Annotated in this window: 50 protein-coding genes, 1 tRNA gene and 1 pseudogene (3 of these 52 cut by a window edge); 44 read left to right on the top strand and 8 right to left on the bottom strand. The window is 68.8% G+C overall.

Annotation, left to right across the window (positions count from 1 at the left end; genetic code table 11):
• The 20 genes from tpiA to LG388_RS23480 form a co-directional block, all read left to right on the top strand.
• On the top strand, positions 1 to 296 hold the final stretch of the coding sequence (gene tpiA, locus LG388_RS23575; protein ID WP_225784984.1) for a triose-phosphate isomerase. The gene continues 460 nt to the left of window position 1, outside the view; 296 of the gene's 756 nt are visible here — the last part of the coding sequence; its start codon lies off the left edge, out of view; the stop codon is at positions 294 to 296.
• Between the two features lie 57 nt (positions 297 to 353).
• Positions 354 to 755, top strand: coding sequence for a preprotein translocase subunit SecG (secG, locus tag LG388_RS23570; RefSeq protein ID WP_225784983.1), 402 nt, complete (start codon positions 354 to 356; stop codon positions 753 to 755).
• Positions 756 to 887: 132 nt separating this feature from the next.
• Positions 888 to 972 (top strand) — tRNA-Leu (locus LG388_RS23565).
• Positions 973 to 1,041: 69 nt separating this feature from the next.
• Positions 1,042 to 1,401: an NADH-quinone oxidoreductase subunit A gene (locus LG388_RS23560; RefSeq protein ID WP_225784982.1), complete on the top strand. Its 360-nt coding sequence runs from the start codon at positions 1,042 to 1,044 to the stop codon at positions 1,399 to 1,401.
• Positions 1,402 to 1,442: 41 nt separating this feature from the next.
• A complete protein-coding gene (locus LG388_RS23555) occupies positions 1,443 to 1,925 on the top strand; it encodes an NADH-quinone oxidoreductase subunit B family protein (RefSeq protein WP_225784981.1) in 483 nt (160 codons plus the stop codon).
• Between the two features lie 7 nt (positions 1,926 to 1,932).
• Positions 1,933 to 2,541, top strand: coding sequence for an NADH-quinone oxidoreductase subunit C (locus LG388_RS23550; protein ID WP_225784980.1), 609 nt, complete (start codon positions 1,933 to 1,935; stop codon positions 2,539 to 2,541).
• Between the two features lie 24 nt (positions 2,542 to 2,565).
• Entirely contained in the window at positions 2,566 to 3,819 is a 1,254-nt protein-coding gene (locus LG388_RS23545) for an NADH-quinone oxidoreductase subunit D (protein ID WP_225784979.1), read from the top strand.
• Positions 3,820 to 3,877: 58 nt separating this feature from the next.
• On the top strand, positions 3,878 to 4,417 hold the full coding sequence (gene nuoE / locus LG388_RS23540) for an NADH-quinone oxidoreductase subunit NuoE (RefSeq protein ID WP_225784978.1): 540 nt from the start codon (positions 3,878 to 3,880) through the stop codon (positions 4,415 to 4,417).
• On the top strand, positions 4,417 to 5,766 hold the full coding sequence (gene nuoF / locus LG388_RS23535; protein WP_225784977.1) for an NADH-quinone oxidoreductase subunit NuoF: 1,350 nt from the start codon (positions 4,417 to 4,419) through the stop codon (positions 5,764 to 5,766). Before nuoE ends, nuoF begins: the two co-directional genes overlap by 1 nt.
• 19 nt (positions 5,767 to 5,785) lie before the next feature.
• Entirely contained in the window at positions 5,786 to 7,981 is a 2,196-nt protein-coding gene (nuoG, locus tag LG388_RS23530; protein WP_225784976.1) for an NADH-quinone oxidoreductase subunit NuoG, read from the top strand.
• Positions 7,978 to 9,054 (top strand): NADH-quinone oxidoreductase subunit NuoH, encoded by a 1,077-nt coding sequence (nuoH, locus tag LG388_RS23525; protein WP_225784975.1) that lies wholly within the window; start codon positions 7,978 to 7,980, stop codon positions 9,052 to 9,054. The genes nuoG and nuoH overlap by 4 nt, the downstream gene beginning before the upstream one ends.
• Positions 9,055 to 9,068: 14 nt before the next feature.
• Complete coding sequence (nuoI, locus tag LG388_RS23520) at positions 9,069 to 9,578, top strand: NADH-quinone oxidoreductase subunit NuoI (RefSeq protein ID WP_225784974.1); 510 nt, start codon at positions 9,069 to 9,071, stop codon at positions 9,576 to 9,578.
• A 27-nt stretch (positions 9,579 to 9,605) separates the two neighbouring features.
• Positions 9,606 to 10,274 carry an NADH-quinone oxidoreductase subunit J gene (locus LG388_RS23515; protein WP_225784973.1) on the top strand — a complete coding sequence of 223 codons (669 nt, stop codon included), beginning with the start codon at positions 9,606 to 9,608 and terminating at the stop codon, positions 10,272 to 10,274.
• Complete coding sequence (nuoK, locus tag LG388_RS23510) at positions 10,271 to 10,579, top strand: NADH-quinone oxidoreductase subunit NuoK (protein ID WP_225784972.1); 309 nt, start codon at positions 10,271 to 10,273, stop codon at positions 10,577 to 10,579. Before LG388_RS23515 ends, nuoK begins: the two co-directional genes overlap by 4 nt.
• Positions 10,580 to 10,669: 90 nt before the next feature.
• Complete coding sequence (gene nuoL / locus LG388_RS23505) at positions 10,670 to 12,706, top strand: NADH-quinone oxidoreductase subunit L (RefSeq protein ID WP_225784971.1); 2,037 nt, start codon at positions 10,670 to 10,672, stop codon at positions 12,704 to 12,706.
• A 27-nt stretch (positions 12,707 to 12,733) separates the two neighbouring features.
• Positions 12,734 to 14,209, top strand: coding sequence for an NADH-quinone oxidoreductase subunit M (locus LG388_RS23500; protein ID WP_225784970.1), 1,476 nt, complete (start codon positions 12,734 to 12,736; stop codon positions 14,207 to 14,209).
• A gap of 36 nt (positions 14,210 to 14,245) precedes the next feature.
• Positions 14,246 to 15,733, top strand: coding sequence for an NADH-quinone oxidoreductase subunit NuoN (gene nuoN, locus LG388_RS23495; protein ID WP_225784969.1), 1,488 nt, complete (start codon positions 14,246 to 14,248; stop codon positions 15,731 to 15,733).
• Positions 15,734 to 15,832: 99 nt separating this feature from the next.
• Complete coding sequence (locus LG388_RS23490; protein WP_225785186.1) at positions 15,833 to 16,156, top strand: DUF2818 family protein; 324 nt, start codon at positions 15,833 to 15,835, stop codon at positions 16,154 to 16,156.
• Between the two features lie 42 nt (positions 16,157 to 16,198).
• The gene (locus LG388_RS23485; RefSeq protein WP_225784968.1) at positions 16,199 to 16,792 is read left to right on the top strand and encodes an NUDIX domain-containing protein; all 594 of its coding nucleotides are present in this window, start codon (positions 16,199 to 16,201) and stop codon (positions 16,790 to 16,792) included.
• Positions 16,793 to 16,803: 11 nt separating this feature from the next.
• Positions 16,804 to 17,244: a DUF1178 family protein gene (locus LG388_RS23480; protein WP_225784967.1), complete on the top strand. Its 441-nt coding sequence runs from the start codon at positions 16,804 to 16,806 to the stop codon at positions 17,242 to 17,244.
• Positions 17,245 to 17,313: 69 nt separating this feature from the next.
• Here LG388_RS23480 and LG388_RS23475 read toward each other — a convergent pair whose 3' ends face one another.
• The gene (locus LG388_RS23475) at positions 17,314 to 19,089 is read right to left on the bottom strand and encodes an ABC transporter transmembrane domain-containing protein (RefSeq protein WP_225784966.1); all 1,776 of its coding nucleotides are present in this window, start codon (positions 19,087 to 19,089) and stop codon (positions 17,314 to 17,316) included.
• A 202-nt stretch (positions 19,090 to 19,291) separates the two neighbouring features.
• Here LG388_RS23475 and LG388_RS23470 point away from each other — a divergent pair, with 202 nt between their 5' ends.
• The 3 genes and pseudogenes from LG388_RS23470 to LG388_RS23460 form a co-directional block, all read left to right on the top strand.
• A complete protein-coding gene (locus tag LG388_RS23470) occupies positions 19,292 to 19,789 on the top strand; it encodes a MarR family winged helix-turn-helix transcriptional regulator (RefSeq protein WP_370630229.1) in 498 nt (165 codons plus the stop codon).
• Entirely contained in the window at positions 19,786 to 21,327 is a 1,542-nt protein-coding gene (locus tag LG388_RS23465) for an efflux transporter outer membrane subunit (RefSeq protein WP_225784965.1), read from the top strand. Before LG388_RS23470 ends, LG388_RS23465 begins: the two co-directional genes overlap by 4 nt.
• A 60-nt stretch (positions 21,328 to 21,387) precedes the next feature.
• Positions 21,388 to 22,578 (top strand): annotated as a pseudogene (locus LG388_RS23460) (efflux RND transporter periplasmic adaptor subunit); the annotation flags it as partial.
• Positions 22,579 to 22,713: 135 nt separating this feature from the next.
• Here the strand turns inward: LG388_RS23460 and LG388_RS23455 are convergent.
• Complete coding sequence (locus LG388_RS23455) at positions 22,714 to 23,802, bottom strand: IS5 family transposase (protein WP_225784964.1); 1,089 nt, start codon at positions 23,800 to 23,802, stop codon at positions 22,714 to 22,716.
• A gap of 279 nt (positions 23,803 to 24,081) precedes the next feature.
• Between LG388_RS23455 and LG388_RS23450 the strand changes: the two genes are divergently transcribed.
• The 16 genes from LG388_RS23450 (at position 24,082) to LG388_RS23375 (ending at position 42,541) form a co-directional block, all read left to right on the top strand.
• Positions 24,082 to 25,644, top strand: coding sequence for a DHA2 family efflux MFS transporter permease subunit (locus LG388_RS23450; protein ID WP_255632228.1), 1,563 nt, complete (start codon positions 24,082 to 24,084; stop codon positions 25,642 to 25,644).
• A gap of 368 nt (positions 25,645 to 26,012) precedes the next feature.
• Entirely contained in the window at positions 26,013 to 26,783 is a 771-nt protein-coding gene (locus LG388_RS23445) for an ABC transporter ATP-binding protein (protein ID WP_225784963.1), read from the top strand.
• A 161-nt stretch (positions 26,784 to 26,944) separates the two neighbouring features.
• On the top strand, positions 26,945 to 27,658 hold the full coding sequence (locus tag LG388_RS23440) for an ABC transporter ATP-binding protein (protein WP_225784962.1): 714 nt from the start codon (positions 26,945 to 26,947) through the stop codon (positions 27,656 to 27,658).
• A 67-nt stretch (positions 27,659 to 27,725) separates the two neighbouring features.
• Positions 27,726 to 28,919: an ABC transporter substrate-binding protein gene (locus LG388_RS23435; RefSeq protein WP_225785183.1), complete on the top strand. Its 1,194-nt coding sequence runs from the start codon at positions 27,726 to 27,728 to the stop codon at positions 28,917 to 28,919.
• Positions 28,920 to 28,989: 70 nt separating this feature from the next.
• The gene (locus LG388_RS23430) at positions 28,990 to 30,189 is read left to right on the top strand and encodes an ABC transporter substrate-binding protein (protein ID WP_225784961.1); all 1,200 of its coding nucleotides are present in this window, start codon (positions 28,990 to 28,992) and stop codon (positions 30,187 to 30,189) included.
• A gap of 92 nt (positions 30,190 to 30,281) precedes the next feature.
• Positions 30,282 to 31,157, top strand: coding sequence for a branched-chain amino acid ABC transporter permease (locus LG388_RS23425; protein WP_225784960.1), 876 nt, complete (start codon positions 30,282 to 30,284; stop codon positions 31,155 to 31,157).
• A gap of 13 nt (positions 31,158 to 31,170) precedes the next feature.
• Complete coding sequence (locus LG388_RS23420) at positions 31,171 to 32,151, top strand: branched-chain amino acid ABC transporter permease (protein ID WP_225785182.1); 981 nt, start codon at positions 31,171 to 31,173, stop codon at positions 32,149 to 32,151.
• 536 nt (positions 32,152 to 32,687) lie between these two features.
• Positions 32,688 to 33,842, top strand: a complete 1,155-nt coding sequence (locus LG388_RS23415) for a polysaccharide biosynthesis/export family protein (RefSeq protein ID WP_225784959.1) — start codon at positions 32,688 to 32,690, stop codon at positions 33,840 to 33,842.
• An 89-nt stretch (positions 33,843 to 33,931) separates the two neighbouring features.
• A complete protein-coding gene (locus LG388_RS23410; protein ID WP_225784958.1) occupies positions 33,932 to 35,011 on the top strand; it encodes a polysaccharide pyruvyl transferase family protein in 1,080 nt (359 codons plus the stop codon).
• Positions 35,012 to 35,015: 4 nt separating this feature from the next.
• Entirely contained in the window at positions 35,016 to 35,717 is a 702-nt protein-coding gene (locus LG388_RS23405; RefSeq protein ID WP_225784957.1) for a hypothetical protein, read from the top strand.
• A 6-nt stretch (positions 35,718 to 35,723) separates the two neighbouring features.
• Positions 35,724 to 36,704, top strand: coding sequence for an EpsG family protein (locus LG388_RS23400; RefSeq protein WP_225784956.1), 981 nt, complete (start codon positions 35,724 to 35,726; stop codon positions 36,702 to 36,704).
• A 10-nt stretch (positions 36,705 to 36,714) separates the two neighbouring features.
• Positions 36,715 to 37,905: a glycosyltransferase gene (locus tag LG388_RS23395; RefSeq protein ID WP_225784955.1), complete on the top strand. Its 1,191-nt coding sequence runs from the start codon at positions 36,715 to 36,717 to the stop codon at positions 37,903 to 37,905.
• Positions 37,902 to 38,513, top strand: a complete 612-nt coding sequence (locus LG388_RS23390; protein ID WP_225784954.1) for a sugar transferase — start codon at positions 37,902 to 37,904, stop codon at positions 38,511 to 38,513. Before LG388_RS23395 ends, LG388_RS23390 begins: the two co-directional genes overlap by 4 nt.
• A complete protein-coding gene (locus LG388_RS23385; RefSeq protein ID WP_225784953.1) occupies positions 38,510 to 39,181 on the top strand; it encodes an acetyltransferase in 672 nt (223 codons plus the stop codon). The genes LG388_RS23390 and LG388_RS23385 overlap by 4 nt, the downstream gene beginning before the upstream one ends.
• A 3-nt stretch (positions 39,182 to 39,184) precedes the next feature.
• Positions 39,185 to 40,396: a DegT/DnrJ/EryC1/StrS aminotransferase family protein gene (locus LG388_RS23380; RefSeq protein WP_225784952.1), complete on the top strand. Its 1,212-nt coding sequence runs from the start codon at positions 39,185 to 39,187 to the stop codon at positions 40,394 to 40,396.
• Between the two features lie 201 nt (positions 40,397 to 40,597).
• The gene (locus LG388_RS23375) at positions 40,598 to 42,541 is read left to right on the top strand and encodes a nucleoside-diphosphate sugar epimerase/dehydratase (RefSeq protein WP_225785181.1); all 1,944 of its coding nucleotides are present in this window, start codon (positions 40,598 to 40,600) and stop codon (positions 42,539 to 42,541) included.
• Positions 42,542 to 42,916: 375 nt separating this feature from the next.
• On the opposite strand, the gene LG388_RS23370 is transcribed toward LG388_RS23375, so the two are convergent.
• The 3 genes from LG388_RS23370 to LG388_RS23360 form a co-directional block, all read right to left on the bottom strand.
• A complete protein-coding gene (locus tag LG388_RS23370; RefSeq protein ID WP_225784951.1) occupies positions 42,917 to 45,160 on the bottom strand; it encodes a polysaccharide biosynthesis tyrosine autokinase in 2,244 nt (747 codons plus the stop codon).
• Positions 45,157 to 45,588 carry a low molecular weight protein-tyrosine-phosphatase gene (locus tag LG388_RS23365; RefSeq protein ID WP_225784950.1) on the bottom strand — a complete coding sequence of 144 codons (432 nt, stop codon included), beginning with the start codon at positions 45,586 to 45,588 and terminating at the stop codon, positions 45,157 to 45,159. The genes LG388_RS23370 and LG388_RS23365 overlap by 4 nt, the downstream gene beginning before the upstream one ends.
• A 602-nt stretch (positions 45,589 to 46,190) precedes the next feature.
• The gene (locus LG388_RS23360) at positions 46,191 to 47,264 is read right to left on the bottom strand and encodes a lipocalin-like domain-containing protein (RefSeq protein WP_225784949.1); all 1,074 of its coding nucleotides are present in this window, start codon (positions 47,262 to 47,264) and stop codon (positions 46,191 to 46,193) included.
• A gap of 147 nt (positions 47,265 to 47,411) precedes the next feature.
• On the opposite strand from LG388_RS23360, the gene LG388_RS23355 reads away from it, so the two are divergent.
• Entirely contained in the window at positions 47,412 to 48,563 is a 1,152-nt protein-coding gene (locus LG388_RS23355; protein WP_225784948.1) for an ABC transporter substrate-binding protein, read from the top strand.
• A gap of 25 nt (positions 48,564 to 48,588) precedes the next feature.
• Here the strand turns inward: LG388_RS23355 and LG388_RS23350 are convergent, their stop codons facing one another.
• From LG388_RS23350 to LG388_RS23340, 3 genes are all read right to left on the bottom strand, one after another.
• Entirely contained in the window at positions 48,589 to 49,647 is a 1,059-nt protein-coding gene (locus tag LG388_RS23350) for a PLP-dependent cysteine synthase family protein (RefSeq protein WP_225784947.1), read from the bottom strand.
• Between the two features lie 221 nt (positions 49,648 to 49,868).
• Entirely contained in the window at positions 49,869 to 50,381 is a 513-nt protein-coding gene (locus LG388_RS23345; RefSeq protein WP_225784946.1) for a TIGR02281 family clan AA aspartic protease, read from the bottom strand.
• Positions 50,382 to 50,457: 76 nt separating this feature from the next.
• Positions 50,458 to 53,031 carry an ABC transporter permease gene (locus LG388_RS23340; RefSeq protein ID WP_225784945.1) on the bottom strand — a complete coding sequence of 858 codons (2,574 nt, stop codon included), beginning with the start codon at positions 53,029 to 53,031 and terminating at the stop codon, positions 50,458 to 50,460.
• Positions 53,032 to 53,136: 105 nt separating this feature from the next.
• Between LG388_RS23340 and LG388_RS23335 the strand changes: the two genes are divergently transcribed.
• On the top strand, positions 53,137 to 53,937 hold the full coding sequence (locus LG388_RS23335) for a GNAT family N-acetyltransferase (protein WP_225784944.1): 801 nt from the start codon (positions 53,137 to 53,139) through the stop codon (positions 53,935 to 53,937).
• A 159-nt stretch (positions 53,938 to 54,096) separates the two neighbouring features.
• Positions 54,097 to 56,244, top strand: a complete 2,148-nt coding sequence (locus LG388_RS23330) for a bifunctional 2',3'-cyclic-nucleotide 2'-phosphodiesterase/3'-nucleotidase (protein WP_225784943.1) — start codon at positions 54,097 to 54,099, stop codon at positions 56,242 to 56,244.
• A 113-nt stretch (positions 56,245 to 56,357) separates the two neighbouring features.
• Positions 56,358 to 57,017, top strand: the 5' portion of a protein-coding gene (locus LG388_RS23325) for a response regulator transcription factor (protein ID WP_225784942.1). Its footprint extends 48 nt past the window's final position; only the first 660 of its 708 coding nucleotides appear in the window; the start codon lies at positions 56,358 to 56,360; the stop codon falls past the right edge of the window.
• Positions 56,975 to 57,017: the 5' portion of a 7TM diverse intracellular signaling domain-containing protein gene (locus LG388_RS23320; RefSeq protein WP_225784941.1), read on the top strand. Its footprint extends 1,970 nt past the window's final position; only the first 43 of its 2,013 coding nucleotides appear in the window; it begins with the start codon at positions 56,975 to 56,977; the stop codon falls past the right edge of the window. Before LG388_RS23325 ends, LG388_RS23320 begins: the two co-directional genes overlap by 91 nt.

The following is a 57,017-nucleotide window of genomic DNA, read 5'->3' as shown; positions in this document are numbered from 1 at the left end:
ACGCCAACGGCCACTGCATCAGCGAAATCGTCGTCGCCTACGAGCCGGTCTGGGCCATCGGCACGGGGAAGACGGCGTCGCCGGAGCAGGCGCAGGCCGTGCATGCGGTGCTGCGCGCGCAGCTGTCGCATGCCTCGGCCGAGGCGGCCGCGCGCGTGCGCATCCTCTACGGCGGCAGCATGAATGCCGCCAATGCCCAGGCCCTGCTGGCGCAGCCCGACATCGACGGCGGCCTCATCGGCGGTGCGGCGCTGAAGGCGCCCGATTTCCTGCAGATCATTTCCGCGGCGCGCTGAGCCGCCCGGCCCCGCGCCTTGCCGAAACGGCGGCGCTGTCCGAACCTGGAGTCTCGAATGAATGTGATGTTGAACCTTCTGATGGCCGTGCAGATGATCTCGGCCGTGGTCATGGTCGGCCTGATCCTCTTGCAGCACGGCAAGGGCGCCGACATGGGCGCCGCCTTCGGCAGCGGCAGCGCGGGCAGCCTGTTCGGGGCCAGCGGCAGCGCCAACTTCCTGTCGCGCACCACGGCCGTGCTGGCCACCGTGTTCTTTGCGTGCACGCTGGCCCTGGCCTACTTCGGCAATGCACGGCCCGCAGGCGGCGGCAGCCTGCTGGAGCGCGCCCCGGTCACGGCGCCCGCCGCGCCTGCGCCGGCCAGCCCGGCTTCGCAGATTCCCTCGGGGGGCGCAGCGCCGGCCCCGGCTGAGCCGCAGGCCCCGGCCTCGAGCCCGGCCCAGATTCCGGCCAAGTGAACCAAGGTGCACTTTCTCTGCGCGCAGACGCAGAAGACAGTCACTTTTCAGGGTAAACTCTAAAGCTGTCCGGAAAGCCAAACGCCCTGATGCAACGCAGGGCTCCTCATGCCATCCGGGCATCAAAAAACCGCCGTCGTGGTGAAATTGGTAGACACGCTATCTTGAGGGGGTAGTGGCGAAAGCTGTGCGAGTTCGAGTCTCGCCGACGGCACCAGATCCAGCTGGCAGGGGTCCCGCAACGGGACGTGGCCCTGCCGGCGATCAGCGGTGATGCGAACCCCCGATGACCCTCGATTCCTACCTCCCCGTCCTGTTGTTCATCCTGGTCGGTATCGCTGTAGGCGTCGCGCCGCAGGTCCTCGGTTACGTATTGGGCCCCAATCGGCCCGATGCGGCAAAGAATTCCCCCTACGAGTGTGGCTTTGAAGCGTTCGAGAACGCGCGCATGCAGTTCGACGTCCGCTACTACCTGGTCGCCATCCTCTTCATCCTGTTCGACCTCGAAATCGCGTTCCTCTTCCCCTGGGCCGTGGCCTTCAAGGAAGTGGGCCCGCTGGGCTTCTGGGCGGCAGTGGTGTTCCTCGCGATCCTGGTCGTGGGCTTCGCCTACGAATGGAAGAAGGGCGCGCTCGACTGGGAGTGAGTCGGGGCTGATCGCGATCCAGAGACTCAAAAGGCTCGGTCATGGCAATTGAAGGTGTATTCAAGGAAGGCTTCATCACCACGTCCTACGACGCGGTGGTGAATTGGGCGAAGACGGGCTCCCTGTGGCCCATGACCTTCGGCCTGGCCTGTTGTGCGGTCGAGATGATGCATGCCGCCGCGGCGCGCTACGACATCGGCCGCTTCGGTGCGGAAGTGTTCCGCGCCAGCCCGCGCCAGTCCGATCTGATGATCGTGGCTGGCACGCTGTGCAACAAGATGGCGCCCGCGCTGCGCAAGGTCTACGACCAGATGGCGGAACCGCGCTGGGTGCTGTCCATGGGCTCTTGCGCCAACGGCGGCGGCTACTACCACTACAGCTATTCCGTGGTGCGCGGTTGCGACCGCATCGTGCCCGTGGACGTGTATGTGCCCGGCTGCCCGCCCACGGCCGAAGCCCTGATCTACGGAATCATCCAGTTGCAGCAGAAGGTGCGCCGCACCCATACCATCGCGCGCGCCTGAGGGACTTATGACTGCATTCGCGATTGCTCCCGAAGCCCTCCAGGCCCACATCGAAGCCGCGCTGGGCGACAAGATCAAACGCATCTCGCTGGCGCTGGGCGAGGTGACGGTGGTGGTGGATGCCCGCCATTACCACGAGGCGATGAAGACGCTGCGCGACGCGCCCCAGTGCAAGTTCGAGCAACTGATCGACCTGTGCGGCGTGGACTACTCCGCCTGGCGCGACGAGGCCTGGGAAGGCCTGCGCTTTTGCGCCGTGTCGCACCTGCTGTCGGTGAGCCTGAACCAGCGCGTGCGCGTGAAGGTGTTCTGCCCCGACGACGATTTCCCGGTCGTGGCTTCGGTCAACGACCTCTGGTCCTCGGCCAACTGGTTCGAGCGCGAGGCTTTCGACCTGTACGGCATCGTCTTCGACGGCCACCCGGACCTGCGCCGCATCCTGACCGACTATGGCTTCATCGGCCACCCCTTCCGCAAGGACTTCCCGCTGACGGGCCATGTGGAGATGCGCTATGACGCCGAGCTGCAACGCGTGGTCTACCAGCCCGTGAGCATCGAGCCGCGCGAAATCACGCCGCGCATCATTCGCGAAGACAACTACGGAGGCCTGCACTGAGGCCGCAGGCCCCGGTGATCGATCATGGCTGAAATCAAGAACTACACGCTGAACTTCGGGCCCCAGCACCCGGCCGCACACGGGGTGCTGCGCCTGGTGCTCGAGCTCGATGGAGAGGTCGTGCAGCGTGCCGACCCCCACATCGGCCTGTTGCACCGCGCCACCGAGAAGCTGGCCGAGCACAAGACCTTCATCCAGTCGCTGCCTTACATGGACCGCCTGGACTACGTCTCGATGATGTGCAACGAGCACGCCTACTGCCTGGCGGTGGAGAAGCTGCTCGGCATCGAGGTGCCGATCCGCGCGCAGTACATCCGCGTGATGTTCGCCGAGATCACGCGCATGCTGAACCACCTGATGTGGCTCGGCTCGCACGGCAACGACTGCGGCAGCTCCACCATCCTGATCTATGCCTTCCGTGAGCGCGAGGACCTGTTCGACGCGTACGAAGCCGTGTCGGGCGCGCGCATGCATGCGGCCTATTTCCGTCCGGGCGGCGTGTACCGCGACCTGCCGGACACCATGCCGCAGTACAAGCACAGCAAGATCAAGAACGCCAAGGCCCTCGCTCGCATGAACGAGAACCGCCAGGGCTCGCTGCTGGACTTCCTCGAGGACTTCACCAAGCGCTTCGACACCTATCTGGCCGAATACCACACGCTGCTGACCGACAACCGCATCTGGAAGCAGCGCACCGTGGGCATCGGCGTCATGGACGCCGACCGTGCGCTGAACCTGGGCCTCACGGGCCCGATGCTGCGCGGCTCCGGCGTGGCCTGGGACCTGCGCAAGACACAGCCCTACGATGTCTACGACCGCGTGGATTTCGACATTCCCGTGGGCAAGACCGGCGACTGCTACGACCGCTACCTCGTCCGCATGGAAGAGCTGAACCAGTCGAACCGCATCATCAAGCAGTGCGTGCAGTGGCTCAAGGCCAACCCGGGTCCGGTGATCACCGACAACCACAAGGTGGCGCCGCCCGCGCGCGAGGCGATGAAGGCCAACATGGAAGAGCTGATCCACCATTTCAAGCTCTTCACCGAAGGTTTCCGCGTGCCCGAGGGCGAGGCCTACGCCGCCGTCGAGCATCCCAAGGGCGAGTTCGGCATCTACATGGTCAGCGACGGCGCCAACAAGCCCTACCGGCTGAAGATCCGTCCGCCGGGTTTCGTGCACCTGGCCGCCCTCGACGAGATGTCCCGCGGCCACATGCTGGCCGACACCGTGGCCATCATCGGCACGCTGGACATCGTTTTCGGAGAGATCGACCGATGAGCGCCGCCCGGCCGCCCGAAGGCGCCCGCGCCGAAGTGCGCAGCGCGAAGGATTTCCAATGAGCGACTCCCCCAACACTTGCGCGGCCTTCGAACTGCCGCAGGCCGTGCTCGACCGCTTTGCGCGCGAGGTGGCCAAGTACCCCGACAACGCATCCGGCCGCCAATCGGCCGTGATGGCCTGCCTGGCCATCGTGCAGCAGGTCTATGGGCATGTGAGCGACGCCAGCGAAGCGGCGGTCGCGCGCTACCTCGGCATGCCCCCGATCGCCGTGCATGAGGTCACGACCTTCTACAACATGTACAACCAGCACCCGGTGGGCAAGTTCAAGCTCAACGTGTGCACCAACCTGCCTTGCCAGCTGCGCGACGGCTACAAGGCGCTGCACCACCTGGAAGCCAAGCTCGGCATCCAGATGGGTGAGACCACGCCCGACGGCCTGTTCACGCTGCAGCAGAGCGAATGCCTCGGTGCCTGCGCCGACGCGCCCGTGATGCTCGTGAACGACCGCGCCATGTGCAGCTTCATGAGCAACGAGAAGCTGGACCAGCTCATCGACGGCCTGCGCACCGCCGCGCCGGCCGGGGAGGGTCAGTGATGACGCCCGATCAAGTCCTTGCGCAGTTCGCCGCCACGGGCGTGCAGACCTGCTTCCATGACCGCCACATCAACCCGCAGATCTACGCGGGCCTGGATGGCAGCAACTGGTCCATCGCCGACTACCGTGCGCGCGGCGGCTATGAAGCCCTGCGCAAGATCCTGACCGAAGGCCTGACGCCCGACCAGGTGATCGCCGAGGTCAAGACTTCCGGCCTGCGTGGCCGCGGCGGCGCCGGCTTCCCCACCGGCCTCAAGTGGAGCTTCATGCCCCGCCAGTTCCCGGGACAGAAGTACCTGGTCTGCAACTCCGACGAGGGCGAGCCCGGCACCTGCAAGGACCGCGACATCCTCATGTACAACCCGCACATCGTCATCGAAGGGATGGCGATCGCGGCGTATGCCATGGGCATCTCGGTGGGCTACAACTACATCCACGGCGAGATCTTCCAGGTCTACGAGCGCTTCGAGGCTGCGCTGGAAGAGGCGCGCGCCGCGGGCTTCCTGGGCGACAACATCCTGGGCAGCGGCTTCAGCTTCCAGCTGCATGCGCACCACGGCTTCGGCGCCTACATCTGCGGCGAGGAAACCGCGCTGCTCGAATCGCTGGAAGGCAAGAAGGGCCAGCCGCGCTTCAAGCCGCCGTTCCCCGCGAGCTTCGGCCTGTACGGCAAGCCCACCACCATCAACAACACCGAGACCTTCGCGGCGGTGCCCTGGATCATCCGCAACGGCGGCCAGGCCTACCTGGAGTGCGGCAAGCCCAACAACGGCGGCACCAAGATCTTCTCGGTGTCGGGCGACGTGAACCTGCCCGGCAACTACGAAGTGCCGATGGGCACGCCCTTCAGCAAGCTGCTGGAGCTTGCCGGCGGCGTGCGCACGGGCCGCAAGCTCAAGGCCGTGATCCCGGGCGGATCGTCGGCGCCGGTGCTGCCGGCCCACATCATGATGGAGTGCACGATGGACTACGACTCCATCGCCAAGGCCGGCTCCATGCTGGGCTCGGGCGCCGTCATCGTGATGGACGACAGCCGCTCGATGGTGGAGTCGCTCAAGCGTCTGTCCTACTTCTACATGCACGAGTCCTGCGGCCAGTGCACGCCCTGCCGCGAAGGCACGGGCTGGCTGTGGCGCCTCGTGGATCGCATCGACCACGGCCAGGGCCGCCCGGCGGACATCGACCTGCTGGACAACGTGGGCCAGAACATCATGGGCCGCACCATCTGCGCGCTGGGCGACGCAGCGGCCATGCCCGTGCGGGCCATGATCAAGCATTTCCGCCACGAGTTCGAAGCCCTGATTCCTGGCAGCCAGACGGCCCGGGCCAACGAGGCCAAGGCGTCCTGAGCGCGAGAGTGAAGCACCCATGATCGAAATCGAACTCGACGGCAAGAAAGTCGAAGTGGCCGAAGGCAGCATGGTCATGCATGCGGCCGACAAGGCGGGCACCTACATCCCGCATTTCTGCTACCACAAGAAGCTCAGCATCGCGGCCAACTGCCGCATGTGCCTGGTCGACGTGGAAAAGGCGCCCAAGCCCATGCCGGCCTGCGCCACGCCCGTCACGCAGGGCATGATCGTGCGCACCCAATCCGACAAGGCCGTCAAGGCCCAGCAGTCGGTGATGGAGTTCCTGCTGATCAACCATCCGCTGGACTGCCCCATCTGCGACCAGGGCGGCGAATGCCAGCTGCAGGACCTGGCCGTGGGCTACGGCGGCTCCTCCTCGCGCTACGAGGAAGAGAAGCGCGTGGTCTTCCACAAGGACGTGGGCCCGCTGATCTCCATGGAGGAGATGAGCCGCTGCATCCACTGCACCCGCTGCGTGCGCTTCGGCCAGGAAGTGGCCGGCGTCATGGAGCTGGGCATGATCCACCGCGGCGAGCACTCCGAGATCACCACGGTGGTGGGCGAGACCGTCGATTCCGAGCTGTCGGGCAACATGATCGACCTGTGCCCGGTCGGCGCGCTGACGAGCAAGCCCTTCCGCTACAGCGCCCGCACCTGGGAGCTGAGCCGCCGCAAGTCGGTCAGCCCGCATGACTCCACGGGCGCGAACCTGATCGTACAGGTCAAGAACAGCCGCGTGATGCGCGTCGTTCCACTGGAGAACGAAGCCGTCAACGAATGCTGGATCGCCGACCGCGACCGCTTCTCGTACGAAGCGCTGAACAGCGACGAGCGCCTGACGCAGCCCATGCTCAAGCAGGGCGGCCAGTGGCAGGCCGTCGACTGGCAGACCGCGCTGGAGTACGTCGCCAACGGGCTCAAGCAGATCAAGGCCGACCATGGCGCCGGCGCCATCGGTGCGCTCGTGAGCCCGCACAGCACGCTCGAAGAGCTGGTGCTGGCCGGCGCACTGGTGCGCGGTCTGGGCAGCGACAACATCGATCACCGCCTGCGCCATGCCGAATTCCGCCGCGCCGGCGGTGTGCGCTGGCTGGGCAGGTCGATCGCCTCGCTGTCCGAGCTGCAGCGCGTGCTGGTCGTGGGTTCGAACCTGCGCAAGGACCACCCGCTGTTCGCGCAGCGCATCCGCCAGGCCGCCCGCAAGGGGGCTCAGGTGCATGCCATCGCTTCGTGCGCGCAGCTGGCCGACAGCGAAGCCTGGGCCATGACGCTCGGCGCCACGCTCAAGGCCGAGGCGGCGGACTGGTTCCAGGCCCTGGCCGATGTGGCTGCAGCCGTGGCCGCCGAGACGGGCGCTGCGGCGCCCGCGGCCGGCCAGGCGCACGACGCTGCCCGTGCCGTGGCGAAGTCGCTGCTGTCCGGCGAGCACAAGGCGGTGCTGCTGGGCAATGCCGCCGCGCACCATGCCGACGCCGAGCGCCTGCTGGCCCTGGCCCACTGGATCGCGCAGGCGACCGGTGCCACGGTGGGCTACCTCAGCGAAGCCGCCAACACGGTGGGCGCGCAATGGGCCGGCGCCTGGCCGCAGGCCGATGGCCTGAACGCGGGCCAGATGCTGGCCGGCGGGCTGAAAGCGGCCCTGCTGCTGAACAACGAACCCGAGTTCGACAGCGCGGCCGGGCTGCGCGCCGCGCAGGCCCTGGGCCAGGCCCAGATGGTCGTGACGCTGAGCCCTTTCAAGAGCAACCTGGAATTCAGCGACGTGCTGCTGCCCATCGCGCCCTTCACCGAGACCTCGGGCAGCTTCGCCAATGCCGAAGGCCGCATCCAGAGCTTCCACGCCGTGGTCAAGCCGCTGGGCGAGACGCGCCCGGCCTGGAAGGTGCTGCGGGTGCTGGGCAACCTGCTGGGCCTGCAGGGCTTCGACTTCGAGACCTCCCAGGAAGTGCTGGCCAGGCTGCAGGGCGGCAGTGCGACCCCGGAGGGCGGCCTGACCGCGGTCCCGGCCGATCGCCTGGACAATCGCGCGACGCCGGGCCTGGACCTGTCGGCCCCGGCGCCTGCGATGACCGAAGAGCCCGCCGCGGCCGCCATCTACGAACTCGACGGCATCGTGCGCCGTGCGCCTTCGCTGCAACTGACGGCCGATGGCCGGCGGGGCAACGTGGCGGGCCGCCGCCATGAAGTCCGCGCCGAGGAGGTGACGGCATGATCGACGCGCTGTACACCTCCGGTCAGGGTGCCGTCGCCGCCAGCTGGTGGGCCTCGGTGGTCTGGCCCGTGCTCTGGGCCCTGATCAAGATCATCGCCGTGCTGCTGCCCGTGCTGGGCGCCGTGGCTTACGCCACGCTGTGGGAGCGCAAGTTCCTGGGCTGGATCCAGGTGCGCCATGGCCCCAATCGGGTCGGCCCCTTCGGCCTGCTGCAGCCCATCGCCGATGCGGTGAAGCTGCTGACCAAGGAACTGATCAACCCGACGGCGGCCGCCGGCGGCCTGTTCCGCCTGGGGCCGGTCATGGCCATCATGCCGGCGCTGGCCGCCTGGGTGGCCATTCCCTTCGGCCCCGAGGCGATCATCGCCAACGTCAACGCCGGCCTGTTGCTGATCATGGCCATCACCTCCATCGAGGTGTACGGCGTGATCATCGCGGGCTGGGCCTCGAACTCGAAGTACGCCTTCCTGGGCGCGCTGCGCGCCTCGGCCCAGATGGTCAGCTACGAGATCGCCATGGGCTTTTGCTTCGTGGTGGTGATCATGGTGTCGGGCAGCCTGCAGCTGGGCGAGATCGTCGCGTCGCAGGGCAAGGGCAGCTTCGCCGACATGGGCCTGTCCTTCCTGTCGTGGAACTGGCTGCCGCTGCTGCCCATCTTCGTGGTCTACCTGATCTCGGGCGTGGCCGAAACCAACCGCCACCCCTTCGACGTGGTGGAAGGTGAGGCCGAGATCGTGGCCGGCCACATGGTCGAGTACTCGGGCATGGGCTTCGCGATCTTCTTCCTGGCCGAGTACGCCAGCATGTGGCTGGTGTCCATCCTCGCGGTGCTGATGTTCCTGGGCGGCTGGCTCGCGCCGGTGGCGTTCCTGGACTTCATCCCGGGCTGGATCTGGCTGGGCATCAAGACCTTCTTCGTGCTGTCGCTGTTCATCTGGATCCGCGGCACCTTCCCCCGCTTCCGCTATGACCAGATCATGCGTCTGGGCTGGAAGATCTTCATTCCGGTCACCCTGGTGTGGCTGCTGCTGGTCGGAGGCTGGATGCAGACCTCCTGGAACATCTGGCATTGAGCGGAGAACCCACGATGACAACCGCTGTCGCTTCCTCCTTCTCGGTCAAGGATTTCCTCAAGAGCTTCATGCTCGTCGAGCTCTTCAAGGGCATGGCCCTGACGGGCCGCTATGCGCTGCGCCGCAAGGTGACGGTGCAGTTCCCCGAAGAGAAGACGCCCCTGTCGCCGCGCTTTCGCGGCCTGCACGCGCTGCGCCGCTACGAAAACGGCGAGGAGCGCTGCATCGCCTGCAAGCTGTGCGAGGCCGTGTGCCCCGCCGTCGCCATCACCATCGAATCCACGGTGCGTGACGACGGTTCGCGCCGCACCTCGCGCTACGACATCGACCTCACAAAGTGCATCTTCTGCGGCTTCTGCGAGGAGAGCTGCCCGGTCGACTCCATCGTCGAGACCCACATCCTCGAATACCACGGCGAAAAGCGCGGCGACCTGTACTTCACCAAGGACATGCTGCTGGCCGTGGGCGACCGCTACGAAAAAGAAATCGCGGCCAACAAGGCGGCCGACGCCAAGTACCGCTGAGACCCGGCGCCCTCAAAGATCAATTCCATGGACGTCAAGACCGGCTTCTTCTATCTGTTCTCGGTGGTGCTGCTGTTTGCAGCCTTCCGGGTCGTGACCGCGCGCAATCCCGTGCACGCGGTGCTCTACCTGATGCTCGCGTTCTCGCAGGCATCGGCCGTGTGGCTGCTGCTGCGCGCCGAGTTCCTGGCCATCGTGCTGGTGCTGGTGTACCTGGGCGCCGTGATGGTGCTCTTCCTCTTCGTCGTGATGATGCTGGACCTGAACGTGGACAGCCTGCGCGCCGGGTTCTGGAAGCACTTCCCGCTGGCCGCGCTGATCGGCGTGGTGATCGCGCTGGAAATGGCCTGGGTGCTGATGGGCGGCTTCGGCTCGCAGGGCCAGGCGGCGACCGACGCGGCCGTGCAGGCGGCCATCGCGCAGGGCGGCAACACCAAGGCGCTGGGCCTGCTGCTGTATTCCGAGTACGTCTATCCGGTCCAGGTCGCTGCCGTGATCCTGGTGGTGGGCATGATCGCGGCCATCGCACTGACGCTGCGCCGCCGCAAGGACACGAAGACCATCGACGTGAAGGACCAGGTCCGGGTGCGCGCATCCGAACGTCTGGCCGTCGTGAAGCTGGCGGCCACCCAGGCGCCGGTGGCGCCCGCTGCGGCGGTGGAAGAGGGCGGCAAGACCGAGGAGAAGAAGCCATGACGCTCACGCTGGGCCATTACCTGTCGCTGGGGGCGATGCTGTTCGCCCTCGCGGTGATCGGGATCTTCCTGAACCGCAAGAACCTGATCGTGCTGCTCATGTGCGTCGAGCTCATGCTGCTGGCCGTCAACATGAACTTCGTGGCCTTCTCCCACTACCTGGGCGACATGCACGGCCAGATCTTCGTGTTCTTCATCCTCACCGTGGCGGCCGCCGAGTCGGCCATCGGCCTGGCGCTGCTGGTGTTGTTGTTCCGCAACCGCTCGACCATCAACGTGGACGAACTGGACGCGCTGAAGGGTTAACACGATGAATTTCCCTGCACCGCGCCGCCTCGGGGCAGCGGCTCGCAAGAGCCCTTCCGAAGGCGCCGCCGGCAGGGTCCGGACAACAGCATGAGCACCACTCTTTCCGCATCCACGCTGCTGGCGGTTCCGCTGGCGCCCCTGGTCGGTTCGGCCCTGGCCGGCATCCTGGGCACGAAGTTCGGCGGCAACCGCATCGGGCGCGCCGCCTCGCACACGCTCACCATCCTGGGCGTGCTGATCGCCTTCGTCATCTCCGCCATGACGCTCAAGAGCGTGGCCCTCGACGGCGCACGCTTCAACGAGACCCTCTATGAATGGATGGTGGTGGGCGGCCTGAAGATGGAAGTTGGCTTCATGGTCGACGGCCTCACCGCCATGATGATGTGCGTCGTGACCTTCGTGTCGCTGATGGTGCACATCTACACCATCGGCTACATGGAAGAGGACGCGGGCTACAACCGCTTCTTCGCCTACATCTCGCTGTTCACCTTCTCCATGCTGATGCTCGTGATGAGCAACAACATGCTGCAGCTGTTCTTCGGCTGGGAAGCGGTGGGCCTGGTGTCGTACCTGCTGATCGGCTTCTGGTACAACAAACCGACGGCCATCTTCGCGAACATGAAGGCCTTCCTGGTCAACCGTGTGGGCGACTTCGGCTTCATCCTGGGCATCGGCCTGATCGCCGCCTACGCCGGCACGCTGAACTACACGGAGACCTTCGCCAAGGCGAACGAGCTGGCCGGCATCGGCTTCCCCGGCACCGACTGGATGCTGATCACCGTGATCTGCATCTGCCTGTTCATCGGTGCGATGGGCAAGTCGGCGCAGTTCCCGCTGCACGTGTGGCTGCCCGACTCGATGGAAGGCCCGACCCCGATTTCGGCGCTGATCCACGCGGCCACCATGGTGACGGCCGGCATCTTCATGGTGGCGCGCATGTCGCCGCTGTTCGAGCTCTCGGACACGGCCCTGAACTTCATCCTCGTCATCGGCGCCATCACGGCCCTGTTCATGGGCTTCCTGGGCATCATCCAGAACGACATCAAGCGCGTGGTGGCCTATTCCACGCTGTCGCAGCTCGGCTACATGACGGTGGCGCTGGGCGCCTCGGCCTACTCCGTCGCGGTGTTCCACCTGATGACGCACGCCTTCTTCAAGGCGCTGCTGTTCCTTGGCGCCGGCTCGGTCATCATGGGCATGCACCACAACCAGGACATCCGCTGGATGGGCAACGTGCGCAAGTACATGCCGATCACCTGGATCACCTTCCTGTTGGCCAACCTGGCGCTGATCGGCACGCCGCTGTTCTCGGGCTTCTACTCGAAGGACGCGATCATCGAGGCCGTGCACGCGAGCCACCTGCCGGCCGCCGGCTTCGCTTCCTTCGCCGTGCTGGCCGGGGTGTTCGTCACCGCCTTCTACTCGTTCCGCCTGTACTTCCTGGTCTTCCATGGCAAGGAACGCTACGACCAGAACCCGGACGCGCACCATGACGACCACGCTGCGCACGACGACCACGGTCACCACGGCCACGGCGATCACAAGCCGCACGAGTCGCCCTGGGTCGTGACCGTGCCGCTGGTGCTGCTGGTCGTGCCCTCGGTGCTGATCGGCTTCGTGACGATGATGCCGATGCTGTTTGGCGACTTCTTCAAGGACGCGATCTTCGTCGACGCGGCCAAGCACCCGGCCATGGCCGAGCTGGCCGAGATGATCCACGGCCCGGTGGCGATGGCGCTGCATTCCTTCTACACGGCACCGCTGTACCTGGCGCTGGCCGGCGTGGTGGCCTCCTGGTACATGTACATGGTGAATCCGGCACTGCCGGCCGCCATCAAGCGCGCCTGCATGCCGATCTTCAACCTGCTCGAGAACAAGTACTACCTCGACTGGATCAACGAGAACATCGTGGCCCGTGGCGCGCGCGCGCTGGGCACCGGCCTGTGGAAGGGCGGTGACCAGGCCCTCATCGACGGCGCCGTGGTCAATGGCTCGTGGAAGCTGATCGGCCGCATCTCCGGTGTCGTGCGCTGGCTGCAGTCGGGTTTCATCTATCACTACGCGCTGGCGATGCTGCTGGGCATCTTCCTGCTCATGACGTACTTCGTCTGGTTCAACCGCTGAGAGCAGCCGCGCTGGAGCACAACAAAAATGGGTCTGCTGAGCCTTGCCATCTGGTTGCCGATCGCCGTCGGCGCCCTGCTGCTGTTCTTTGGTCGTGATTCGCAGGCGCGTGCGGTGCGCTGGATGGCGCTCGTCGGCGCCATCGCGAGCTTCATCGCGACGATTCCCGTGTACACGCGTTTCGCGCTGGGCACGGCGCAGATGCAGTTCGTCGAGAAGAGCGTCTGGATCGAGCGTTTCAACATCCACTACCACCTGGGCGTGGATGGCCTGTCGATGTGGTTCGTGCTGCTGACGGCCTTCATCACCGTGATCGTCGTGATCGCGGGCTGGGAAGTGATCACCGAGCGCGTGAACCAGTACATGGGCGCGTTCCTGATCCTGTCGGGTCTGATGATCGGCGTGTTTTCCGCGCTCGACGGCATCCTGTTCTACGTCTTCTTCGAAGCCACGCTGATCCCGATGTACCTGATCATCGGCATCTGGGGCGGTCCGAACAAGATCTACGCCGCCTTCAAGTTCTTCCTGTACACGCTGCTCGGCTCGCTGCTGATGCTGGTGGCGCTGATCTACCTGTACCACGCCTCGGGCGGCAGCTTCGACATCCAGACCTGGCACAAGCTGCCGCTGGCGGCCCAGCCGCAGACGCTGCTGTTCTTCGCCTTCTTCGCGGCCTTCGCCGTGAAGGTGCCGATGTTCCCGGTCCACACCTGGCTGCCCGACGTGCACGTGGAGGCGCCCACCGGCGGCTCCGCCGTGCTGGCCGCCATCATGCTGAAGCTGGGCGCCTACGGCTTCCTGCGCTTTTCCATGCCCATCGCCCCCGATGCCTCGCGCGAATGGGCCTGGCTGATGATCGCGCTGTCGCTGGTCGCCGTGATCTACGTGGGCCTGGTGGCGCTGGTGCAGCAGGACATGAAGAAGCTGGTGGCGTACTCCTCGGTGGCGCACATGGGCTTCGTGACGCTGGGCTTCTTCATCTTCAACGACCTCGGCGTGGCCGGCGGCATCGTGCAGATGATCGCCCACGGCTTCGTCTCGGGCGCCATGTTCCTGTGCATCGGCGTGCTGTACGACCGCGTGCATTCGCGCCAGATCGCCGACTACGGCGGCGTGGTGAACACCATGCCCAAGTTCGCCGCCTTTGCGCTGCTGTTCGCCATGGCCAACTGCGGCCTGCCCGCCACCGCTGGCTTCGTGGGCGAGTGGATGGTGATCCTGGGGGCCGTGAAGGCCAACTTCTGGATCGGCCTGGCCGCGGCCACCGCGCTGATCTTCGGCGCCGCCTACACGCTGTGGATGTACAAGCGCGTGTACCTGGGCCCGGTCGGCAACAAGCACGTGGAAGAACTCACGGACATCAACGGCCGCGAGTTCCTGATGCTGGCGCTGCTGGCCGTCGCCGTGCTCTTCATGGGCCTGTTCCCCAAGCCCTTCACCGACGTGATGGACACCTCCGTGGCCGAGCTGCTGCGCCACGTCGCGGCGTCCAAGCTGCCCTGAGAACGCGCGACGCACAAGTTCTGAGAGAACGAGAAGATGATTGACAAACTCAGCTGGGTCGCGATTTACCCCGAACTCGTGCTGCTCGTGATGGCCTGCGTCATCACGCTGGTCGACCTGTCCGACCGCAGCCCGCGCCGCACCCGCACCTATGTCCTGACGCTGCTGACGCTGCTCGGCGTGGCCGTGCTCACCGGCATGCAGGCCGTGGGCGGCCAGAAGATCGAAGGCTTCGGCGGCCTCGTGGTCAGCGACCCGATGGGCAACTGGCTCAAGTGCTTCTCCACCGTGGCACTGATGGTGACCCTGGTCTACGGCCGCCCCTATGCCGGTGACCGCGGCATGCTGCGCGGCGGCGAGCTGTTCACGCTGGGCATGTTCTCGCTGCTGGGCATGTTCGTGATGATCTCGGGCGGCCACTTCCTGATGATCTACCTGGGCCTGGAACTGCTCACGCTGTCGGGCTACGCCATGGTGGCGCTGCGCCGCGACAACGCGGTGGCCAGCGAAGCCGCCATGAAGTACTTCGTGCTCGGCGCGATGGCCAGCGGCTTCCTGCTCTACGGCATGTCCATGATGTACGGCGCCACCGGTTCGCTGGACATCGACGAGGTGTTCAAGGCCGTGGCTTCGGGCCAGGTGCAGCACCAGGTGCTGGTCTTCGGCCTGGTGTTCATCGTCGCCGGCCTGGCTTTCAAGCTGGGCGCCGCGCCCTTCCACATGTGGGTGCCCGACGTGTACCACGGTGCTCCCTCGGCCGTGACGCTGATGATCGGCGGCGCGCCCAAGCTGGCCGCCTTCGCGATCGTGATCCGCCTGCTGGTGGAAGGCCTGATGCCGCTGGCTTTCGACTGGCAGCAGATGCTGGGCGTGCTGGCCGTGATGTCGCTGCTGGTGGGCAACCTGGCTGCCATCGCGCAGAGCAACCTCAAGCGCATGCTGGCGTACTCGACCATCGCGCAGATGGGCTTCGTGCTGCTGGCCTTCGTGGCCGGCGTGGTCAACGGCAGCAGCCTGAACGCGCAGTTCGCCTACAGCGCGGCCATGTTCTACGTCGTGACCTACGTGCTCACCACGCTGGCCAGCTTCGGCATCATCCTGCTGCTGGCGCGCGAAGGCTTCGAGAGCGAGGAGATCGCCGACCTGGCCGGCCTGAACCAGCGCAGCCCGCTGTATGCCGGCGTGATGGCCGTGACCATGTTCTCGCTGGCCGGCTTGCCGCCGCTGGTGGGCTTCCATGCCAAGCTGGCGGTGCTGCAGGCCCTGGTGGCCTCGGGCCACCCGCTGCACATCGGCCTGGCCGTGTTCGCGGTCGTCATGTCGCTGGTGGGAGCCTTCTACTACCTGCGCGTGATCAAGGTCATGTACTTCGACAAGCCGCTGACGGCCACCACGGTCTCCGCGCCCTTCGACGTGCGCGCGGTGCTCACCGTCAATGGCGCGCTGATCCTGATCCTGGGCGTGCTGCCCGGCGGCCTGATGGCGCTGTGCGCGCAGGCCATCGTGGCCACGCTGGGCAGCTGAGCCTGATCCGGCGATGAGCGCGGCGGCCCGCCCGTTTCTCGCGTCGCCCCTGCGCCTGCGGCGCGCGGCGCGGGGGAGGGCGGCAGCGTGAGCGGCGGCCTGTCGCAGGGGGCTTCGACCTGGCTGGTGCTCGTCGTCACCGCGCTGGCCGCCAACCTGCCTTTTCTCAACGAACGCCTGCTGGGCGTGATCGGCCTGGCCGGCGGCGTGAAGTCGCTGGCCTGGCGCGTTCTGGAACTGGCCATCTTCTACGCTCTGGCGCTGGGCGTCGGCTGGCTCTTCGAGCGCCGCCTGGGCCAGGTGGCGCCGCAGGGCTGGGAGTTCTACGCCGTCACGGCCTCGCTCTTCTTGGTGCTGGCCTTCCCGGGCTTCACCTGGCGCTACCTCGTCAAGCACCGCGACCGGCGCGGCGCACCCGTCTGACCCCCGCGCCAGCCTGCGCGGCGGCGCCAGGAGACACACCGCATGGATCACTCCCACCTGAAGGAGCAGGCGCAGCGTTCCGAACTGCTGTTCGAGGGCCGCTTCCTGCATGCGCGGCGCGACGAGGTCCGCCTGCCCGACGGCTCGGTCTCCACGCGCGAGTACGTGGTGCATCCAGGGGCGGTGGTTGTCATCCCGCTGCTGGACGACGGCCGCGTGGTGCTGGAGCGCCAGTACCGCTATCCGGTGGGGCAGGTGATGGTCGAGTTCCCGGCCGGCAAGCTGGATGCGGGCGAGGACCCTTTCGTCTGCGGGCAGCGCGAGCTGATCGAGGAGACCGGCTACCGGGCCCGCGAATGGGCCTATGCCGGGCGCATGCACCTGGCCGTGGCCTATTCCACCGAGGTCATCCACATCTATTTCGCGCGCGGCCTGGAGGCCGGCGAGCGCAAGCTCGACGCGGGCGAGTTCCTCGACGTGTTCAGCGCCGAGCCGCAGCAGCTGCTGGACTGGTGCCGCGACGGCACCGTGACCGATGCCAAGACGCTGAGCTGTGCGCTTTGGCTGCAGAACGCCATCGCCGGTGGCTGGGCTTTGCCCTGGCGCCCGGTGGCGGCGGAGGCGGCCGGCCGATAATTCGGGCCACCATGAAAGTCCTCAATCTCCGCTGCACCCAGGGCCACGGCTTCGAAGGCTGGTTCGGCTCGGAGGAAGACTTCGACGCCCAGCGCGAGCGGGCGCTGATCGAATGCCCGATCTGCGGCGACAAGGCCATCGTCAAGGGCCTGAGCGCGCCCCGCCTCAACCTGGGCGCGGGCCGGGAGCCGGCCGCCGCGGCGCCGGTGGCCCACGCCGCTCCCGACACGCCCGCCGCCCGCTGGATGCGCGCGATGCGCGAGGTGCTTGCGAACACCGAAGACGTGGGCGAGCGCTTCGCCGAAGAAGCCCGCCGCATGCACTACGGCGAGGTGGCCGAGCGCGGCATCCGCGGCCGGGCCACGCGCGAGCAGACCGAAGCGCTGCTCGACGAAGGCATCGAAGTCCTGCCCCTGTTGTTGCCCGACGCGCTCAAGGAGCCGCTGCAGTAGGGCGCGCGCGGCCGAGCCCGCGCGAAGGCATCGCGGCACGCCGGCCGCGGCGCTCTTTCGCTCGCGTGCTCAGGCCGCGAATTGCAGCGCGGCCAGGCGCGCATAGACGCCGCCCTGCGCCAGCAGCTGCGCGTGCGTGCCCTGTTCCACGATGCCGCCATGGTCCAGCACCACGATGCGGTCGGCCTTCTGCACCGTGGCCAGCCGGTGCGCGATGACCAGCGTGGTGCGGCCCTGCATGGCCGATTCCAGCGCGGCCTGCACCATGCGCTCGCTCTCGGCGTCCAGCGCGCTGGTGGCTTCGTCCAGCAGCAGCAGGGGCGCGTTCTTGAGCATCGCCCGCGCGATCGCGATGCGCTGGCGCTGGCCGCCGGACAGGCGCACGCCGCGCTCGCCGAGAAAGGTGGCATAGCCTTCGGGCAGGGCTTCGATGAAGGTGTCGGCATGGGCAGCGCGTGCGGCTGCGCGCACCTCGTCGTCGCTGGCGCCGGGGCGGCCGTAGCGGATGTTCTCCAGCGCGCTGGCCGAGAAGATCACGGCGTCCTGCGGCACCAGGCCGATGCGGTCGCGCAGCGCCTCCAGCGGCCAGTCGGCCAGCGGCACGCCGTCGAGCTCGATGCGGCCCTGCTGCGGGTCGTAGTAGCGCAGCAGCAGCTGGAACACGGTGGTCTTGCCGGCGCCGCTGGAGCCGACCAGTGCCACCGTTTCGCCCGGGGACACCTGCAGATCGAAGTCCCGCAGCGCCGGCGTGTCCGGCCGCGACGGGTAGTGGAAGCGCAGCCCCTCGATGCGCACGGTGCTGCCGCCGGCGGGCAGTGGCGCCGTGCGCGGCCGGGCGGGTGACACGATGTCGGCGCGCGCATGCAGCAGCTCCATCAGCCGCTCGGTGGCGCCGGCGGCGCGCAGCAGGTCGCCGTAGACCTCGCCCAGCACGGCCAGGGCGCTGGCCAGGATGATCACGTAGACCACGGTCTGGCCCAGGTGGCCGGGCGTGATGCTGCCGCGCATCACGGCCTGCGTGCCTTCGTACAGGCCCCACAGCAGCGCGGCCGAGGTGGCGATGATGATGAAGGCGACCAGCACGGCGCGCGCCTTGGCGCGGCGCACGGCAGTGCCGAAGGCGGCCTGCGTGGAGGCCGAGAAGCGCGCCGCTTCGCGCGCCTCGCCGCTGTAGCTCTGGACCACGGGAATGGCGTTCAGCACCTCGGCCGCGATGGCGCTGGCATCGGCCACGCGGTCCTGGCTGGCGCGCGACAGGCGGCGCACGCGCCGGCCGAACCACATGCTGGGCAGCACCACCAGCAAAAGCATCACGAACACCTGCAGCATCACGTACGGATTGCTCCAGACCAGCATGGCCAGCGCGCCCACGCCCATCACGGCGTTGCGCAGGCCCATGCTCAGCGAGGAGCCGACCACCGTCTGCACCAGCGTGGTGTCGGAAGTCAGCCGCGACAGCACCTCGCCGGTCTGGGTGGTCTCGAAGAAGGCTGGGCTCTGGCGCAGCACCCGGCTGTAGACGGCGTTGCGCAGGTCGGCCGTCACGCGCTCGCCCAGCCAGCTCACGGTGAAGAAGCGGGCGGCCGAGAAGAAGCCCAGGGCCACCGCCACGCCGAAGAGGGCGAAGAAATGGTCCCGCAGCGCCAGCGCCTGCTGGCCGCGGTCGGCGGGCAGCAGGCCACCGTCGATGAGGTTGCGCAGGGCCAGCGGAAACACCAGCGTGGTGACGGCAGCCATCACCAGGAAGAGGCCGGCCAGGGCGATCTGGAGCCGGTAAGGCCGGAGGAAGGGCGCCAGGCCCGAGAGCGAGCGTGGCGAGCCCTTGGCGGTCGTGGGGGCGGACATGGCGGCGGATTCTAGGAGCCCCCGCCGCACGCCTGCGTGCCTCGACAAAAACTGCTGCTGCAATATCCGCCTTGACAATTACTGTCTAGGCAATTAAATTGCCGCCCCCATGGTTGCCGAACTTCCGTCCTCTCCGCCGTCCGCCCGGCCGGCCCCGGCTTCGCCCAAGGCCCCCGATCCCCCCGGGGCCCGGTGTGGCGCCGTGCCGCCCGCCGCTTTCTACCGTCCCGAGAACTACGCCGCCGACATGAGCGTGGGCTACATGATGCGCCGCCTCATCACGGCCATGAGCCAGGCGGTGGAGTCGGAACTGGTCGAGCCCGGCGGGCCCACCTACCCGCAATGGATCCCGCTGCACAAGCTGCACACGCATCTGGCGCCCTCGGCCACGGTGGCCGAACTGGCGCGCGAGTGCCAGCTCGACACGGGCGCGATGACGCGCCTGCTGGACCGGCTGGAGGCCAAGGGCCTGGTGCGCCGCGTGCGCTCGGTGGCCGACCGCCGCGTGGTCAACATCGAGCTGACGCCCGAAGGGGCGGCCCATGCGGAGCGCGTGCCGCACGTGCTGTGCCGCGTGCACAACGAATTCCTCAGCGGCTTCAGCGAGGCGGAATGGCGCCAGCTCAAGGGCTACCTCGGCCGCATGCTCGACAACGCACAGAAGCTGCCGGCGGCGCCGGCCGCTCCCCAGGAACCATGAATCCGTCATCGCTTTCGCAGGCCCTGCGCAGGGGCCCCCCCCGGCCCGGCACCCCCCGGCCCGGCGCCCGCCGCGCCGCCTTGCCGCGTGCGCGCCTGGCCGGCGCGCTGGCCCTCGCCCTCCTTGCCGCGGGCTGCGCGAACACCGGCACGCTAGCACCGCCGGCCGCAGCGCTCACGCCAACGCAGGCCGGCCTGCCGACCGACCCCGGGCTGCCCATCGCGGCCGTGGACGCTCGCTGGTGGCAGGCCTTCGGCGACCCGCAGCTGGACCGCCTGGTCGACCAGGCGCTGCAAGGCAACCCGAACCTGCAGGTGGCGCAGGCGCGCCTGGCCAAGGCGCAGTCCGCCGTCGGCGTGGTGCGCGCCAACGATCTGCCGCAGGTCAAGGGCGATGCCCAGGTCAACCGCTCGCTCTATTCCGAGAACTACATCTACCCGTCGCCGCTGGGCGGCTCGGTCCAGAACACCGGGCTGCTGCAGATCGGCGCCGGCTGGGAGCTGGACTTCTTCGGCAAGAACCATGACGCGCTGCAGGCGGCCGTGGGCAACGCCCGCGCGGCGCAGGCCGAAGCCGACGCGGCCCGCGTGCTGCTGGCCGGCAATGTCGCCCGCAGCTACGTGCAGTGGGCGCGCCTGGTGGCGCAGCGCGACGTGGCCGAGCGCACGCTGGCCCAACGTGAAGAGACGCTGCGCCTGGTGCAGGGCCGCGTCGCCGCCGGCCTGGACACGCGCCTGGAGCTGCGCCAGAGCGAGGGCGGCCTGCCCGAGGCGCGCCAGCAGATCGAGGCCCTGGACGAACAGATCGCGATCGTCCGGCATGCGCTCGACGCGCTGACGGCGCAGCCCGGCATCGCGGCGTCGCTGAACGCGCCTTCGCTGGCCGCCCTGCGGCCCATGCCGCTGCAGGCCGCGCTGCCGGCCGATCTGCTGGGCCGCCGCGCCGACATCGCCGCCGCGCGCTGGCGCGCCGAAGCGGCCACGCATGACGTGGACTATGCGCGCAAGCAGTTCTACCCGAACGTCAACCTCAATGCCTTCGTCAACGTGCAGTCGCTGGGCCTGGACCAGCTGCTCAAGTCGGGCAGCCTGCAATGGGGCGTGGGTCCGGCCATCAGCCTGCCCGTCTTCGAAGGCGGGCGCCTGCGCGCCAACCTGCAGGGCAAGGCGGCGGACCGCGACGCGGCCATCGAGAGCTACAACGCCGCCGTGCTCGATGCGGTGCGCGACGCCGCCGACCAGGTCAGCAGCCTGCAGTCCATTGCGCGCCAGCAGGCGCAGCAGCGCGAAGCCCAGGCCGCGGCCGAAGGCGCCTGGCAGATCGCCACGCAGCGCTATGGCGCCGGCCTGGGCAACTACCTGAACGTGCTGGCGGCCGAGACCGCCGTGCTGGCGCAGCGCCGCCAGGCGGTGGACCTGGCGGCGCGTGCGCTGGACACACAGGTGGCGCTGGCGCGCGCGCTGGGCGGCGGCTGGCAGGCCGGCCCCGGCCCCGCGCCGCAGGCCGCCGCAGCGGACGTGGCGCCCGCCCGGCCCTGAATCTTTCATCCACGAGTCAAGAAAAGCTTTAGCGAGCCCCGTTCCGGGGTGGAGCCCATCATGAGCGAAAACAACGACATCTCGTCTTCCGCGGCGCCCGCCGCCACATCGCATGACACCGGCCGGGGCGGCAACGGCAAGCGCCGCCGCGCGCTGCTGTCCCTGACGGCCGTCGTGGTGCTGGCCGGGGCCGCCTGGACGGCCTACGAAGTGCTGGTCGCCAGCCACTACGAAAGCACCGACAACGCCTACGTGCAGGGCAACGTCATCCAGATCACGCCGCAGATCGCGGGCACGGTGATGCGCATCGGCGCCGATGACACCGACTTCGTGAAAGCCGGCCAGCCGCTGGTGCAGCTGGACCCGTCCGACGCCCAGGTGGCGCTGGAGCAGGCCGAGGCCGCCCTGGCCCAGGCCGTGCGCCAGGCGCGCACGCTGTACGCCAACAACGGCTCGCTGGCTGCCCAGGTGCAATTGCGCCAGGCCGACGTGGCCCGGGCGCAGAGCGACCTGGCCCGCGCGCAGGACGACCTGCGCCGCCGCCAGTCGCTGGGTGGCAACGGTGCTGTTTCCAAGGAAGAGCTGAACCATTCCGAAACCGCTGTGGCCAATGCGCGCAGCGCGTTGGCGGCGGCGCAGGCCGGCGTGGCCGCGGCGCGCGAAAGCCTGGCCAGCAACCGGTCGCTGACCGACGGCACGCGCGTGGAGGAGCACCCCAGCGTGCTGGCCGCCGCCGCCAAGGTGCGCGAGGCCTACCTCGCCACGCAGCGCGTCGCCATGCCCGCGCCCATCGATGGCTACGTGGCCAGGCGCACCGTCCAGTTGGGCCAGCGCGTGAGCCCGGGGGCGCCGCTGATGTCGGTGGTGCCGCTGGGCCAGGTGTGGGTCGACGCGAATTTCAAGGAAGTGCAGTTGCGCAACATCCGCATCGGCCAGCCCGTGAAACTCACGGCCGACCTGTACGGCAAGAAGGTGCAGTACGACGGCCGCGTGGAAGGCCTGGGCATCGGCACGGGCGCGGCCTTCGCGCTGCTGCCGGCGCAGAACGCCACGGGCAACTGGATCAAGGTGGTGCAGCGCGTGCCGGTGCGCATCGCGCTGGACCCCGAGCAGGTCAAGGCCAATCCGCTGCGCGTGGGCCTGTCGATGGATGCCGAAGTCGACGTGCGCGAACGCGGCGGCCCGCTGCTGGCCGACGCGCCGCGCCGCGAGCCCGTGGCGCAGACCCAGGTCTACCAGGCCGTTGAAAAAATGCTCATCGAACGCGCCAGGGTCGTGGATTTCGAAGAAACGGATCGCCCAAACTGGCCTGCGCAGCGATTGGAGCGGCCATTTCGGCCTGTTTGCAGGCCGTTTTGCCCGTTCCGGGCGCACGTATCCCATGGTTCACGCATGATGCGCGTCCCACCAGCCGCCCAGACTGCCCATGCGCACCAGGTTGTAGGTGGCAAAGCACAGCAGCGCCTGGCCCGCGAGCTTGGCCTGACCGATCAATTTGGTCTTGGCCAGACCACCCACTGTCTTGATCCAGCCAAAGGCCTCCTCGATGCGCTTGCGCACTTTGAGGCTGGTCTGGTAGCCCTCGTGGCGCCGGATGCGGCCATCGACCGCCGAGTGCTTGTCCTTGGCCGCCACGTGTGGCGTGACTTTGAGCTTTCGGCAGCCCTTGATGAAGGCCTGGCTGTCGTAACCTTTGTCGGCCCCGACCGTGGCCCGCTTGTTCTTGTTTCCCCGGCGTTTGAGCATCGCCAGCGCCGCCTCGCGCTCGGCGGTGCCACTGGCATGTGTGATCTCCACATCCACGAGCAGCCCGTTGCGGTTCTGCATGAGGATGTGCCCCATGTGGCACAGGCGAGATTTGTCGCCCGCGCTCTTCTTGAACAGCCGGGCATCGGCATCGGTGGTGCTGGCGTGGGTGTCGTTGCAGCGCTCCTGCCCTTTGAAGTTCACCTCGGGGTTGCGTCCGGGTGGCGTGCCGCTGTCGTCGTCTTTGCGTTTGAAACTCTTGTGCGAGGCCCAGGCCTCAATCAGCGTGCCGTCCACGCTGAAGTGTTCGTCGCTGGCAAGCCGGCCCCACTGGGCGCTGAGCTTGACGCGCTCGAAGAAGGCGCGCGCCAGGTCTTCGTTGAAGAGGCGTTCGCGGTTGGCGCTGAAGGTGGAGTGGTCCCAGACCTTGTCTTCAATGTTCAGGCCCACGAACCAGCGGTACAGCAGGTTGTAGTTGACCGCCTCGACCAGCTGGCGTTCGCTGCGGATGGAGAACAGGATTTGCAGCAGCAAGGCCTTGAGCAGCATCTCCGGCGGCACCGAGGGGCGGCCACGGCGGGCGTACACCGCTTCGAACTCGCTGTTCATGCTCGACAGCAGCGCATCCACCACGGCGCGCAACTTGCGCAGCGGGTGTGCCGCTGGCACTCTTTCTTCAAGGCTGATGTAGCTAAACATCGCCCCCTGGAAGTCTTGGTTGCCTCTCATCTTTCTTGTCGCAGTTGTTCCGGGATGGCTTCAGATCGTAGCGGCCGACGCGGACGCTCGCAGGGGATTTTTCAACGGCCTGCTACAGCGCGCTGGACCAGGGCGCGGACGCGCAGGTGCGGCGCATCATCGAGGCGAACCTGGGCCGGGCCCCGGCGCCGCAGGCGGGCGACGGCGCGCGCGAGGGCCAGGGCCCGGCACCAGCGCGGCAAGGGCAGGGCGCGCATCTGGCGATGAACCACCACGCCGGCTGAGCGGGCCGTCGCGCAGGCGATTTCCATGTCCGCCAACACCACCGCCTATGTCTCGCCGCCGCCGCTCGAAGGTGCGGCGCGCGTGTGGGGCACGCTGGCCCTCTCCGCCGCGACTTTCATGAACGTGCTGGACTCGTCCATCGCGAACGTGTCGCTGCCCGCCATCTCGGGCGACCTGGGCGTGAGCTCCACGCAGGGCACCTGGGTCATCACCAGCTTCGGCGTGGCCAATGCCATCGCCGTGCCGCTCACGGGCTTTCTCACGCAGCGCATCGGGCAGGTGCGCCTGTTCATGGCCAGCGTGATCCTGTTCGTCATCAGCTCCTGGCTCTGCGGCCTGGCGCCCAACATGACGATGCTGATCGCCTTCCGCGCGCTGCAGGGCTTCGTCGCGGGGCCCATGATCCCGCTGTCGCAGACGCTGCTGCTGTCCAGCTACCCGCGCGCCAAGGCGGGGCTGGCGATGGCCATGTGGTCCATGACCACGCTGATCGCGCCCGTGATGGGGCCGCTCCTGGGCGGCTGGATCACCGACAACATCTCGTGGCCCTGGATCTTCTACATCAACATCCCGGTCGGCCTGCTGGCCGCGGGCCTCACGCTGCTGATCTACCGCAAGCGCGAGAGCCCGACCCAGCAGGTGCCCATCGACGCCATCGGCCTCGCGCTGCTGGTGCTGTGGGTGGGCGCGCTGCAGCTCATGCTCGACAAGGGCAAGGAGCTGGACTGGTTCCATTCGGCCGAGATCATCGCGATGGCCGTGGTCGCCGCGGTGGGCTTCGCCTTCTTCCTGGTCTGGGAGCTGACCGAGAAGCACCCGGTGGTGGACCTGTCGCTGTTCAAGCGCCGCAACTTCTGGTCGGGCGCCCTGGCCACGGCCGTGGGCTATGGTCTGTTCTTCGGCAACGTGGTGATCCTGCCGCTGTGGCTGCAGCAGTACATGGGCTACACGGCCACGCAGGCCGGCATGGTGCTGGCGCCGGTGGGCGTGATGGCCATCCTGCTGTCGCCCATCGTGGGCCTCACGGTGGGCAAGGTGGACCCGCGGCGCTATGCCACGGCCTCCTTCCTCATCTTCGCACTGATCCTGTGGATGCGCTCGCGCTTCAACACGCAGACCGACTTCGCCACCATCATGATCCCGACCGTGATCCAGGGCATCGCGATGGCCTTCTTCTTCATCCCACTGGTGACCATCACGCTGTCGGGCCTGACGCCGGACCGCATTCCCGCGGCCTCGGGCCTGTCGAACTTCGCGCGCATCACGGCCGGCGCGATGGGCACGTCCATCGCCACCACCCTGTGGGAGAACCGCGCCGCGCTGCACCATGCGCAACTGGCCGAAGCGGTGAACACCGGCAGCACGGCCACCAATGCCGCCATCGGCACGCTGAGTGGTGCGGGCTTCAGTTCGGAGCAGGTGCTGGCGCAGATCAACCGCCTGGTCGACCAGCAGGCCTTCATGCTGGCGACCTCGGAGCTGTTCTATGCCTCGGCGCTGATGTTCCTGCTGCTGGTGCCGGTGATCTGGCTGTCGCGCCCCGCGCGCGGCGGTGCGGGCGCCGACGCGGCGGCCGGTGCGCACTGAGGAAGCGTTTCTTCCTTCCACTGCGTGAGCACCGCGCAGCCCTTCGAATCGGCCCGCCTCGTGCGGGCCTTTTTTCGTTCGGACCAGCCCGGAACAGGCGGCACGAGGGACTGAAAACGGGCGTTGTAGGACGCGTGCACATTGCACCGCAGCATCCGCATTTGCCCCAGTACGCAAGGCCAAACGGGCCGCCAACAATGCGCCGTAATTACAGAGGGTCGTCCATCGCATGCCATGCACTGCCTGCCCCAAGAACCTCCTGGCTTCGAGCCTGCTGGAGCGCTTTGGCGTGAATCCGTCCCGCGCTCGCCGCATCGCCCCTCAGGGCTCAGGGGCCCCGGTGCCGTCGCAAGGGTGGGCCGCCTGACATGAGCGACATCATCCTCGAGACCCGCCAGCTCACCAAGGAGTTCAAGGGCTTCACCGCCGTGAGCAAGGTCGACCTGAAGGTGGCGCGCGGCGCCATCCACGCGCTCATCGGTCCCAACGGTGCGGGCAAGACCACCTGCTTCAACCTGCTGACCAAGTTCCTGGAGCCCACTTCGGGCAGCATCGTCTTCAATGGGCAGGACATCACGCGCGAGCGGCCGTCGCAGATCGCGCGGCGCGGCATCATCCGCTCCTTCCAGATCTCGGCCGTGTTTCCGCACCTGACGGTGCTGGAGAACGTGCGCCTGGGCCTGCAGCGCGCGCTGGGCACCAGCTACCACTTCTGGAAGAGCGAGAAATCGCTGCTGCCCCTGCACGGCCGCGCGATGGAGCTGCTGGCCGAAGTGGGGCTGGAGGACTTGGCCCACGAGCAGACCGTGAACCTGCCCTACGGCCGCAAGCGCGCGCTCGAGATCGCCACCACGCTGGCCATGGAGCCCGAACTCATGCTGCTGGACGAGCCCACGCAGGGCATGGGCCACGAAGACGTGCACCGCGTGGCGCAGCTGATCAAGCGCGTGTCGGCCGGCCGCACCATCCTCATGGTGGAGCACAACATGAGCGTGGTCTCCACCATCGCCGACACCATCACCGTGCTGCAGCGCGGCGCCGTGCTGGCCGAAGGGCCGTACGCCGAAGTCTCGAAGAACCCGCAGGTCATGGAGGCCTACATGGGCACCACCGAAGGCCAGCTGCAGGGAGCGCATTGACATGAAGCACCCCCCAAGCGGCTTCGCCGCTCCCCCCTCTGCTGCGCGAGAGGGGCGCACCCAGAGGCCTGGCAAAGCCAGTTCCTCGGGTGCCCTGAAGACTTCGCTGCGCTCGTCGGCTGAGATGGCTGCGCTGCGTTCATGCGACGCGGATGACTGACATGGCAACAACCCCCGCACTCGAAATCAAGGACCTGCACGCCTGGTACGGCGAATCGCATGTGCTGCACGGCGTGGACATGGTCGTGCAGCCCGGCGAGGTGGTGACGCTGCTGGGCCGCAACGGCGCCGGGCGCACCAGCACGCTGCGCGCCATCATGGGTCTCACGGGCTCGCGCAAGGGCAGCATCCGGGTCAACGGCCACGAGACCGTGGGCCTGCCCACGCACCGCATCGCCCATTTCGGCATCGGCTACTGCCCCGAGGAGCGCGGCATCTTTGCCAGCCTGTCGGCCGAGGAGAACCTGATGCTGCCACCGGCCCTGAAGGGCAGCGAGGGCGGCATGAGCGTGGAGGAGATCTACGCCATGTTCCCCAACCTGGCCGAGCGCCGCCACAGCCAGGGCACGCGCCTGTCGGGGGGCGAGCAGCAGATGCTGGCGGTGGCGCGCATCCTGCGCACCGGCGCGCGCCTGCTGCTGCTCGACGAGATCTCCGAAGGGCTCGCGCCCGTCATCGTGCAGGCGCTGGCGCGCATGATCACCATGCTGCGCGCCAAGGGCTACACGGTGGTGATGGTGGAGCAGAACTTCCGTTTCGCCGCACCGCTGGCCGACCGCTTCTACGTGATGGAGCACGGCCGCATCGTGGAGCGCTTCGGCGCCGACGAGCTGCAGGCCAAGGCCGAGGTGCTCAACGAGCTGCTGGGCGTCTAGACGCCCTGTTCCCTTCTTTCCCTTCCTGCTCTTTCTCGCTCGCCAAACACTAGGAGACCACGTGATGATGAAGAAGCAATTCACCGGGATCGCACTGGCCATCGCCGCCCTGGGCGTGGCCGGCACCGCGCAGGCGCAGGAGCGCGTCAAGATCGGCTTCGTGACCGACATGTCCAGCCTGTATTCGGACGTCGAAGGCAAGAACGGGGCGATGGCGATCCAGATGGCCATCGACGACTTCGGCGGCAAGGTGCTGGGCCAGCCCATCGAGCTGCTGACGGCCGACCACCAGAACAAGGCCGACATCGCGGCGTCCAAGGCCCGCGAGTGGATCGACACCGCCGGCGTGACCATGATCTTCGGCGGCACCAACTCCGGCACCGCGCTGGCCACGGCCAAGGTGGCGCAGGAAAAGAAGCGCGTCTACTTCAACAACGGCGCGGCCACCTCGGCGCTGACCAACGAGCAGTGCAGCCCTTACACAGTGCACTACGCCTACGACACGGTGGCGCTGGCCAAGGGCACGGGCGCCGCGGTGGTCGACCAGGGCGGCAAGAGCTGGTTCTTCCTCACGGCCGACTACGCCTTCGGCCATGCGCTGGAGGCCGACACCAGCAAGGTCGTCAAGGACAAGGGCGGCACCGTGGTGGGCGCCGTGCGCGCGCCGCTCAATGCCTCGGACTTCTCGTCCTTCCTGCTGCAGGCGCAGAACAGCAAGGCGCAGATCCTGGGCCTGGCCAACGCGGGCGGCGACACCATCAATTCGATCAAGGCCGCGCGCGAATTCGGCATCGGCAAGTCGATGAAGGTGGCCGGCCTGCTGGTGTTTCTGAGCGACGTGCACAGCCTGGGCTTGCGCAACACCGAAGGCCTGCTGCACACCACCAGCTGGTACTGGGACCTGAACGACAAGTCGCGCCAGTGGGCGCAGCGCTTCAACGAGAAGGCCAAGCGCATGCCCACCGACGTGCAGGCGGCCGACTACTCGGCCACCATGGCTTACCTGAAGGCCGTGGAGGCGGCCAAGACCACGGATGCCGACAAGGTGATGGAGCAGCTCAAGAAGACGCCCATCGACGACTTCTACGGCAAGGGCATGATCCGCGCCGACGGCCGCTTCGTGCACGACATGTACCTGGTCGAGGTGAAGAAGGCCTCCGAATCCAAGCAGCCCTGGGACTACCTGAAGGTGGTCAAGACGCTGCCGGGCGAGCAGGTCTTCACCACCAAGGCCGAGAGCAAGTGCGCCCTCTGGAAGTGACCTCGCCGCAACCCGCCCGCGGGCGGGCCGCGCCTCCTACCCCCGTTCCCCTCCCACGCAAAGAGACACCATGAGCCTTCGTCCCCGTTTCACCGTCACCGTCCTGGCCGCGGCCGCCTTGCTCGCCGCCGGCGCCGCCCAGGCGCAGGACAAGGTCCGCATCGGTTTCGTCACCGACATGTCCAGCCTCTATTCCGACGTGGACGGCAAGGGCGGCGCCACGGCCATCCAGATGGCCATCGACGACTTCGGCGGCAAGGTCAACGGCATGCCCATCGAGCTGCTGACGGCCGACCACCAGAACAAGGCCGACATCGCGGCGTCGAAGGCGCGCGAGTGGATCGACACGCAGAACCTCACCATGCTGGTGGGCGGCACCAACTCGGGCACGGCCCTGGCCATGAACAAGGTGGCGCAAGAGAAAAAACGCGTGTTCATCGCCATCGGCGCCGGCACCTCGCAGCTGACCAACGAGCAGTGCAGCCCCTACACCATCCACTACGCCTACGACACCGTGGCCCTGGCCAAGGGCACCGGCGGCGCCGTCGTGGACCAGGGCGGCAAGGACTGGTACTTCCTCACGGCCGACTACGCCTTCGGCCAGTCGCTGCAGGACGACACGGCCAAGGTCGTCACGGCCAAGGGCGGCAAGGTGCTGGGCAGCGTCAAGCACCCGCTCAACGCCAACGACTTCTCGTCCTTCCTGCTGCAGGCGCAGAACAGCAAGGCGCAGATCCTGGGCCTGGCCAATGCGGGCGGCGACACCATCAACGCCATCAAGGCGGCGCGCGAGTTCGGCATCACCAAGAGCATGAAGATGGCCGGCCTGCTGGTCTTCGTGACCGACGTGCACAGCCTGGGCCTGAAGAACACCGAAGGCCTGCTGCTCACCACCAGCTGGGACTGGAACCTCGACGAGGAATCGCGCAAGTTCGGCAAGCGCTTCTTCGACAAGACCAAGCGCATGCCCACCGACATCCAGGCCGCGGACTACTCGGCCACGATGCAGTACCTGAAGGCCGTGGAGGCCACCAAGAGCACCGACGCCGACAAGATCATGGCCCACTTCAAGAGCACGCCGCTGAAGGACTTCTACGCCCAGGGCGTGGTGCGCCCCGACGGCCGCTATGTGCACGACATGTACCTGATGCAGGTCAAGAGCCCGGCCGAGTCCAAGCAGGCCTGGGACTACTACAAGGTCGTGACCAAGCTGCCGGGCGACGCGGTCTACACCACCAAGGCCGAAAGCCGCTGCAGCCTCTGGAAGTGAGCTGAAACGCCGACAGGCGAGGGCGCGGCACGTGCCGCGGCCCGCAGCCTGCCGGATCCTGCCCAGCGACCAGCCTTTCGCGTGCCGCACCCATGAACATATCGCTCCCCGCCTTGCTGAGCCAGTTGCTGCTCGGGCTGGTCAACGGCTCTTTCTACGCCATCCTGAGCCTCGGGCTGGCGGTGATCTTCGGCCTGCTCAACGTCATCAACTTCGCGCATGGGGCCCTGTTCATGCTGGGCGCCGTGCTCACGTGGATGGCCATGAATTACCTGGGCGTCAACTACTGGGTGATGCTGCTGGCCGCGCCGGTGCTCATCGGCCTGTTCGGCATCCTCATCGAGCGGCTGCTGCTGCGCTGGATCTACAAGCTCGACCATCTGTACGGCCTGCTGCTCACGCTGGGGCTCACGCTGCTCATCGAAGGCGTGTTCCGCTCGGTGTACGGCGTCTCGGGCCTGCCCTATGACACGCCCGAGCTGCTGACCGGCGCCACCGACCTGGGTTTCATGATGCTGCCCAACTACCGCGCCTGGGTGGTGGTGGCCTCGCTGGTCGTGTGCTTCGCCACCTGGTACGTGATCGAGAAGACGCCGCTCGGGGCGCTGCTGCGCGCCGGCACCGAGAACCCGCGCCTGGTCGAAGCCTTCGGCATCAACGTGCCGCTGATGATCACGCTGACCTACGGCTTCGGCGTGGCGCTGGCCGCCTTCGCCGGCGTGCTGGCCGCACCCGTGTACCAGGTGTCGCCGCTGATGGGCCAGAACCTGATCATCGTGGTGTTCGCGGTGGTGGTGATCGGCGGCATGGGCTCGATCATGGGCTCCATCCTCACCGGCCTGGGCCTGGGCGTGATCGAGGGCCTGACCAAGGTGTTCTATCCGGAAGCCTCATCCACCGTCGTGTTCGTGATCATGGTCATCGTGCTGCTGATCCGCCCCGCCGGCCTGTTCGGCAAGGAAAAGTGAGAGGCCGGCCATGATGAAAAAGATCTCGCTTCCTCTGTACCTGCTGCTCCTGCTGGGCCTGGTGCTGGCGCCCTTCTTCGGCGCCTACCCGATCTTCGTGATGAAGCTGCTGTGCTTCGCCCTGTTCGCCTGCGCGTTCAACCTGCTGCTGGGCTACACGGGCTTCCTGTCCTTCGGGCATGCGGCCTTCCTGGGCGGCTCGGCCTACGTGGCCGGGCACGCGATGAAGGTGTGGGGCCTCACGCCCGAACTGGGCCTGCTGGCCGGCACGGCCACCGGGGCGCTGCTGGGCTGGATCTTCGGCGTGCTGGCCATCCGCCGCCAGGGCATCTACTTCGCGATGATCACGCTGGCCCTGGCGCAGATGGTGTTCTTCATTGCGCTGCAGGCCAAGTTCACGGGCGGCGAGGACGGCCTGCAGGGCGTGCCGCGCGGCAAGCTCTTCGGCGTGGTGGACCTGCGCAACGAGCTGACGATGTATTACGTGACGCTGCTGATCTGCGTCGCGGCCTTCCTGCTGATCGTGCGCACCATCCATTCGCCCTTCGGCCAGGTGCTCAAGGGCATCAAGGAGAACGAGCCGCGCGCGCTGTCGCTGGGCTATGACACGGGCCGCTTCAAGCTGCTGGTGTTCGTGATCTCGGCGGCGATCTCCGGCCTGGCCGGCTCGCTCAAGACGCTGGTGCTGGGCTTCGCCACGCTCAGCGACGTGCACTGGACCGCCTCGGGCCAGGTGGTGCTGATGACGCTGGTGGGCGGCCTGGGCACGCTGTCGGGTCCGCTGGTCGGCGCGGCGGTGGTGGTGCTGCTGGAGAACAAGATCGGCGAGCTGGGCCACTTCCTCGCGCGCCTGACTTCGGTGGACTGGTTCAACACGCTGGGCGAGTCGGTCACCATGGTCACGGGCCTGATCTTCGTGATCTGCGTGCTGGCCTTCCGCCGCGGCATCATGGGCGAGGTCATCGCTTTCATCGAGCGGCGGCGAGCGAAGTAAAACTTGGGGTGCGCCTTTGCGCGCATCTCTGGCCCCGCTGCGCCGCGGGGCCCGGCTGAGCGCCGGGGGCGTGGAGCTGGGCATCGCTCTTCTCCGCAACGGCGCAGGGCCCCGCCGGCCCCCATATTGCGAGCAATTGTTGCATTGCGGCACGAGGGGCCCACGGGTGCGGTGCGGCGATTTCAATGCATTGAACAGCCCTGGATCTCACGTGTTCGCGGTGCGGTGCTCTGGCTGACCCTGAGTTTTGGCCCGTCCGGCGTGCCCTGAACGCGGGCGGGCCGCAGGCCTTGATGCAGATACCTGCCCTTTCCTAGCTTGCAGAAAATAACAAGCTCGGAAATTCCGCGTCTTTTCAGCTGGATAACATGCGCTGCAATTCCAGGCGAGGGAAGAATTTCACGATTTCGTAGTCAAGATGAATTTCTAATACTTAGATCGTATAAGAAATTCTTCTCTCGATTCATCCTTTTTTATTCAATTGCAGCTGCAGGCTGAGGCTGCCGCATGGAGAAAGAAATTCGGGAGCAAGAAGAATGCTGAGGCGCACGGCTTTCCTGGCGCGGTGCGCCGCACTGTGCGGCCTGCTGGTGCTTGCCGGCTGCGCCGTGGTGCCGGGCATGGGCACGGTGGGCCCCTACAGCGAGCCGCAGCCGGCAGACCCGCAGGCGCAGGGCCGGATCACCCCGATCTCGCTGGCGCTCGTGAACAGCCAGGCCCAGGCGCGGGCGCGCCCCTTGCCCCCGGAAGTGGAGGCGCTTTTCGGCGAGCCCGAACGCTATGTGATCGGCCCCGGCGACGTGGTCGGAGTGATCGTCTACGACCATCCGGAGCTCCTGCCCAATGCAGGCGCGGTGATCTCGCAATCGGCCGATCCGACCGGCGTGCAGGTGGCGCCCGGCTTCATCGTGGATTCAGGGGGCGAGATCGCCTTTCCCTATGTCGGCCGCATCCGGATTGCGGGCCTGACGGAAGCGGAGGCCTCCGCGCTGCTGGCGCGGCGAATCGCGGCGCAGATCCGCGACCCTCAGGTCACGGTGCGCATCCAGTCCTTTCGCAGCCGCCGCGTGTACGTGGAAGGCGAGGTGCGTTCGCCCGGCTCTCAGATCGTCACGGACGTGCCGATGACGCTGAGCGAAGCCCTCAACCGTGCGGGCGGCATCACCGGCAACGGAAACCGCGCAGCGCTGACGCTGCTGCGCGACGGTGTTTCCATCCCGCTGGATCTGACGCGGCTGCGCGAAGCCGGGCGCAACGCCAACGAGATTCCGCTGCGCCACGGCGACGTTCTGCGGGTCGCGCATCGCGAGGACAGCAAGGTCTTCGTGATGGGGGAGGTCGTGACGCCGCTGGCCCTGCCGATGCGCAGCAATGGTCGCCTGAGCCTGAGCGAGGCGCTGGGCGAAGCGGGCGGGCCCGCCGCCGCAAGCAGCGATCCGAGCCAGATCTACGTGATCCGGCAGGGCGCCATGGGCGAGCCGGCGATCTTCCACCTGGACGCCCGCAACCCCGCCGCGCTGGCGGTGGCGCAGCAGTTCCAGCTGGATGCGCACGACGTGGTGTACGTGGATCCGGTTCCGCTGGTGCGGTGGAACCGCGTCGTCAGCCTGATCCTGCCCTCGACCCAGGCGGTGAGCAACACCAGCCAGGCCGTCAACAACGCCAGCGACGTGCGCGAGCGCAACCGCTAGGGGCGACCCAGGGCGGCTGCCCCCGCAGCGACCGCGCGTTCGCGCGCGGCCCATCCTTCCGACCCTCATGCCGAAACCCTTTGAACGCCATGTCGCAGCTCAAGAGTCTGGCCCTCCGGCTTCCCTACCCGATGCTCAACGCGGGCCGGCGCGTGCGCGGCCACCTGCGCGTGGCGCGCGCGCGGCGCGCGGCGCAAGGCCGCATTCCCATGACTTTCGAGCATGCGCTCGAAGCGGCCAAGCGCGGCCTGCTGGACGCCGCCCAGGACGTGCATTGGCTGGATGGGCACGCCGATGCGGCCGGCGCGCACGCGCAGGGGCAGGCGCGCTGGGCGCGGGCCTTCGGCCAGTACCGTCAGGCCGGGGCCCAGCCCGCGCTGAAGCTGCTCTGGGCCGACGGGCCTTCGCCCGGAAACTTCGGCGACTGGCTGTCTCCCTACCTGCTGCACCGGCTGAGTGGCCGTGCGATCGAGCTGGTGGATGACTACCGCGCACCCGCCTTGCCGCATTGGGTGGCTGTCGGATCGCTGGCGCCGGCCATTGGCGCCCACGCCCACGTGCTGGGTGCGGGCGCCGCGCACGAGGGCGCGCGCATGCACCGCCATGCCACCTACCACTCGGTGCGCGGACCGCACACGGCGACGGCCTTGCGACGCTCGGGCGGCCCGAGCGTGGACCGCTTCGGCGACCTGGGCTTCATCCTGTCGCGGCTGTACACCCCCCGACCGGTGCGCCTGGACGCCCAGGTCCTGCTGGTGCGCCACATGAACCACCGCCACCTGCCCCTGGCCCTGCCCGAGGGGGTGGTGGAACTGTCGATCGAAGCGGCGGCGGCGACCGACATCGAACGTTTCATCGACATCCTGTGCGCGGCGCCGCTGGTGGTCACGTCGGCCATGCATTGCTTCATCGCCTGCCAGAGCTACGGCGTGCCTTGCGCGCTGGTCAACTTCGCACAGGACCGGCGCGCGGTGTACGGCGACGGCACCAAGTACCTCGACGCGATGGCGGGCGTCGGGCTCACGCCGCGGCTGCCCACGCTCCTGCCGGCCCACTTCGATCTGCGCACCGCCGGGTCGCTGGTGACCGGCGAGCGTGTCGCCGCCTCGGTGATCGACGAGATCCACCACCATGCGCGCCAGGTGCTGCGCGCCCAGACGCAAGGTTGACATCTTGGACGCCCTGATCGTCGTCATCTTCTTCCTGTTCGTCACCGTCGAGTCGTCGGCGCTCATCGCCCGCTACGCAGGCTGGCGCATCGGCAGCGTGTCGCTGGGCTACAGCTTCCACAACGCGATCCTCTCGCTCAACCGCTTCCTGGGCTTTCTGATCGGCCCGCTGATCGGCTTTCGCGTGGACACCGGCATGGGCGCGGCGCAGCTGCTGCAGCTCACGGCGTGGAGCCTGGTGCTGGCGGCGCTCGGGACGTCGGCCGTCTACCTGTTCTGGGGCGCGGTCAATGCGTCCTTTTGCCAGGTGCTGGGCAAGATCCGGCAAAACGGCTACCGCGTGCACTCCTTTTCAGCCATGCGATGGACGGGCACGCCTGGAATTTCCCCTTTGAAAGGCAGATTCGTCGCTTCGTTCTTCTATTCCTCGGCCGTCACCACCGGGTTGTTCGTTTCCGTGTCTTTCGTGCTGAACCTGGTGGCCATCTACCATTTTGATTACCGGGGTTCCATCCTTCAATTGACGGGGGTGGTCTCGGGCATTGGTTCGCTGCTGCTGAATTTTTACACCAATCCCCATCTCGCGGTGTCCGAGGAATCCGGAAATGCCGACGACGGCTATTTCTCCGTTTTCCTGGGAAAGATACTCGGAATTGCGGTGGTGTCGCCGGCATTGATCGCCACGGTATGGCTGATATTTCATTGAACCGCCATGAAAGCGCTGGTGGGCGGGCTCGCCTTTTTGCTGCTGCTGCTGAATTTCTGGGTGAAGGCTTCGGCGCCCTTCGGGGTCGACGTGGAGCGCTACGACGTGATCCTGCGCGAAGGGGTGCTCGAGTGGTCCGCCTACTACCTGAAGGAATGGGTGTCCTGGGGCGCCATGGACCTGCTGTCAGCCCTGTCGCCGCACCTGGACCTGGCCCAGCAGTTGATGGTGCTGGACCTCGTCGTGGCCGCGGTGGTGGGGCTGGCGTGCCGGAACGCGGGCTTCGTGGGCCATCGCTTTGCCTTTTTCTACGTGTCCTTCGCCTTCGTGCTGCTGAGCTTCAACGTCCTGCGCCAGTACGTGGCCTTCGCCTTGCTGGCCGGCGCGGCAGTCGCGGCGGTCAACGAACGGCCGCGCCGGACCTTGCTGCTGGCGCTGCTGGCGCTGTTCGCGCACAACGGCTCGCTGCTGCTGCTGCCGGCCCTGCTGCCCGTGTTCCTGCGGCGGCTGCGGGCCACCTACCGGGTGATGGGCGCGCTGCTGGTGCTGGCTGCCGTGGTGCTGCTGTCCTTGAACGACGCCGTGCTGGCCGCCTTCGAAACCGGGGCCGACGTGCTCGAAGAGCCTTTCTGGAAGATCGCGCTGTACGCAGGGCTGTCGCTCTACCTCGTGTGGCTCGCGCGGCTGCGCCGGCGCGAGGTTGCCGGTGCCGACAGCGCTGCGAGGCTGGCAGACAACGTGCAACTGCAAAGCGCGGCGCTGTTCGCCATGGGGCTGCTGGTGTCGCTCACGCCTTTCACCAACTGGATCATCTCGCGCAACTGGATCTCGGTGCTGGCGCTGCAGAGCTTTCTGTACCTGTGCTACCAGGGCTCGGGCCGCTACACGCGCGCGTCGGTGCTGCAGTTCGTGTGGCTGTACTTCCTGCCCATGGGACTGCTGCTGTTCCTGCACAGCGGGGCGCGCCAGATGATGTTCCGGTCATGAGGACCCAGCCATGACGCACACGACGAACAAGCGCCTGCTCGTCATCGCCCCCTTCTGCTCCCTGCCGGGGGAGGCCTACTTCAACCGCTTCCTCTATCTGGCGCAGCGCGCGGCGGCCCGTTGCGAAGTGACGCTGGTGACCAGCGCCTTCCGCCATTTCGACAAGCGGCAACGCGACCGGCGGGTGCAGTGCGAAGGATTGCGGCTGATCCTCATCGATGAGCCGGGCTATGCGGGAAACGTCTCGCTGGCGCGCTTGCGCAGCCATGCCGTGTTCGTGCGTCACCTGAAGCAGTGGCTGCAGGACGAACTGCCGCGGCGTCCCTTCGACCTGGTGTATTCGGCCCTGCCGCTGCTGCAGACCAACATCCTGCTGGGGCGCCTGAAGGAACGCCATGGCTTTCGCCTTGCCATCGACGTGCAGGACCTGTGGCCAGAAGCCATCTCGGCGCTGCTGCCGTGGGCCAGCCGCCTGCCCAGGCCGCTGATGCCCTTCGCCGCCAAGGCCGACCGGGCCTACGGGGCGGCCGACCACCTGGTGGCCGTGTCGCGGACCTATCTGGCGCGCGCGCGCCAGGCCAACAGGCAGGCCACCGGCCAGGTGGTGTACATCGGCTCCGACAAGGCCCGCATCGATGCCGTCGCCGCGCGCGCGCTGCCGGCCGGCTCCATGCACTTCGTCTACGCCGGCACGCTGGGCCACAGCTACGACCTGCAGACGCTCGTGGACGCATTCGCGGGCCTGGCCGGGCCCCGCCTTCCCTGCCAGCTGCACATCCTGGGCGACGGCCCCCTGCGCGCGCGACTGGCGCGGCGCGCCCCCCCGAACGTGCATTTCCATGGCTTCGTGCCCTACGACGAAATGATCGCCATCGCCAAGGGGGCCGACTGCCTGGTCAACCCCATCAAGCAGGCCGCGCAGCAGAGCGTGACCAACAAGCTCTCCGACTACCTGATGCTGGGCAAGCCCATCATCTCCAGCCAGACCAATGCGGAGGTGCGGCAACTCCTGGCACAGGCGCCGGCCGTCCAGTACCGCGCCGGGCACATCGCCAGCTTCCATGCGGCCGTCGACGCCGTTCGGGCGCTTCGGCACGACGGCAGTGTGGCGCCCGCGCTCCTCAGGCAGTTCGACCGGCGCCTGAGCTATGCGCACATCGACGCCTTGATCGACGGAACCCCCGCACAGGAGGCCGCATGAAGCGATTGTTCGACATCGGGGTGGCGTTGTCGCTGCTGCTGCTGCTGGCGCCCGTGCTGCTCGCCCTGGCCGTGGCCGTGGCCGTGGCGCTGCGCGCGCCGCCGCTTTTCGTGCAGCGCCGGCCGGGGCTGCACGGGCGCCCCTTCGCCATGGTCAAGTTCCGCACCATGACCGAGGCGCGCGACGGCCAGGGCCGGCTGCTGGCCGACGACCATCGCCTGACGCCCTTCGGCAGGGCACTGCGCGCCACCAGCCTGGACGAACTGCCCGAGCTGTGGAACGTGCTGCTGGGGCACATGAGCCTGGTGGGCCCGCGGCCGTTGCTGATGGAGTACCTGCCGCTGTACACGGCCGAGCAGGCGCGCCGTCACGAGGTCCGCCCCGGCATCACGGGCTGGGCGCAGATCAATGGCCGCAACGCCTTGTCGTGGGAGCAGAAATTCGCGCTCGACGTCTGGTACGTCGACCACCGCAGCTTCGCGCTCGACCTGCGCATCCTGGCCCGCACGGCCGGCAAGGTGCTGGCGCGCGATGGCGTGAGCGCAGCCGGCGAAGCCACCATGCCGCGGTTCACCGGCTCCGCCGCGCGACCGGAGGGGCGCCCGTGACCGCCGCGCCGCCCCCGCTCTATGCCGTGTACGGCGCCAGCGGCTGTGGCCGCTCCATCATGCCGCTGGCGCGTGAGCAACTGGCGCGCCAGGGCGTGCCGCCCGAGCGCCTGGTCTTCGTGGACGACGGGGCGACGGCGCCGGTCGTCAACGGCCAGCGGGTGCTGGGCTTCCAGGCGTTCCTGCAGGCGCCGGCCTCCACGCGCCACGCCGTGCTGGCGATCGCCGACGGCCAGGTGCGCGCCCGGCTGGCCGCGCGCTGCGCCGCCGCCGGCGTGCAGGCCTGGACGGTGGCCGCGGCCAACGTGGTGCGCATGGACGACGTGGTCCTGGGCGAAGGGGCGGCGCTCAGCCCCTTCGTCACGCTCACCTCCAACATCCGCATCGGCCGCCATTTCCACGCCAACCTCTACAGCTACGTCGAGCACGACTGCGTGATCGGCGACTACGTGACCTTCGCGCCCGGCGTGTGCTGCAACGGCAACGTGGTGATCGAAGACCACGCCTACATCGGCACGGGCGCGGTGATTCGTCAGGGGCGCCCGGGTGCGCCCCTGGTCATCGGGCGCGGCGCCGTGGTGGGCATGGGGGCGGTGGTCACACGCAGCGTGGCCGCCGCGACCACCGTGGCAGGCAACCCGGCGCGTCTGCTCGCGCCCAAGGAGTGAAGAATGCTGAACACCGCGTTTCCCGACTGGCCCAGTTTCACCGAGGAAGAGGCCGAGGCCGTGCAGCAGGTGCTGCTGTCCAACCGCGTCAACTACTGGACCGGCGATGCCTGCCGCGCCTTCGAACGCGAGTTCGCCGACTGGCTGGGCTGCGCCCATGCCGTGGCCCTGGCCAACGGCACGCTCGCGCTCGACCTGGCGCTCAAGGCCCTGGACATCGGGCCGGGCGACGAGGTGATCGTCACGCCGCGCACCTTCATCGCCAGCGTCTCGTGCGTGGTGAATGCGGGCGCGGTCCCCGTGTTCGCCGACGTGGAGCACGACAGCGGCAACATCAGCGCCGCCACCATCGCGCGCGTCATCACGCCGCGCACGCGCGCCATCATCTGCGTGCATCTGGCGGGCTGGCCTTGCGACATGGACCCGATCCTGGCGCTGGCGCGCGCGCACCGGCTGCGTGTGATCGAGGACTGCGCGCAGGCCCATGGCGCGCGCTACAAGGGGCGCGCCGTCGGAACGCTCGGGGACATCGGTGCCTGGTCCTTCTGCCAGGACAAGATCATGAGTACGGGCGGGGAGGGCGGCATGGTCAGCACCAACGATCCCGAACTCTGGCGCCGCATGTGGGAATACAAGGACCACGGCAAGAGCTGGGAGGCGGTGTACGAACAGCAGCATCCGCCGGGCTTTCGCTGGCTGCACCGCGGCTTCGGCACCAATTGGCGCATGCTCGAGATGCAGGCCGCCCTGGGGCGCATCCAGCTGCGGCGCATGCCGCAATGGACGGCGGCGCGCCAGCGCAACGCCCGGGCGATCTGGGAGGCCTGCAGCGCCCATGCCTGTATGTGGGTGCCGCCGGTCCCGGCCTCCGTTTCCCACGCCTGCTACAAGTGCTACGTCTACGTCAGGCCGGAGCGCCTGGCGCCCGGCTGGAGCCGTGACCGCATCGTGGAGGCGATCCAGGGGCAGGGGGTGCCGTGCTTCCAGGGCTCCTGCTCGGAGGTCTACATGGAGCGTGCCTTCGACGACACCGGCTGGCGACCCGCACGCCGCCTGCCGGGGGCCTGGGTGTTGGGAGAGACGAGCCTCATGTTTCTCGTGCACCCCACCTTGCAGGCGCAGGAAATCGAAAAGACTTGCGCGGCGATCCATCGGGTTCTCCTCGAGGCAGGCACCCAGGAAGCATCTGTTGGTTCAACAATACAGGCGGGCTAATCAGAAGAATTAAAAAATGAAGAAAAATAAAAGTTATGGATTAGTGGAATCGTAGAAGTTGTAATTGTTTAAGTTAGAAAGCCATTCTTCAAAGATGGCAAACCACAATCACTTCTCCTTAAGATCGATCGAATTCTGGGAGATGAAGTGACTGATGGGCTTGTCCGTGCCTTGTTGGGCCTGCCTCGGCCGACCAAGAGGATGCTGGCGATGGGCATGGATGCACTGCTGTGCATGGTCAGCGTGTGGCTGGCCTTCTGCCTGAGGCTGGAGCAGTGGCACGTGGTGCAGGGCCGCCAGTGGTGGGCCGTGGCGGCGGCACCGGCGCTGGCGCTGCCGCTGTTCGCACGCCTGGGCCTGTACCGGACGATCTTCCGCTACGCGGGCGCATCGGCACTGCTGTTGGCGGCCCAGGCCTGCCTGCTGTTCGGCGCGGTCTATGCCGCGCTCTTCACGGTGACCGGCATGTCCGGCGTGCCGCGCTCCGTGGGCATCTTGGCACCCGTCATCATCCTGCTGGGCATCAGCTTCTCGCGTTTGCTCGTGCGGCAGTGGCTCGGCGCCCGCAGGGGCGGAGAGCCGCGCCGGGACGCCTTGCTGCCGCAGGTGGTGGTCTATGGCGCCGGCCAGGCGGGGCGCCAACTGGCCGCGGCGCTGATGCACGGCCAGGACATCGTCATGCGCGGCTTCGTCGACGACGATCCCGCCTTGCAGGGCAGCACGCTGGACGGCGTGCGCATCCATTCGCGCGCCTGGCTGGCGCAGCAGGCCGAGGACCGCACCGTCACGGACGTGCTCCTGGCCATGCCCTCGGTGGCACGCGTCAGGCAGGCGCAGATCCTGGACGAACTGCTGGAGCTGCGCCTGCATGTGCGCACCCTGCCCGGCGTGGACGAGCTGGCGCGCGGGCGCGTGCGCGTCCACGACCTGCCGGAGGTCCAGATCGAGGACCTGCTCGGCCGCGATCCGGTGCCGCCGGTGGATGACCTGCTGCACCGCCACGTGCGCCGGCAGGTGGTGCTGGTCACGGGCGCCGGCGGCTCCATCGGCAGCGAGCTGTGCCGGCAGATCGCCCGGCAGGCGCCGGCGGCGCTGCTGCTGGTGGAGTGGAGCGAGTTCGCGCTGTACGCCATTCACCGCGAACTGGAGACGCTGGCGCCGGACGTGCGGGTGGTGCCGCTGCTGGCCTCGGTCTGCGACGAGGAGCGCTTGCGCCGCATCATGGATGCCTGGCGACCGGACACCGTGTACCACGCGGCCGCCTACAAGCATGTGCCGTTGGTCGAACACAACCCGATGGAGGGGGTGAGGAACAACGCCATCGGAACGCGCACGGCCGCGCGGGTGGCCCGCGACAGCGGGGTGCGGCGCTTCGTGCTGGTCAGCACGGACAAGGCCGTGCGCCCCACCAACATCATGGGGGCGAGCAAGCGGCTGGCCGAACTGGCGCTGCAGGCCCTGGCGCAGCAAGGCGGCGGCACCTGCTTTTCCATGGTGCGCTTCGGCAACGTGCTCGGCTCCAGCGGCTCGGTGGTGCCGCTGTTCAAGCAGCAGATCGCCGCCGGCGGGCCCATCACGCTGACCCACGAGGCCATCACCCGCTATTTCATGACCATTCCGGAGGCCGCGCAGCTGGTGATCCAGGCCGGCGCCATGGCGCAAGGGGGCGACGTGTTCGTGCTCGACATGGGCGAGCCGGTGCGCATCATCGACCTGGCCCGGCGCCTGGTCGAGCTGTCGGGGCGCCGCGTGCGCGATGCGCGGACCCCCGATGGGGACATCGAGCTGCAGATCACGGGATTGCGGCCGGGCGAGAAGCTCTACGAGGAGCTTCTGATCGAGGACAACGCGCGTCCCACGGCCCACCCCCGCGTGATGAAGGCGCATGAACCCTGCCCGCCCGCGGCCGAGGTGGATGCGCATTTCCGCCGGATCGAGGCGCTGCTCGAGAGCCACGACGTGGCCGCGCTCAAGCGCGCCTTCGCGGCCCTGATGCCGGGCTACCGCCCCCACGCCGAAGTGGTCGACTGGGTGCACCTGCAGCGCCAGCAGGGGGCGTCCTTTCCGGGGCTGGACCGGGGGCGGGCGACGGCGGCGCAGCCGTCCTGCCTGGCGACAGGCCCGGTCCGCCCGTCCCGGGCCTGAGCGGGCTGGGCGGGGCGCAGAGTGTGATTGCCGCGGGCCGGCGCAGCCTCGCGCCGCGGACCGGGCGCTCATGCGGTCGTGCAGTCAGGCAGATGCCGGAAGAGGCGGCGCGCTGCAAACCGTGCTGAGGCACCGGGAAGGTGTGCCGATCCGGCGATGCGCTTGAAGGCCGGCGCGCCGCATGGGCGGGTGCCCATGCAAGCGACGCGGCACCTGAGCGGGCCCGATTTCGCCCCAACCCTTCGGGCAGCCGCCTTGCCGGGCGTCCTGCGGCGTTGCAGCGCTTGCGCGTAGATCACTACGAGCGGCGCGCTGCGCCTTGCAGGCCACCCGGCAAGGTGGCTGCGCGGCCCCTTGGAGACACTGAACAGGCTCTCAGGCGTTGTAGCGGTAGTCGGTGTGCCGGTAGCCGCCGTACCGGTAGGCGTGGCTGCCATAGTGGCGCCGCGACAGGTCCATGCCGTTGAACACCACGCCGTTCGGGGCGCAGCCGGCCTGCGACAGCCGCCGCGTGCACTCGGTCACCTCGCCGAGCTGGGTCTGCCCGGCGCGCGCGACCAGCAGCATGACCGCGCAATGCGGCGCCATGGTGACCGTGTCCGAGGCCACCAGCACGGGCGGGGAGTCGATCAGTACCAAGTCGTAGCCGCCGGACAACTGCTCCAGTGTGCGCCCGAAGGCCGGTGACAGCACCAGATCCGCAGGATTGGGGGGCAGCTTGCCCGTGGTCATCACGTCCAGTCCGGGCAGCACGTCGGCGTGGATGGCCTGCTCGGGCGTGAGCTGTGCAGCCAGCAGCTCGGACAGACCTCCTTCGCGCCGCAGCCCCAGGGCCTTGTGCAGGTGCCCGCGCCGCAGGTCGGCGTCCACCAGCAGCACCCGCTTGCCCGCCTGGGCCAGGATGGCGGCGAAGTTGCCGGACACGAAGCTCTTGCCGATGTCCGGCGTGGGGCCGGTGATGAGCACGCGGTTGTTGGCCGCGTCCATCATCGCGAACTGCAGGGCCACGCGCAGGCTGCGCAGCGCTTCGACGGGCTGGCTGTCGGGTTGCCGCTGCGCCAGCAGCTGCACGTCGCTCGCGCCCTGCGAGGCCCGCTGGTCCAGCGGCTTCTGCTCGGGGGCATAGGGCACGGTGGCGTACACGCTCAGGCCCGTGTGGGCCTCGATCTCCATCGGATCGTGCACGCCCCGTTGCAGGCGCGCGCGCAGCACGGCCACGCCGATGCCGCCCAGCAGGCCGAGCGCCAGCGCCGCCGCCAGCACGAGCGGTTGCTGCGGCTTCACCGCCCGGCGCGGTTGCACCGCCGGGTCGAGCAGGCGGACGTTGCCGATCTTGCCTTCCTTGACCAGGCGCAGCTGCAGCGCATTGTTCTGCAGCGACTGGTACAGCTCGCTGTTGACGCGCACGTCGCGTTCCAGCCGCAGGGCATCCTGCTGGATGGTGGGCATGCGGCCCACCCGCTGGTTCAGGCCCTCGATTTCCTGGCGCAGCGCGCCGATCTGCCGGTCCACCGTGCGCACGCGCACGTTCTGGTCCGTGAAGCGCGCGGCCAGCTCGCGCCGCTGCTGCTGCGCCTCCAGCAGCCTGGTCTGAAGCTCGATGGTCTGGTTGAGCAGGCCCTTGGCCTCCTCGTCGAAAGCCACCGTGCCGTTGCGATGGCGAAATCGCGTGTAAGCCTCTTCGGAAGCTTCCAGCTGCTGCCTGAATTCGGGCAGCTGCTCTTCCAGGAAGGCCAGGGTCTTTTGCGCCTCGGCGGCCTTGCGCTCCACGTTCTGGCGCACGTACTGCTCGCCCACCGCATTGAGCAGGCCGGCCAGGCGCACAGGGTCGTCGTCCTCCAGCGTCACGCTGATCACGTTGGATTGGCGGCCCTGCTCGCTCAGTTGCAGACGCTGCTGCAGCGTCTCGATGGCGCGCAGCCGCGAAGCCCGCGCCACCGTGAACTGCGCCCCCGGCAGACCGTCCAGCTGCTCCACCTGCAGGGCCAGCGGCCCATGCGGGGTCGCATGCGTCAGCAGCCGGCCCACCCGGCCTTCGAGCACGCCGTCGAGCAGCGGATGCGAGAGCGTGTAGCGCCCGTCCTCCTGCGCGGTGAGGGTGAAGGCTTCGGCATCCTCCAGTTCGGCCGGCACGTCCAGGCGGCTGACCTGGATGCGCTCATTGCCACTCACGTAGCCCCCCAGGCCCAGCAGCCCGGGCTGGGAAAGTTCCTTCGCGTCGCGCGCCAGCCATTCGCCGACCAGCGGCACGCGGCGCGGCCGCGCGTCGATGTAAAAGCGCGTCTGGTCGACAGCCGCGCCCACCACCATGCGCGAGCGCAGGACCTGGATCTCGCCGGCGGCGGGCGTCTTGACGTCGAACAGCGACGAGGCCTCGCCCAGGAAGCCCTTGGCGTCGGGTGCCGCGTCCTCGACCTGCACCAGCACATTGGATTGGTAGACCGGCGTGGCGAGCAGCGTGTAGGCGCCGCCGGCCAGCAGGGCGACCGCGGTGGTCGCGGCCACCCACCATTTGTGGTCGAGCAGGATGTCCACGTACTCGCTGAGCCGGACCTCCTCGTCAGGGGCATGCGAAGGGGAATGGCCGGCGGGCGCGGCAGGGTGTGCCGTGAAGGTCATGGTCGGGTGAGGCTGTGGATGCGGGGACGCCAGCGTTGCACGCTGGCGTCGATGAGTTGGAAGGCCTGCGCGAACGCTTGCGGGCCGCGCCGGTAGGGGTCGGGGACGGGGGTGGGTTCCGGCCCGGCCAGCAGGAACACCCGGCCGCGCGCCAGCGGGTGGTGCGCCTCGATGAAGCGGCGCTGCTCGACGTCCATCACCAGCAACAGGTCCGACTGCCGGACCAGCGCACCGGTCAATTGGCGCGCCCGGTGCGCGCTCAAGTCCAGGCCGCGTTGCGCGATCAGCGCCTGCGCTTCGGGGTCGGCAGGCTGGCCGACCAGGGCCGCCAGGCCGGCCGAGCTCACGTCGGCATGGGGCAGGGCCTGCGCGAACAGGGCCTGCGCCATCGGGCTGCGGCAGATGTTGCCGATGCACACCAGCAGCACCGAAAGGCGAGGGGCGCGGGCTGTTGCGCGGGGCGGGGGGAGGCGGCGGAAGGGACGGTGGGAGCGGCATCCGGGACGCTGCGGCAAGGCGCGGGAGGTCAGTCAAGAGGGGTGGGCCGCGCAGCATCTGGATGCCGGCGCCGGACGCGTGCCATCGCCGCAGGCTGCACGTGCGCCAGGCGAACACCGGCACGGCGAAGGGGCAGCGGCGCGGAGCGAGGGCGGATGAAAAGGCAGCAGGAGGCCGCGTGCGCCGATGTCACGCCGCCTGGCCGCACAGGGCGCGCATGCGTCGCGTCAACGTCAGGCCCCGCTCTGGCATGCATTCGCCGCGCGGTGGGTGGCCGCGGCGGCACGCACGGACCATTCGGCGGTGGGGAAGGGGCACGGTTTCATGGACATCTCGGCAACGATGCACAAAGCCTAACACCCGTGTCCGGGGCCAGAGGTTGCCAAGCCGAGACGGGCGTAAAAGAGCGTTTCAGCATTCCATCTCTCATTAAGCGAGAGGTTCTAGCGCTGAACGGGCGCTAATTCGATCTTCTTAGATGCGCCGCGAGCGCGTGCGGCGGCGCACCGGCCGTGGGGGATGCGCAGCGGCTCTACAGCCGCAGCGCTGCCACGTATCCCGTCATCTCCAGATAACCACGCCCCACCACGCGCCCCTGTGCATCGCGCAACTCGCTCAGGCCTTCCCAGTAGATGGCGCCGGTGGAGCTGCGGCTGTCCAGTTCCTGGTCGTCGAGCAGGCTCGCGACCTCGAACTCGCCCACGGGCGTTTGCACGCGCCAGCGCACCGGGTAGCGCCCGCCCGAGCGCGGGCTGGTCCAGGTGCGCAGCGCCTCGAAGCGCAGCGCGTCGGCGCCGAAGCTGCGCGGCTCCGCGCCCCCGCTGGCGCGCCACGACCCGCCGGTCCACAGCGTGCTGCCATCGCGCCGGCGCAGGCGGAAGGCTGTGAGCGAAGCGCCGTCCTGCAGGTTCATGCCGATCCAGTCCCAGCCCACGGCCTCGGGGTGCATCAGCGCCTCGCTCCATTCATGGTCCAGCCAGGCCGTGCCCCGCACGGGCAGCGGGCGGCCATCGGCCAGCGCGACGCTGCCCGACACCGCCAGCTGCGGTTCGCTGTAGTAATAGCTGGCCTGCGCAGCCTCCGGCCCCTTGCGCGACAGGCCGGCCTGGCCCTGCAGCAGCAGCGGCTGCGTGGGCGCACAGCGAAGCCGCAGCGCGAAGCCCTCGGCCGGCAAATGGGCGTCATAGGCGCCGCTGGCCGCATCGCGCCGCAGCCGCCAGTCGCGCAGGCGCAGGTCGGTGTCTTCTTCCGAAGCTTCGGCGATTCCGAAGCCGGCGCGCGCGAGGCGCTGGTCATGCAGCAGGCGCGCGCCCTGCAGGTCGGTCAGGGCCGCATGCGCAAAGACCAGTTGCCGGGCCGCGAAGGCCGAGCGCAGGCCCTGCGTCTCGTCCACCCGGGAGCGGAAGAAGGTCAGCTGGAAGCCGAAGCGCCGCGTGCCGGCCCAGGCTTCGCCGGTCACATACCACCACTCGGTGCGCAGTTCGGGGTGGCTGCCGAAGTCGCGCGGGAAGTGCAGCGTGCGCGCGGGCAGGGCGCGGGCCACCGGGGCGAAGGCGAAAGCGGGCAGGGCACTGGCGAACAGCGCGGCGCGGCGTGTCAGGCGCATGGGCAGGCCGCCGGCCACGGGGTGGCGGCGCGGGTGGAATGAACGTGCGTCCCAGGCATGGCGCCATTGTGGCGGCGGGCCGCCGCTGCCGCCTGGCGTTGTCTTTTTGCTGACATCCGTGACAAAGATGATTCGCCCATGTGTGTCGTGAACGAAGGCCAAAGGATCACCCGGCGCCGGCTGCTGCAGGCTGCCGCGCTGGCCGGGGCGGCCCCGGTGGCAGGCCCGGCGGCCGCGCAGGCCCGGCCGGCGGTGGTCCCTGCGCCGGCGCCCCGCGTCACCCAGTTGCTGGACATGAGTGCGAGCCAGCAGGAGCTGTCGCGCGACTATTCGACCGGCCTGCGGCTGGCCTTCGCGCAGCTCAAGGCCGCGCAGCCGAACCTGCCGCAGCTGGTCACGGTGGAGACCGATGGCCCGGGCGCCCGCGCGGCCGACGCGCTGCGCGAGGTGGCGCAGGACGCTTCGCAGCTGGCCCTGCTCGGCACCGTGGGCGAAGCCCTGGCGCTGCAGGCCATGGGCCAGCTCCAGCGCGACGATCTGAGCCTGGCGCAGATCGGCCCGTGGCTCTTCGACGCGCAGCATGACGCGGACCCGCGCCTGCTGACCTTCTTCGCCTCGCGCGAACAGCAGCTGCGCTATGCCCTGCAGAGCCTGGCCGCGGCCGGCGTGGGCGAACTCGCGCTCGCCTACCCCGAGGCCCGCATGGCGCGGGAGGCGGGGGCCTCGCTGCAGGCGTTGGCCGGCCGCCTGAAGGTGAAGATGCACGCCCTCGCGCCCGCGGCCGGGCAGGGTTTGCAGGACTTCGCCGCGCGCCTGCCGGCCGGCACGCCTTTCCACCTGGTGTTCATGGGCACCAGCGTGGAGCTGGCGCAGTTCGTGCGCGGCCTGGGCGCGCGCGGCGCGCCGCGCATCGTGGTCTGCCTCACGGGCGTGGACCCGGCCACCTTCACGCAGCTGGTGCCCGACCACCGCGTGCCTGTCGTCTTCACGCAGGGCGTGCCCAATCCGCATTCGGGCCGCGTGCCGCTGGTGCGCAGCTACCGGCAGGCGCTGGCGCGCTTCTTCGACGAAGCGCCTTCGCCCGTGAGCCTGGCCGGCTACCTGGCGGGCCGCTACGCCGCGCAGCTGTTCGCCCGACTGGGCGCCGCGCCCACGCGGGCGCAGGTGCTGGCCGAGGTGCAACAGCGCCGCAGTGCCACCGTCGACGAATGGCCGCTGGTCTTCGAGGGCAGCGGGCGCGGCAGTGCCTTCGTCGCGCAGATGCTGCTCAACACCCGCGGCCAGTTCGTCGGCGGGTGAGGGGGCGGGCGGCGCGGCGGGCCGTTCAGCCGTGCTGCAGAAGCTGCTGCAGCTGCTGCTGCGCGGTGCCGCAGTCGCCGAAGGTGTCTGCCACCCAGTCGGCGTCATGGTAAGTGGGCAGGTAGCGCTCGCCCGAATCGCACAGCAGCGACAGGATGGAGCCCTGCTGGCCGCGCTCGCGCATCTCGTGCGCCAGCACCAGCATGCCGACGAAGTTGGTGCCCGTGGACGGGCCCACCTTGCGGCCCAGAAGGCTCGACAGCGTCAGCATGGCCGAGACGGACGCCACGTTGGGCACTTCGATCATGCGGTCGACCACCGTGCGCACGAAGCTCGGCTCCACGCGCGGGCGGCCGATGCCTTCGATGCGCGAGCCGGGCGAGGTGAGGCGCTCGTCGCCGCTGGCGTGGTAGGCGCTGAAGACGGAGCCCTCCGGGTCGGCCACGGCCAGCTGCGTGGGGTGGCCCTTGTAGCGCACGTAGCGGCCGATGGTGGCGCTGGTGCCGCCCGTGCCCGCCCCCACGACCACCCAGGCCGGCACGGGGTGCCGCTCGCGCGCCATCTGGTGGAACATGCTGTCGGCGATGTTGTTGTTGCCGCGCCAGTCGGTGGCGCGTTCGGCATTGGTGAACTGGTCCATGTAGTGGCCGCCCAGGCGCGCCGCGAGCGCCGCGGCCTCGTCGTACATGTCCTCGGCACGGTCCACGAAATGGCTGCGGCCGCCGTAGAAGGCGATCTGCGCCACCTTCTCCGGCGAGGTGCTGCGCGGCATCACGGCCACGAAGGGCAGCCCCAGCAGGCGCGCGAAATAGGCCTCGCTCACGGCCGTGGAGCCGCTGGACGCTTCGACGATGGTGGTGCCCGCGCGCACCTGGCCGTTGACCAGCGCATACAGGAACAGCGAACGCGCAAGGCGGTGCTTGAGGCTGCCCGAGGGGTGGGTGGATTCGTCCTTCAAGTACAGGTCGATGCCGGCCGAGCTGAAGATGGGCAGCTCGAGCGGGATCAGGTGCGTGTCGGCGCTGCGCTGGTAGTCGGCCTCGATGCGGCGCAGGGCAGTGGCAAGCCAGGAGGAAGTGGACATGGGGACGGAAGCGGCGACGGGCGCCGCGCAGAAACAGGGGGTGAAGGGCAGTGAGGCCGGGTTCGGCATGGAGCCGGCCGGCGGTCGGTCGGTCCGCGGGTTGCGGCTGGCTGGCCGGCAGGCCGGCGAAGGGCGTATTTTCCGCGCTCCGGGCCGCCCACGACAGCCCGCTAGTGTGCCAGCCTGGCGCCGGCCGCCGATGGGGCGATTGCGGGCCGTGCTCAGCGGGGCCGCAGCACCAGTTGCGACCGGCCGATCTCGACGTCGAAATGGCGCAGGAAGTTCTGGCCCAGCAGCGCATCGCCCTCGTCGCCGATGCCCGCAAAGCCGGTGCCTACGCGCAGGTTCGACACGCCCAGGCCGCCGCGCAGCTGCACCGAATCGGCCCGCGTGATGCGGCCCTCGCGCGGGCCGTTGGCGGTCTGGAAGGTGGCGCGCTCGCCCTGCGGAAGGCCGGCGCGCTTCGCCAGCCCGTCGGTCACCGCGACCAGGCTGGCGCCGGTGTCGACCAGGAACATCACGGGCTCGCCGTTGATCGTGCCGGCCACGCGGAAATGGCCGTCGGGGTGGCGCGGGATGACCAGCGCGCCTTCGGCCGTCACCTCGCTCTGGCGCGGCTGCCGGAGGTGGTCCATCAGGACGTAGAGCCCGGCCATCAGCGCGAGCCAGAAGGCCAGCAGCCCCGCGAGGCTGCGCATGGAGCGCCAGCGCAGGCGGCGTTCCTCCGCGCTCATGGACGGAAACAGGGGTGGGGATGAACCATGGCGCGCAGTATCGCCAGGGCCCGCAAGCACCGATGCCGTGCAGGGGCTACCAGTCTTCCTTGACCGCCAGCACCGCATCGCGCCCCGCGGCCGCGCGCCCGGCCAGCCAGGCCGTGAACGTGCCGGCCGCGACCACGGCCGCGCACAGCAGCGCCAGGCGCAGTGCGGGCAGGCGCATGTCCATGGTCCAGTGGAAGCTCTGCGGGTTGACCACGTGCACCAGCACCGTGGACACGGCCAGGCCCAGTGCCAGGCCGGCCAGCGCGCCGATGGCCGTCCAGGCCGCGCCTTCGCCAGCCACCACGGCCAGCACCTGCCGGCGCGTGAGGCCCAGGTGCGCGAGCAGGCCGAATTCCTTGCGCCGCGCCAGCACCTGGGCGCTGAAGCTGGCCGCCACGCCGAACAGCCCGATGGCAATGGCCACGGCCTGCAGCCAGTAGGTGACGGCGAAGCTGCGGTCGAAGATGCGCAGCGAGTTGGCGCGGATCTGCGCCACCGACGAGAAGCTGAGGCCGCTGCCGTCACCGCCGGGCCGCTGCGCGGCCAGTGCGCGCGCGGCCTGCTGCACGTCGGCCTCGCGCGCATCGGGCGTCAGCCACAGGGCGATGTCGCTGACGCTGTGGTCGCCGGTCAGGCGCTGGTAGTCGCGGGCGTCGAGGGTGATGGCGCCGAACTGGCGCACGTAGTCGCGCCAGATGCCGGCGACGAAGAAGACCGGTTTCGTGCCGGTTCCGGCGGTGGCAAAGGCATCGCCCAGCGGCGCGAAATCGCGCCCCGGGTGCGCGCCGTACAGCGCCACCATGGCCTCGCTCACATAGATGCCGATGCGCCCGGCCGGCACGGGCAGGGCGGCGCCGACCAGCGGCAGCGACTGCGCGGCGTCGCCTGCATCGATGGGCCGCGCAATCAGCGTGACGGCCGGCTGCGCCGGATCGAGCAGCAGCGAGCGCGTGCGCAGCGTGCTCACGCGCGCCACGCCGGGCAACTGCGCGGCCTGCTGCACGAAAGCGGCATCGAAGGGCGCGCGTTCGCTGCCGCTCGCACTGGCGTCACCCGCGGGGCGCAGGTACAGGTCGGCCGGCAGCACCACGTCCAGCCAGCGCGTGACCGAATCGCGGAAGCTGGCCACCATCACCGTGAGCGCCACCGACAGCGCCAGGCTGGCGACCACGCCGCTCACCGCGACGGCCGCCGTGCCGCGCATGCGCCGCGCACGCTCGATGGCCAGCAGCGGCAGCAGCCGATGCGCGGCCAGTGGAGCGAGCCGGTCGTAGGCCAGCGCGATCAGCGCCGGCAGCGCGGCGATGCCGCCGACCAGCAGCAGCCCCACCGACAGGTAGGCCGCCAGCGGAATGCCGGCCACCACGGGTGCCTGCGTCAGCAGGGCGCCCAGCGCCATCAGCGCGAGGCCGATCCACGGCCCCTGCGCGCGGCCCGACGCGGCGCCCAGGCCCTTGAGCGTCTGCGCCTCGGGCAGGCGCTGCGCCGCGCGCGCGGGCCACCAGCCGCCGACGGCCGCGGCCGCCAGGCCCAGCGCGCCGTAGAGCAGGGCGGCCGGCGTGCTCCAGCGCAAGGTGGGCGCCACGCCCGCGAAGTAGCCGCCGCCCAGGTCGCCGCCCAGCAGCCGCAGCGCGGCCCAGGCCAGCAGCGCGCCCAGCGCGATGCCGGCCGCGCTGCCCAGCAGGCCCAGGCCCAGCGATTCGGCCAGCACCAGCCGCAGCCGCTCGCGCGGCGCCAGGCCCAGCACGCCCAGCAGCGCGAACTGCTGCGCGCGCTTGGCCACGCTGAGCGCGAGCACCGAAAAGACCAGGAAGGCGCCCGTGAACAGCGCCACCAGCGCCAGCACCGTGAGGTTCACGCGGTAGGCGCGCGAGAGGTTGCTCACGCGCGCCGCGCTGTCGCCGGGCTGCACGAGGCGCCATTGCGCCGACCATTGGGGCAGCGCCTGCAGGGCCGCGATCAGCGCGCGCCCGTCGGCGCCCGGTGCCAGGCGGATGTCGATGCGCGACAGCTCGCCGCCGCGGCCCAGCAGGTCCTGCAGGGCGCCGATGTCCATCACGGCCAGCGGCTCGCCGCCCGCGGCCACGCTGCCGGCGACCTGCAGCGTGTTGCCGCGTCCTTCGAGCTGCAGCGTCTGCGCGCTGCCGGCCGGCACGCCCAGCGCCTGGCGCGCCGCCGCGTTGAGGAACACGCGCCCCGGCGACACGATCGCCAGCCGCTCGTTCAGGCCCGGGTCGGTGGCCGGGGCCAGCGCCGGTGCCATGGCGCCCACCAGCAGCGCGTCCACGCCCAGCAGGCGCAACGCAACGGCCGGCCCTTCGCCATACCGCAGGCGCACCGGCGCTTCCAGCACCGGGCTGGCCAGCGCCACCTGCGGCTGCGCCGCCACCGGGCCGTACAGCGACTCGGGCAGCGGCCCCTGCACCGTGCGCAGCTCCAGGTCGGGCTGGCCGTTCACGGCCCGCACCGCGCCCTGGAATTCATCGAGCGCCGAGGCGTTGATCAGGTGCACCGAAAAAGCCAGCGCCACGCCCAGCATCACCGCCACCACGGCCGCGCCGCTGCGCCACGGGTGGTGGCGCAGCTCTTGCCAGGAGAAGGTGCGAAGGAGGGCGAGCATGGGGGGATTGTGGCCGGGGGGACGAAAGCGCCGATGCCCGCAGCTGTCCCTGCACGGGGTCGGCCATCCGGTCGTGCCGACACGCGCCGCCCGCACAATAGGCGCATGTCCACCGGCGCCCCGTTTTCTTCCCTGATCGAATCCATCGAGCGCGCCACCGTGGCCGCGGTGCCGCCCGACACGCTGGACACGCTGCCCGGCTGGCTGCTGCCGCTGGATGGGGGCACCGTGGGCCGCGCGCACAGTGCGGTGCCGCTGACGCACGAGGCGCCCGACCTGGCGCTGCTGCCGCGCATCGAGGCGCGCTACGAGGCGCAGGGCCTGCCGCCCGTGTTCCGGCTGCCGGCCGAGCATCCGGCTTTCGAGGCATTCGGTGCCGCGCTGCGCGAGCGCGGCTACACGCCCACGCAGGCCACGCTGGTGATGCAGGGCAGCACGCAGCGCATGGCCGCCAGCGGCGACAGCGCGGGCGTGCAGGTCGATGCGGTGCCCCAGCCCGACTGGTCGCGCATCTACCTGGGCGAGGGCTTCGACGCCACCGACGGCGCGCACCGCGTGCGGCTGCTGCAGCGCGCGCAGGACGCGGTGTACGTGAGCCTGCGCGTGCCCGAGGGCGAGCCGGGCGCGGGCACGGTGGCGGCCGTGGGCTGCGCCTGCTTCGCCGAGGGCTGGGCCGGCGTGCACGGCATGCGCACGCGGCCCATGTACCGCGGCCGTGGCTATGCGCGCCGCATCCTGGCCGCGATGGGGCAGGCGGCGCTGGCGCGCGGCCTGGCGCGCGCCTTCCTGCAGGTGGAGATCGAGAACCAGCTGGCGCGCGCCCTCTATGGGCGCACGGGCTTCGAGCCGATGTGGACCTACGTCTACTGGCGCCGGCCGCTGGGGCGGGCGGTCGACCGGCCCTGACGCGCCCGGGCGCCGCCGGGGGCGGCACGCAGTGCGCCCTTGCACCGCGAGGGCAGCCAGGCGGCTGCCGGACGCCCGGACAACGCCCGCGTTCACGGCCCTGTCACCGGGCGCTTCCAGACTGCGCGGCTTTGACGTCCGCAGCCCCGGAGCCCCGCCATGAAGAGATACCCCGCCCCCGCGCCAGTCGTGCGCCTGACCCTCGCCGCCGCGTGCGCGGCCCTTGTTTCTGCCTGCGGCGGCGGTGACGGCGGCACCTGGCTGCCCATCGTGCCCACGCCCGAGCCCGCGGCCCAGAACGCCACGGCACAGCTGGCATTGTTGAGCACCACCGACCTGCACTACTACGCGCGCAGCTACAACTACTACAGCGACCGCGAGGACAAGACCGTCGGTTTCGAGCGCACCGCCACGCTGATCCGCCAGGCGCGCAGCGAATTCCCGAACACCCTGCTGGTGGACAACGGCGACACGGTGCAGGGCACGGTGCTGGGCTCCTATGAAGCGCAGATCGCGCCGATTCCGGCCACGCAGCAGCTCACCATGTACAAGGCCATGGCGACGCTGAAGTACGACGCCGGCGTGCTGGGCAACCACGAGTTCAACTTCGGCCTGCCTTTCCTGAGCCAGATCCTGGGCGGCGGGCTGGACGTGGAAGGCGTCGATCCAAAGCTCGGTGCCAAGGACAAGGGCCCGGGCTTCCCGGTCGTGACGGCCAACGTCACCAGCCTCAAGAGCGGCAAGCCGCTGGTCGATCCCTACGTCATCCTCGAGCGCCAGCTGACGGCCACGCAGGCCGACGGCAAGACCGTGACGCTGCCGGTCAAGATCGGCATCGTGGGCATCACCACCCCCGGCATCCTGAACTGGGACAAGGACAAGCTCGAAGGCAAGATCCGCACGCAGGACGGCCTGGCCGCCGCGAAGCAGTACGTGCCCGAGGTGCGCGCCAAGGGCGCCGACCTGGTCTTCGTGCTGCTGCACGGCGGCATGCAGGAAGGCGCGCATCAGCCCGGCATGGAAAACCCCGGCGCCCACATCGCGCAGCAGGTGCCGGGCATCGACGGCCTGATCATGGGCCACCAGCACGGCGTGTTCCCCGACCGCGGCACCAACGCGGCCTACAAGTTCGCAGGCGCCGACAACGCCAGGGGCACCGTGCACGGCGTGCCTGCGGTGATGCCCAGTTCGTGGGGCAAGGCCATCGGCTTGATCCACTACTCGCTCCAATGGGATGGCACGGCCAAGAAGTGGGCCGTCGACAGCGCCAAGACCGATGTGCAGGTGCGCAACATCCAGAACGGCAGCGCCTACGTGGCCTCGGACCCTGCTGTCGTCGCGGCGGTGGAAGACCTGCACCAGAAAACCCGCAGCTACGTCACCTCGCCCATCGGCACGTCGGACTTCCGCATGAGCACGCTGTTCGCCGACCTGGGCGACGTGACGGCGCTGCAGATCGTCAACCAGGCGCAGCAGGACCATGTGGCGCGCTACGTGCGCAGCAACCTGCCGCAGTACGCGAGCCTGCCGGTGCTGTCGGTCACGGCGCCCTTCAAGGCCGGCTACGGCAACAGCAGCGATTACACCGACGTGGCCGCCGGCACCGTGACGGTGGCCAACGCCGCCGACCTGTACCTGTACGACAACAACACGGTCCACGCCGTGAAGGTGAACGGCGCGCAGATCAAGCTGTGGCTGGAGAACGCGGCCCACCGCTTCAACCAGATCGACCCGGCGAAGGCCGAGGACCAGTGGCTCATCAACGACAGCAAGACCGGCGTGCAGCCCGGTGCATCCTTCCCGGGCTACAACTTCGACGTGTTCACCTCGCCGGACATTTCGTACGAGATCGACGTGACCCAGCCCAAGTACAACGTCAACAACCCGGCGCAGGGCGGCGAGCGCATCAAGAACCTGCGCTACCAAGGCCAGCCGATGAACCCCGCGCAGGAGTTCATCGTCGCCACCAACAACTACCGTGCGAACAGCAGCGCGCCCTACATCCTGGGCACGGGCAAGGCCTTCGACATCGTCTGGGCCTCGCCCGACGCGAACCGCGAGGTGGTGCTGAACTACGTCAAGGAACAGAAGCGCCTGGCCCGCGCCACGCATGGGAGCACGCGCAGCTGGCGCTTCGCGCCGGTCAAGACCGCGGGCAAGGTGCTGTTCAAGTCGGGCCCGAATGCGCTGGGCGTGGCGCAGGCCGCGGGCCTGGGCCACATCCGCGTAGAACGCGCCGACGACGGCGGCGTGAACGGCGGCACGGGCAGCTATGCGATCTATGGCATCGACCTGAGCCAGGACTGAAGGGCGCCGGGCCGAAATCACCAGTTTCGGGGATACCGCCTGCGCCCGGCATTGGGCACACTCCGGGGGGCGGCGCGGGGCGCCGTCCCGCCTCTGTCTGCCTGACGCCCACCATGAACCCTCCCTTGCCGCCCGACGACCGCCAGGCCCTGGTCGATGCCATGGGCCCCGCGCTGCCGGCGCCGGTGCTGATCGTGGAGGACGACGCGCTGATGCGCGAACGCATCGCGCGCTTGCTGGCGCAACTGGGCTATACCGACGATGCGCTGGTGTTCACCGCCTCGCTGGCCGAGGCGCGTGCACAGACCGCGCAGCAACCCCATGCACTGGCGTTGGTGGACCTGGGCCTGCCCGACGGCAGCGGCGTCGACCTGATCGCTGAGCTGCGGGCCGACGACCCGGGCCTGGGCATCCTCGTCATCTCGGCCTGGAGCACCGAAGATCTGATCCTGACGGCACTGCGCGCCGGCGCCACCGGCTACGTGCTCAAGGAACGCGACGACATGGAACTGGTGCTGGCCGTGCGCAGCGTGCTGCGCGGTGGCGCGCCCATCGACCCTTTCATCGCGCGCCGTATCCTCGACCTCTCGCAGGCGCCGGCCAGCAGTCCCGACCGGCTGGAAGAAGGCGCCCTCACGCCGCGCGAGACCGAGATCCTGCACCTGGTCGCCCAGGGCCTGACCAACCGCGAAATCGCCGAAGGCCTGTTCCTGTCGCGCCACACCGTCGAATGCCACATCAAGCACATCTACCGCAAGCTGGCCGTGAAGTCG

Origin of the sequence: Xenophilus sp. Marseille-Q4582 (assembly GCF_916700565.1) — a bacterium.
Classification (GTDB): domain Bacteria; phylum Pseudomonadota; class Gammaproteobacteria; order Burkholderiales; family Burkholderiaceae_C; genus Xenophilus.
The sequence above is the reverse complement of the archived record's forward strand: the minus strand, read 5'-3'. Positions and strand labels throughout refer to the sequence as shown.

Coding starts and splice junctions, on each gene's coding strand:
- secG (WP_225784983.1), top strand. CDS start 354: ATGAATGTGATGTTGAACCTTCTGATGGCCGTGCAGATGATCTCGGCC.
- LG388_RS23560 (WP_225784982.1), top strand. CDS start 1,042: ATGACCCTCGATTCCTACCTCCCCGTCCTGTTGTTCATCCTGGTCGGT.
- LG388_RS23555 (WP_225784981.1), top strand. CDS start 1,443: ATGGCAATTGAAGGTGTATTCAAGGAAGGCTTCATCACCACGTCCTAC.
- LG388_RS23550 (WP_225784980.1), top strand. CDS start 1,933: ATGACTGCATTCGCGATTGCTCCCGAAGCCCTCCAGGCCCACATCGAA.
- LG388_RS23545 (WP_225784979.1), top strand. CDS start 2,566: ATGGCTGAAATCAAGAACTACACGCTGAACTTCGGGCCCCAGCACCCG.
- nuoE (WP_225784978.1), top strand. CDS start 3,878: ATGAGCGACTCCCCCAACACTTGCGCGGCCTTCGAACTGCCGCAGGCC.
- nuoF (WP_225784977.1), top strand. CDS start 4,417: ATGACGCCCGATCAAGTCCTTGCGCAGTTCGCCGCCACGGGCGTGCAG.
- nuoG (WP_225784976.1), top strand. CDS start 5,786: ATGATCGAAATCGAACTCGACGGCAAGAAAGTCGAAGTGGCCGAAGGC.
- nuoH (WP_225784975.1), top strand. CDS start 7,978: ATGATCGACGCGCTGTACACCTCCGGTCAGGGTGCCGTCGCCGCCAGC.
- nuoI (WP_225784974.1), top strand. CDS start 9,069: ATGACAACCGCTGTCGCTTCCTCCTTCTCGGTCAAGGATTTCCTCAAG.
- LG388_RS23515 (WP_225784973.1), top strand. CDS start 9,606: ATGGACGTCAAGACCGGCTTCTTCTATCTGTTCTCGGTGGTGCTGCTG.
- nuoK (WP_225784972.1), top strand. CDS start 10,271: ATGACGCTCACGCTGGGCCATTACCTGTCGCTGGGGGCGATGCTGTTC.
- nuoL (WP_225784971.1), top strand. CDS start 10,670: ATGAGCACCACTCTTTCCGCATCCACGCTGCTGGCGGTTCCGCTGGCG.
- LG388_RS23500 (WP_225784970.1), top strand. CDS start 12,734: ATGGGTCTGCTGAGCCTTGCCATCTGGTTGCCGATCGCCGTCGGCGCC.
- nuoN (WP_225784969.1), top strand. CDS start 14,246: ATGATTGACAAACTCAGCTGGGTCGCGATTTACCCCGAACTCGTGCTG.
- LG388_RS23485 (WP_225784968.1), top strand. CDS start 16,199: ATGGATCACTCCCACCTGAAGGAGCAGGCGCAGCGTTCCGAACTGCTG.
- LG388_RS23480 (WP_225784967.1), top strand. CDS start 16,804: ATGAAAGTCCTCAATCTCCGCTGCACCCAGGGCCACGGCTTCGAAGGC.
- LG388_RS23475 (WP_225784966.1), bottom strand. CDS start 19,089: ATGTCCGCCCCCACGACCGCCAAGGGCTCGCCACGCTCGCTCTCGGGC.
- LG388_RS23465 (WP_225784965.1), top strand. CDS start 19,786: ATGAATCCGTCATCGCTTTCGCAGGCCCTGCGCAGGGGCCCCCCCCGG.
- LG388_RS23455 (WP_225784964.1), bottom strand. CDS start 23,802: ATGAGAGGCAACCAAGACTTCCAGGGGGCGATGTTTAGCTACATCAGC.
- LG388_RS23450 (WP_255632228.1), top strand. CDS start 24,082: ATGTCCGCCAACACCACCGCCTATGTCTCGCCGCCGCCGCTCGAAGGT.
- LG388_RS23445 (WP_225784963.1), top strand. CDS start 26,013: ATGAGCGACATCATCCTCGAGACCCGCCAGCTCACCAAGGAGTTCAAG.
- LG388_RS23440 (WP_225784962.1), top strand. CDS start 26,945: ATGGCAACAACCCCCGCACTCGAAATCAAGGACCTGCACGCCTGGTAC.
- LG388_RS23435 (WP_225785183.1), top strand. CDS start 27,726: ATGAAGAAGCAATTCACCGGGATCGCACTGGCCATCGCCGCCCTGGGC.
- LG388_RS23430 (WP_225784961.1), top strand. CDS start 28,990: ATGAGCCTTCGTCCCCGTTTCACCGTCACCGTCCTGGCCGCGGCCGCC.
- LG388_RS23425 (WP_225784960.1), top strand. CDS start 30,282: ATGAACATATCGCTCCCCGCCTTGCTGAGCCAGTTGCTGCTCGGGCTG.
- LG388_RS23420 (WP_225785182.1), top strand. CDS start 31,171: ATGAAAAAGATCTCGCTTCCTCTGTACCTGCTGCTCCTGCTGGGCCTG.
- LG388_RS23415 (WP_225784959.1), top strand. CDS start 32,688: ATGCTGAGGCGCACGGCTTTCCTGGCGCGGTGCGCCGCACTGTGCGGC.
- LG388_RS23410 (WP_225784958.1), top strand. CDS start 33,932: ATGTCGCAGCTCAAGAGTCTGGCCCTCCGGCTTCCCTACCCGATGCTC.
- LG388_RS23400 (WP_225784956.1), top strand. CDS start 35,724: ATGAAAGCGCTGGTGGGCGGGCTCGCCTTTTTGCTGCTGCTGCTGAAT.
- LG388_RS23395 (WP_225784955.1), top strand. CDS start 36,715: ATGACGCACACGACGAACAAGCGCCTGCTCGTCATCGCCCCCTTCTGC.
- LG388_RS23390 (WP_225784954.1), top strand. CDS start 37,902: ATGAAGCGATTGTTCGACATCGGGGTGGCGTTGTCGCTGCTGCTGCTG.
- LG388_RS23380 (WP_225784952.1), top strand. CDS start 39,185: ATGCTGAACACCGCGTTTCCCGACTGGCCCAGTTTCACCGAGGAAGAG.
- LG388_RS23375 (WP_225785181.1), top strand. CDS start 40,598: ATGCTGGCGATGGGCATGGATGCACTGCTGTGCATGGTCAGCGTGTGG.
- LG388_RS23370 (WP_225784951.1), bottom strand. CDS start 45,160: ATGACCTTCACGGCACACCCTGCCGCGCCCGCCGGCCATTCCCCTTCG.
- LG388_RS23360 (WP_225784949.1), bottom strand. CDS start 47,264: ATGCGCCTGACACGCCGCGCCGCGCTGTTCGCCAGTGCCCTGCCCGCT.
- LG388_RS23350 (WP_225784947.1), bottom strand. CDS start 49,647: ATGTCCACTTCCTCCTGGCTTGCCACTGCCCTGCGCCGCATCGAGGCC.
- LG388_RS23345 (WP_225784946.1), bottom strand. CDS start 50,381: ATGAGCGCGGAGGAACGCCGCCTGCGCTGGCGCTCCATGCGCAGCCTC.
- LG388_RS23340 (WP_225784945.1), bottom strand. CDS start 53,031: ATGCTCGCCCTCCTTCGCACCTTCTCCTGGCAAGAGCTGCGCCACCAC.
- LG388_RS23335 (WP_225784944.1), top strand. CDS start 53,137: ATGTCCACCGGCGCCCCGTTTTCTTCCCTGATCGAATCCATCGAGCGC.
- LG388_RS23330 (WP_225784943.1), top strand. CDS start 54,097: ATGAAGAGATACCCCGCCCCCGCGCCAGTCGTGCGCCTGACCCTCGCC.